The following is a 54,464-nucleotide window of genomic DNA, read 5'->3' as shown; positions in this document are numbered from 1 at the left end:
GCCGGGGTTGGCTTCGAGCGTGATCTCGCACTCGGGGGTCAGCTTGAGGCGGGCGCGCACGTCGCCGAGCAGGCGATCGATGGCCTGGGGCGAAAAAAGGCTTGGCGTTCCGCCGCCGATGAAGATGGTGTGGACGGTGCGGCCCCAGATGAGCGGCAGCGCGGCGTCCAGGTCGGCAATGAGCGCGTCGAGATACGCTGACTCGGGAATTCCATCAGCCTCGGCCTCGCTGGTGGCGCGCCACTCGTGCGAGTTGAAGTCGCAGTAGGGGCACTTGCGCAGGCACCAGGGCAGATGGATGTAGAGCGAGAGCGGCGGCAGCGCCGCCAGCTGCAGCGGGCCGGGCCGCATCCAGTGCAGCACGTCGTTGGCCTGTGGCGCGCCGGTGGGCTGCGCGGGCTGGATGGGAACGACAGAGGCCATCGCTCAGAACCAGCGTTCGCGCATCAGGGCCAGCATGGCCTTGGCCGCCTGGCCCCTGTGGCTGTTGGCGTTCTTCACCTCGGGCGGCAGCTGGGCAAAGGTCTTGCCGAAGCCGGGCAGGTACATGACGGGATCGAAGCCGAAGCCGTTGTCGCCTATGGGCGCCCGCGTGATTTCTCCCACCACGCGGCCCACCGCGATGAGCGGCTCCGGGTCGTCGTGCCCGCGCAACGCGACCAGCGTGCTGACGAGCGCGGCGCGCCGGTTGGCGACACCGTCGAGCTGCTCGAGCAGCGCCTTGACGTTGTTGGCGTCGCCCTTGGCATAGCCGAACTGCGTGGCATAGAACGCGGTGTCCACGCCCGGCAGGCCGCCGAAGGCATCGACGCAAAGGCCTGCGTCATCGGCGATCGCCGGCAGGCCGGTTGCGGCGCTGGCATGGCGCGCCTTGGCCAGCGCGTTTTCGACGAAAGTGCGAAACGGCTCCTCGGCCTCGCCCACGCCCAATGCCGACTGCGGCACGAGCGTCACGGCCAGCTCCGCAAACAGCTGTTGGAGCTCGGCAAGCTTGCCGGCGTTGTTGGAGGCCAGGACCAGTTTCATCGCCATCCGACCGATCACTTCGAAACGAGGGACTGCTGCTGCAGCACGATCAGCTCGCCAATGCCCTTTTCGGCCAGGCCGAGCAGGAGGTTCATCTCTTCACGCGAGAAGGCCGCGCCCTCGGCGGTGCCCTGCACCTCGACGAAGTGGCCGGCGCCGGTCATCACGACGTTCATGTCGGTATCGCAGGCGGAGTCTTCGGTGTATTCGAGGTCGAGCAGCGGCGTGCCGGCGACGATGCCGACGGAAATGGCGGCCACGTGGCCCCTGATGGGCGACGCGGGAATCGTGCCGGCGGCCAGCAGCTTGTTGACGGCGTCCTGCGCGGCAACAAATGCGCCGGTGATGGCGGCGGTGCGGGTGCCGCCATCGGCCTGCAGCACGTCGCAGTCGAGGTGGATGGTGCGCTCGCCCAGCGCGGCCAGGTCGAACACGGCGCGCATCGAGCGGCCGATGAGGCGCTGGATCTCCTGCGTGCGGCCGCTTTGCTTGCCGCGGGCGGCCTCGCGGTCGCTGCGCGTGTGGGTGGCGCGCGGCAGCATGCCGTATTCGGCCGTGACCCAGCCTTCACCGCTGCCGCGCTTGTGCGGCGGCACGCGCTCTTCGACCGAGGCAGTGCACAGTACGCGGGTCTGGCCGAATTCGATGAGCACCGAGCCCTCGGCGTGGATGGTGAAACCGCGGGTGATGCGCACCGGGCGCAGCTGGTCGGCGGCACGGCCGCCGCTTCGTGTGAAAGCAGTCATTTTTTGTGAGAGGTAGGTGGAACAAAAAGCGCAGACGGCCCCGCAAGCCGAAGCAGCCAGGCGTCAGGTTTTCTTGGCGGCAGAGCGGCGAATGGCTTCGTTGATTTCGGCAATCGAGCGCTCGATGGCGTCTTCGTCGAGATCGTCGAGGGCATCGAGCTCGCCGTCCGCCGGCATGCCGGCCTGGATGGTGGAGGCAAAGACGCCGTCGTCGATGGTCTCGGTAGAAACGCCGCGGTCTTCGCCCGCCGCGTCGGGCATTTCCCATTCGAGGGCGATGAGCGTGACGTTGTCGCTGTGCGCGCCGCCCTTGCGCAGTGCCATTTCGGCCAGGTCGGGCGCGGCGTCGGACACCGGCTTGTCGGAGGACAGCGTGTGCACGATGACGGCGTCGTCGAGCACGCCCCAGACGCCGTCGGAGCACAGCATGATGCGGTCGCCGCGCTGCAGCTGCAGCGGGGCCGAAATATCGAACAGCGGCGTGGTCGGCGAGCCCAGGCAGGTGAGCAGCAGGTTGCGGTTGACCGGCGTGTCCGCGCCCTGCGGACGCGGGCGCTCGGCATGCGAATGGTCGCGCGTGCGGGTCAGCAGGCGGCCGTCGCGCACCACGTAGAGGCGCGAGTCGCCGCAGTGCATCCAGGTGGCCGTGGTGCCCTGGAGCAGCGCCGCGACGACGGTGGTGCGCGGCGTATCGAGCATGGCCTTGTGGCTCGCGTAGCGCATGATCTGCTGGTGCGCCGCCATGGCCGATTCGGCCAGGAAGGCCTTGACGTCCTTGACGGTGGGGCGCGCTTCGCGCTGGTAGAGGGCCGCGATGGTCTGCAATGCCAGCTGGGCCGCAACCTCGCCCTCGGGGTGGCCGCCCATGCCGTCGGCCAGCACAAAAAGGCCCGACTCCCGCGTATAGCAGTAGCCCATGCGGTCTTCGTTCTTGAGACGGCCGCCCTTGCGGCTGACCTGGAATACCGAGAATTTCATGCCGGGCGCGTGGTAGGTGCCGCCGCCCTGGGCAGGGCCTTCTTGTCGAAGGAGCGGATGTTGTCGAATGAAAGCCGCACCTTTTCGCCGACGGTGAGCTTGGTGTAGCGGCGCTCGCCTTCGCGGCTGAGTTCCTTTTGCAGCGCAAAGACCGATTGCGGGCGCGAGAGCGGATCGAGCGACATGCACCATTCGACCACCTCGATGAGGTTGTCGGAGTACACGCCGCGCAGGCGCGACAGCGACAGGCTGAGCCGGTCCTTCTCGATGCGGCGCGGGGCGTCGTTGGGCGGATAGCCCTGCATGCAGGCGTAGATGCAGGCGCCGATGGCGTAGATGTCGGTCCAGGGCCCCATCGACGAGTCGCGCCGGTACATCTCGGGCGCGGCAAAGCCGGGCGTGTACATCGGGCGGATGAAGATGCCCTCCTTGCTGAGCACCTCGCGCGCGGCGCCGAAGTCGATCAGCACCGCGCGGTCGTCGTCGGTGACGAAGATGTTGGCGGGCTTGATGTCCAGGTGCAGCATCTTGTACTGGTGCACGATGCGAAGGCCGCGCAGGATCTCGTCGAACAGCGACCGGATGGTCGATTCGCGGAAGACCTTCGGCCTTTTCAGGTCGCGCGCGGTCACCACGAAGTCCTGCAGGGTGGCGCCCTCCAGGTAGTTCATGACCATGTAGACGGTTTCGTTCTCGCGAAAGAAATTGAGAACGCTGACCACCGAGGCATGCGAAATCTGCGCGAGCGAGCGCCCTTCCTCGAAAAAGCTCTTGAGGCCGAGCCGGTAGAGTGAGAGCTTTTCGGGCGCCACCTCGGGCGTCAGCTCGCCCGGCCCGCGCGTTGCCAGCGAAGATGGCAGGTATTCCTTGATGGCAACCTGCTGCCCGCTGGGGTCTATGGCGAGGTAGACAACGCCAAAACCGCCTGCGGAAAGCCGGCGAACGATGCGGTAACCGCCAATGACCGTATCGGGCAGCAGGGGCGAAGGCTTGACCTTTGACATAATCCGGGAGTTTCGCCCGAAGGCGATGGTGCGGCAAGCGAACGCCATGCCGACGCCTCGGTGCTTGCAAGCAAAACCATAGTGAGGCGCAATGCCAGTTTACAGCATGACCGGCTATGCCAGTGGCCAGAACGGCCCCGCCGGCAGCCACTCCGAAGCCGAAGCACGGCCTGCCGCCGCGGGCCGGCTCGGGGTCGAAATCCGCTCGGTCAACAGCCGCTTCCTCGACCTCACCTTCAAGCTGCCGGAGGAACTGCGCCAGCATGAAACCGCGCTGCGCGAGCTGCTCACGGGCAAGCTCAAGCGCGGCAAGGTGGAGGTGCGCGCCGCCATCGAGAACACCGCCCAGGCGGGCGTCGTCGAGCCCTCCGCCAAGCTGCTGCAGCGGCTCAACGGCGTGCAGGACGGCATCAAGGCCTGGCTGCCGGCCGCCCGCGAACTGAGCGTGGCCGACGTGCTGCGCCTGGCCGGCGGCGACAGCGCTGCCCGCGGCGACTGGGGCGGCGACCTGCTCGAGGTGGCCGGCAAGGCGCTGGATGCGCTGATGTCGGCCCGCCAGCGCGAAGGCGCGCGGCTCGCCAAGATGCTGGAGGCCCACCTGGCCCAGCTGCGCGCCCTGGTCGAACAGGCCGGACCGCTGATTCCGCAGCTGGTCGAGCAGCAGCGCGCTCGTTTCCTGGAGCGCTGGCAGGAGGCCATGGGCCTGACCGGCGGCACCCTGCCCGAGGCGGCCCAGGACCGGGCGCTGACCGAGGCAACCGCCTTCGCCATCCGCATCGACGTGGCGGAAGAACTCACTCGGCTGAATTCGCACCTCGACGAGATCGAGCGGCTGCTCAGGAAGGGCGGCGAAATCGGCAAGCGGCTGGACTTCCTGATCCAGGAGCTGCATCGCGAGGCCAATACACTGGGCTCCAAGTCGGCGGCACTGGAACTCACACGCATCGGCGTGGACATGAAGGTGCTGATCGAGCAGATGCGCGAACAGGTACAGAACATCGAATGAGCGAGCGAATGGACTATCCAGGCAACATCTTTGTCGTGGCGGCACCCAGCGGTGCCGGCAAATCGAGCCTGGTCAAGGCGCTCATGGAGCTGGACACGGCCGTCCAGCCCTCGGTTTCCCACACCACCCGGCCACCCCGCGGGCAGGAAAAGCACGGCCGGGAGTATTTCTTTACCTCGCCCTCCGAATTCGACGCCATGATCGCGGCGGACGGCTTCGTGGAGTGGGCCCACGTGCACGGGCACCGCTACGGCACCTCCAAGAAAGCCATCGAGGAGCGCATCGCCCAGGGGGCCGACGTCATCCTGGAAATCGACTTCCAGGGCGCCATCCAGATCCGCAAGACCTTCGCCAACGCCGTGATGATCTTCATCCTGCCGCCCAGCTGGGAAGAGCTGCGCTCCCGGCTGGAGCGTCGCGGCGAAGACAGCGCGGCCGTCATCGAGCTGCGCCTCAAGAATGCCGCCGAAGAAATGGCCCGGGCAGGGGAATTCGACTTCGTTATAATCAACGAGTTATTTGAGCGCGCGCTTTTCGATCTCAAGGCGATCGTCCACGCTCAGCGGCTTCGGTATTCTGCACAGCGCCGCGCACGTGCCGACACATTCGCCGCCCTGAACATCCCCTGATTTCCTGCTCACTGACCGAAAGATTCCATCATGGCCCGCATCACCGTCGAAGATTGCCTGCTTCAGATCCCCAACCGCTTCCAGCTGGTTCTGGCCGCCACCTACCGTGCGCGCATGCTGAGCCAGGGCCACGCGCCCAAGATCGAAAGCAAGAACAAGCCCGCCGTCACCGCCCTGCGCGAAATCGCCGAAGGCAAGATCGGCCTGGAAATGCTCAAGAAGGTGCCGGGCTGATCTTTGCTCTGACGCAGCCCTGCAACGAAAAGGCACCGCGAAGCGGTGCTTTTTTTACGTCTGGACGCGTCCATAGAGCGGTCACGCTAAAGTGGTAGCCATGAGCGCGGTTGCCAAACATCAGTCCCATGCCCCTACGGGGGGCACGCACAAGCCGAGTCCGGCGGCGTTGAATGCGGCTGCCGCGAGCTTTGCCGCGCTGACCGCCAGGCTCGACTACCTGAGCCCCGAAGACACCGAGCTGGTCCGCCGCGCCTACCGCTTCGCCGACGAAGCCCACCTGGGCCAGCTGCGCAACAGCGGCGAGCCCTACATCACCCACCCCATCGCCGTGGCGGCGCAATGCGCCGAATGGAAGCTCGACGCCCAGGCGCTGATGGCCGCCCTGCTGCACGATGCCATCGAGGACTGCGGGGTCACCAAGCCCGAACTGATCGAGCGCTTCGGCGCGCCGGTGGCCGAACTGGTCGACGGGCTCACCAAGCTGGACAAGCTGCAGTTCAATACGCGCGAGGAAAACCAGGCCGAGTCGTTCCGCAAGATGCTGCTGGCCATGGCGCGCGACGTGCGCGTCATTCTGGTCAAGCTGGCAGACCGCACGCACAACATGCGCACGCTCGACGATGCGCCGCGCGAGAAATGGGCCCGGATCTCGCGCGAAACGCTCGAGATCTACGCGCCCATCGCGCACCGGCTGGGCCTGAACCAAACGTACCGCGAACTGCAGGAACTGTCGTTCCGCCATCTGAAACCGTGGCGCTACGCCACCCTGTCCAAGGCCGTGGCCAAGGCGCGCGGTCGCCGCCGCGACCTGATCCAGAAGGTGCAGCGCGAGGTCGAGACCGCCTTTGCCAACGCCAACATGACGCTGCGCATCGCGGGACGCGAGAAAACGCTCTATTCGATCTACCGCAAGATGGAGGAAAAGCATCTGAGCTTCGCCCAGGTGACCGACATCTACGGCTTTCGCCTGATCGTGCCGAACGTGATCGCCTGCTACACGGGCCTGGGCATCCTGCACCAGATGTACAAGCCGCTGCCGGGCAAGTTCAAGGACCACATCGCGATCGCCAAGCTCAACGGCTACCAGTCGCTGCACACCACGCTGGTGGGCCCGGCCGGCGTGAACGTGGAGTTCCAGCTGCGCACCGAGGCCATGCACGTGGTGGCCGAATCGGGCGTGGCGGCGCACTGGCTCTACAAGGCGGCCGAGCCGAACGCGGCCAGCAACGACCGGCTCGGCACCAAATGGCTGCAGTCGCTGCTCGACATCCAGGACGAAACGCGCGACGCCGCCGAGTTCTGGGACCACGTCAAGGTCGACCTGTTTCCGGATGCGGTCTACGTCTTCACGCCGAAGAGCCAGATCCTCGCGCTGCCGCGCGGCGCCACGGTGGTCGACTTCGCCTACGCCATCCACAGCAACATCGGCGACCACACCTCCGCGGCACGCATCAACGGCGACCAGGTGCCGCTGCGCACCGAGCTCAAGAACGGGGACGTGGTCGAGGTCATCACCGCGCCCGTGTCCACGCCCAATCCCGCATGGCTCGGCTTCGTGCGAACCGGCCGGGCGCGCTCCAAGATCCGCCACTACCTGAAGACCCTGGCCCATGCCGAATCCGAGGGCCTGGGCGAGAAGCTGCTGGCCCAGGCACTGCGCGCCGAAGGCCTCAGCAAACTGCCGGCCGAGGACGCCGAGCACCAGGCGCTGTGGGAAAAGCTGCTGCGCTTCACGGGCAACCGCACGCGTGCCGAGCTGCTGACCGACATCGGCCTGGGCAAGCGGATTGCCAGCATCGTGGCAAAGCGGCTGGTGGCCATGCTGTCCGAACTCGGCGAGCGGCCCGATGCGCTGCTGCTGAGCCGCGAGCGCTTCATCTCGCACGAAACCATTTCCCAGGGCGCCGTCACGCTGGACGGCAGCGAGAACTCGTCGGTGCGCTTTGCGCTGTGCTGCCGGCCGATTCCGGGCGACGAGATCGTCGGCTACCTCGGCCATGGCGAAGGCCTGGTCGTGCACACCGAGTCCTGCGGCGTGGGCCAGCGCCTGCGCCACAAGGACAGCGAACGCTTTTTCGCGGTCGAGTGGGCGGACGAGCCGACCCGCACCTTCGAAACCGGCGTGGTCATCACGGTGCGCAACGACAAGGGCGTGCTCGCGCGCGTGGCCGCGACCCTGGCAGACGCCGAAGCCGACATCACGCACGTCGAAATGGCCGACGAGACGCCGCAGGATTCGACCGACCTGCGCTTCGTGATTGCGGTGCGCGACCGCACCCACCTGGACAGCGTGCTGCGCGCCGCGCGGCGCACGGCCTCGGTGCTGACCGCCGCAAGAACGGTTCCCGCGCCCTGACCGGCGGGCAGGAAAGCTAGCGCGTCGTGCCCGGCGCCGGATAGCTGACCGACAGCAGCTCGACCTCATGGGCGCCGCCCGGCGTCACCAGCTTCACCACGTCGCCTTCGCGTGACTTGAGCAGCGCGCGGGCGATCGGGGAGATCCAGCTGACCTGCGACTGGGCGCTGTCGGCCTCGTCGATGCCCAGAATCGTCACGCTGCGCTCGTCGCCCGTTTCGTCCACGTAGCGCACCGTTGCGCCAAAGAAGACCTGGTCGCTGCCGTGATGCACCGAGGGATCGGTCACTTCGGCAATTTCGAGCCGCTTGGTGAGAAAGCGGATGCGCCGGTCGATTTCCCGCAGCCGCTTCTTGCCGTAGAGATAGTCGCCATTCTCGGAGCGGTCGCCGTTCTTGGCGGCCCAATGCACCGCCTCGACGACCTTCGGGCGCTCTTCGTCCATCAGCTGAAGCAATTCGTCGCGCAGCCGGGCATAGCCGGCCGGCGTCATGTAGTTCTTGCTGCCGCTCGGCAGTGCGGGGACGGTGCTTTCGCCGCCGTCGTTGTCGTCAGCGTCGCTCTCGGTTTCCTTGGTGAATGCTTTGCTCAACTTGGTAGAACCTCTGGTCTCAAGGAAGGGATGGCCTCTTCATCGTATTTTCAACATTCGCGACAGGGTGCGCAGCGGCGCCGTCGCGCGCCACGAATTTGAGGCCCGCAGTGCCGTGCATCGCGCTTCCAGGTGCGAGGCGCGCAATCTTGCGCGCTCCAGGTCCTGCGCGAGAACAGCCTGGCTGCGCCGGGATTCAGCCAGTTCATGTTGGCGTGCATCGCGATCGGCGATCGCCTCGCCCAATTGATGCTGGCAGTCCGCACGGCCGGCAATGGCCTCGTCCAGTTCGCGCTGGCGCTCGGCGCGGCCCGTTTTCTTCCGGCTCCTCCGGTGAACATCAAGAATGCCTCAACACCACCCGAAGGTCGAGAGCCTCCGGCGCAGGACGGACCGATCGCATCGCACGGAGCCCCGGAACGGGAACATTGCCCGTGATCTCGTTGAACGGAAGATTCCGCAGAGCGCCGCGCCAAAAGAAAAAGGGTTAGGACACGTAATGTCCTAACCCTTCAAAGAGTGGTGCGGCTGGCAGGAATTGAACCCACGACCCCTTGGTTCGTAGCCAAGTACTCTATCCAACTGAGCTACAGCCGCACAGCTATCGATTATAGCATCCATTTTTGGCCCCTGGCGAACCAAGCTCAGAAATGAATGCAGGTGGTAGGCCGTGATGGGCTTGAACCATCGACCAACGGATTATGAGTCCGCTGCTCTAACCAACTGAGCTAACGGCCCACGAGAGGCCACGATTCTATTCGCGGCGTCGCTTACTTGCGGTGGCTCAGCGCATTGCTGACCAGCCGCGAGGTGATGTCGACGATCTGGATCATGCGCTCATAAGGCATGCGGGTCGGGCCGATCACGCCCAGCGTACCCACCACCTGCCCGTCGACTTCATAGTTGGCGCTGACGATGGAAAGCTCCTCGATCGGCACCACCTGGCTCTCGCCGCCGATGAAGATGCGCACGCCCTCGGCCTTGCTCGACACGTCGAGCAGCCGCATCAACTGCGCCTTCTGCTCGAACAGCTCGAAGGCACGGCGCAGCTGCCCCATGTCGCTCGAAAAATCGGTGACGGAAAGCAGGTTGCGCTCGCCGGAAATCACGACATCGTCTTCCTGTGCCTCGGTGAGCACCTCGGAACTGACCTTGACCGCCGCCTGCATCAGCGCGGCAATCTCGCCGCGCAGTTTTTCGACTTCGGACTGCAGGCGGTCGCGCACCTGCTCGATGGTCAGGCCGGCATAGTGGGCATTGATGTAGTTCGATGCTTCCACCAGCTGGGACTGCGTGTAGTCGGCCTCCGGAAAGATCACGCGGTTCTGCACGTCGCCGTCGGGCGAGACGATGATCACCAGCAGCCGCCGGTCCGAAAGCCGCAGGAACTCGATCTGCTTGAAGACCGAGGCGCGCCGCGGCGCCATGACCACGCCGACGAACTGCGAAAGGTTGGACAGCAGGTTGGCCGCGTTGGCAATCACCTTCTGCGGCTGGTCGGGAGGCAGGTGGCTCGGCGCGTTCATGTGCTCGCGCTGGGCGGTGAGCATGGTGTCGACGAACAGCCGGTAGCCGCGCGCGGTGGGAATGCGTCCGGCCGAGGTGTGCGGGCTGGTGATCAGCCCCAATCCCTCGAGGTCGGACATGACGTTGCGGATGGTCGCGGGAGACAGGTCCAGGCCCGGGGCGCGCGACAAAGTCCGCGACCCGACCGGCTGGCCTTCGGCGATATAACGCTCGACCAGCGTCTTGAGGAGCAACTTGGCACGGTCGTCCAGCATTGCAAGATTTTAGTGTTGTAATTTGTAGATGACTTCCCGCTTTCGTCACGTCGCGCTGATCGGCAAATACCAGGCTTCAGGCGCCAGGGCGCAGGCCGATGCCCGCGACGGCGTGATGGAAGATATCGGCGCCTTCCTGGAATCGCAAGGCTGCGAGGTGTTCGTCGAAAGATCGGCGGCCGAGGAGGCCGATACGGACGCCAGCGTCGGCGGTCGCTACCAGCCGCTGAGCGTCGAGGAAATCGGCCAGCGCTGCGATCTGGGCCTGGTGGTGGGAGGCGACGGAACCATGCTGGGCATCGGCCGGCAGCTTGCCTGCTACGGGATTCCGCTGATCGGCATCAACCGCGGCCGGCTCGGATTCATCACCGACATCCCTCTCGACAACTACCAGGCCACGCTGATTCCCATGCTGGCCGGCGAATACGAGGAAGACCACCGCAGCCTCATGCATGCGCAGGTCATGCGCGACGGCGCCTCGGTCTTCGATGCGCTGGCAATGAACGACGTGGTGGTCAACCGCGGCGCCACCTCGGGCATGGTCGAGCTGCGCGTTTCGGTGGGCCGTCATTTCGTGGCCAACCAGCGCGCCGACGGCCTGATCATCGCTTCGCCCACGGGTTCGACGGCCTATGCGCTCTCGGCCGGCGGCCCGCTGCTGCATCCGGCGGTGCCGGGCTGGGTGCTGGTGCCCATTGCACCGCACACGCTGTCGAACCGCCCCGTGCTGCTGCCCGATGCCGACGAGATCGTGATCGAACTGGTGGCGGGGCGCGACGCCAGCGCCAATTTCGACATGCAGTCGCTGGCATCGCTCGCGATCGGCGATCGCGTGGTGGTGCGCCGCTCCGACTTCCGCGTGCGCTTCCTGCACCCGCGCGGCTGGAGCTATTTCGACACGCTGCGCAAGAAACTTCACTGGAACGAAGGGGGCTCCTGAAATGGCGCTGCGACGCATCGCATTGCGCGACTTCGTGATCGTGCGATCACTCGAACTCGACCTGTCGGCAGGCTTCACGGTATTGACCGGCGAGACCGGCGCGGGCAAGTCGATACTGATCGATGCGCTCCAGCTGGCGCTCGGCAACCGGGCCGACGCGGGCGCGGTGCGCGAAGGCGCCGAACGGCTCGACGTCAGCGCCGAATTCGACGCCGATCCGGCACTCGCGGCCTGGCTCGACGAGGGCGGGTTCGAAAACGGCGACGCCCTGCTGCTGCGCCGCACCGTCGACCTGCAGGGCCGCAGCCGCGGCTGGATCAACGGCAGCCCGGCCACCGCCACCCAGCTGCGCGAACTCGGCGACCGCCTGCTCGACATCCATGGCCAGCATGCATGGCAAAGCCTGACGCGGCCCGAGGCCGTGCGCGGCCTGCTCGACGCCTATGCCGGCGTGCGCACCGATGTGCTGGACGCAGCCTGGCAGAACTGGCGCCAGGCGCTTTCCGCGCTCGACCACGCGCGCTCGGCGCAAGACTCGCTGCTGCGCGAACGCGAGCGGCTGCAATGGCAGATCGCCGAAGTCATGAAGCTGGCGCCGGCCGAAGGCGAATGGGAAGAGCTTTCGACACAGCACGCGCGCGTCTCCAATGCGCAGGCGCTGATCGACGCGGCGCAGGGCGCGAGCCAGGCGCTGGAGGACGACGATAGCGGCGCGCTCGCCGCGCTGTCGCGCGCCGTCACCCTGCTGCAGAACTGCGAGCACATCGAGCCCGAATTCCGCGCCCTCGGCGAAGTGCTGGCCTCCAGCGTCGCCCAGGCTTCCGATGCCGCCCACACGCTGCACAGCTATCTGCGCGACGCCGAGGCCGATCCGCAGCGGCTGGCCGAACTCGACGAGCGCATGGGCCTGTGGATGTCGCTCGCGCGCCGCTACAAGCGCACGCCGGACGACCTGCCAGCGCTGCTGGCCGGCTGGCAGGCCGAGCTGCAGGCGCTCGATGCGCAGAGCGATCTCGCAGGCCTGGAGCGCGCCGAGCAGGGCGCGCAGCAGGCCTACATGAAGGAAGCCAAGGCGCTCGCCAAGGGGCGCAAGCTGGCCGCCCCGCGGCTGGCCGAGGCGGTCACGCAGGCGATGCAGGGGCTTGGCATGCAGGGCGGGCGCTTCGAGGTCGAGCTGCTGCCGCTGGCGCAACCGGGCCGCGCGGGTCTCGAAGACGTCGCCTTTCTCGTGAGCGGCCATCCCGGAAGCACGCCGCGCCCCATCGGCAAGGTGGCTTCGGGCGGCGAACTCTCGCGCATCGCGCTGGCCATTGCAGTCACCACCAGCCAGCTCGGGGCCGCGCAGACGCTGATCTTCGACGAGGTCGATGCCGGTGTCGGCGGAGCCGTTGCCGAGACCGTGGGACGCCTCATGAAGCAGCTCGGGCGCGATCGCCAGGTGCTGGCGGTCACCCATCTGCCGCAGGTCGCCGCCTGCGCCGACCACCACCTGGTGGTGGCCAAGCGCCAGACGACGGCGGCCGGCCAGGACGGCCCGCGCACCGAAAGCGGCGTCTCGCGGCTCGACGACGACACCCGCGCCCGCGAAATCGCCCGCATGCTCGGCGGCGAGAAGCTCTCGCAGACCTCGCTGGCGCATGCCCGCGAAATGCTGGGCCACAAGACTTCGGCGGCGCTGTGATGGACCTCGACCTGGTGCTCATCACCGGCATGTCGGGCTCGGGCAAGTCGGTGGCGCTGCATGCGCTGGAAGACGCCGGCTACTACTGCGTCGACAACCTGCCGCCCGAACTGCTGACGGCCTTCATCGCGCTGCAGCACGAGCAGCAGGCCACGCGCGTGGCCATTGCCATGGACGTGCGCAGCGGCGTGTCGCTGCCGATCGTTCCGCAGCAGCTCGAAGCCTTGCGGCAGGACGGCGTTTCGCTGCGCTCGCTTTTCCTCGACGCGACCACCGACGCGTTGCTGCGGCGCTATTCGGAAACCCGCCGGCGCCATCCGCTGTCGCGCCAGGAGGGCCGCAACGATGTGCCCGAACAGGAGCGCGTGCTGGTGCAGGCCATCGAGCTCGAGCGCGAGCTGCTGGCCGATCTGCGCGACGGCGCCGACGTGATCGACACCAGCCTCATCCGGCCGGCCCAGCTGCAGAGCTACATCAAGGCGCTGATCTCGGCGCCGCAGAGCCGCGCATTGACGCTGGTGTTCGAATCCTTCGCCTTCAAGCGCGGCGTGCCGCTGGATGCCGACTACGTGTTCGACGTGCGCATGCTGCCCAATCCGCACTACGTGCCCGCGCTGCGGCCGCTCACCGGGCGTGATGCGCCAGTGGTCGAATGGCTGCGCGAGCACGACGACGTCGCGCGCATGTACGACGACATCGAGCAGTTCCTCTCGCGCTGGCTCGATGCGCTGGCGCGGGACCACCGCAGCTACGTGACCGTGGCCATCGGCTGCACCGGCGGCCAGCACCGCTCGGTGTTCCTGGTCGAGCAGCTCGCGCGCGCATTCGGAACCCGCTGGGTCGCCCTCAAGCGGCACCGCGAACTCGACGCGGGCTGAGTCCGTGTCCGCCGGCTAATCCGCGCTGCCCTCGAGCAGCTTGCGCATCGGCGCCGGCAATCCAAGGCGGTCCCACTCCTTCGCATCCACCCAGCGCGCGGCATCGCCCTGCGGCTGGCTGCCCTGGAGCATCACCGGGTGCAGGTGCAGGTCCTTGTGGGTCAACACATGCACGAAGGGCGGCAGGTCCTGTGCGCCCGCCAGCGCCGCCGGAGGCAGCGCGGCCAGCAGCTCTTCGCGGCTCTCGAACACAGGCGGGCAGTAGAGCCCGGCCCAGATGCCCTTGGCCGGCCGCTTCTCGAGCCAGACGCGGCCTTGCGCATCGCGCGCGAGCAGCGCCCAGAGCGACTGGGCGCTGCGCTTGAGCTTGCGCGTCTTGACTGGATAGCGCTCCGGCTGGCCCTCGCGCAGCCCGACGCATGTCTTGTCGAGCGGACAGATCATGCAGCTCGGCTTGCGCGGCAGGCAGACCGTGGCGCCCAGGTCCATCACGCCTTGCGTGTAGCTCGCGATGGCTTCTTTCTGCTCGGCCGGCGGCAGCAGCTGCGTGGCTTGGTCCCACAGTGCGCGTTCCTGCGCCGACGAAGACATGTCGCCGCCAAAGCCGAGCACGCGCGTCAGCACGCGCTTGACGTTGCCGTCGAGAATCGCGACCCGCTCTCCGAAGCAGAAAGCCGCGATCGCCGCGGAGGTGGAACGGCCGATGCCGGGCAGGGTCTCGAGCTCGGCGGCCGTGCGCGGAAACTCGCCGCCGAAGCGCGCCACCACCTCCTGCGCGCAGCGGTGCATGTTGCGGGCGCGGCTGTAGTAGCCCAGGCCGCTCCAGAGCCCGAAGACCTCGTCCTCGGTGCCGCCGGCCAGCGCCCGCACGGTCGGAAAGCGTTCGAGAAAGCGCGCGAAGTACCCGAGCACGGTCGAGACCTGCGTCTGCTGGAGCATGACCTCCGACAGCCACACGCGGTACGGATCCCGCGTGTTTTGCCACGGCAGCGCGCTGCGCCCGTGGCTGCGCTGCCAGGCCACGACGCGCTCGGCAAAATCGGCCGGCGCCTGCGGCTGCACGGCCGCAGCCGGCACTGAACGGTCAGGCCGCCGCACGCAGCTCGCCGACGGCGGCGGTTGCCGGCCTTCCCTGTTGCGCGATGGCCGAGGTGAATTCATGGAGCCGAAGGTGCAGCTCGGCCAGGCTGCTTTCTTGCTGAGCCAGTTCGAGCAGGCGTTCGTCGAGGTTGCCTGCCGCATTCTGGATGCGCTCGATCGCCTCGATGCGTTTGCTGAAATTGCGGCGGCGCTCCTTCAGCTGCGCATCGATCTGGGCGCTGGCGCCCTTGCTCCAGCGTTCGACCTCGGTCATGGCCGCTTCATTGACCAGCCGCAGGCGGCTTGCGAGCGCGCGCACCAGCTTGTCGCAGAAGTCCGCCTGCGCCAGCTTCAGCAGGTTGCCCACGCCCAGGTAATGGATGTGGCTGCGCTCGATCTGGCTGAGCTCCTGCTCGAAGCTCGTCAGGTCGGGCTCGGCGGGCGCCTGCAGGGTAAAGCCCTGCTCCGCGTTGAGCTGGCGGAAGGTGGCGTGCAGCATCGACTGGATCTCGGCCGTCGTGGCCTGCACTTCGCGCAGGTTGTTGCGCAGCGAGTCGAAGGTCTCGCCGTACACCTTGCGCACGTTGAACTTGACGCCCGGGCGCTTGAGCGCGGCCGAAAGCCGCACCATGTCTTCCTTGAGCGCGGTGCGGCCGAGCACGGCATACACCTCGCGCAGCAGCTTGCCCTGCACCGAACGCAGCGCGAGGATGCGCGTGTTGCTGCCCTCGAACTCGGTCTGCTCCTGGTCGATGCGCGCACGCATGTGCCGAATGACCGACACGTTCTTGCCGCGCAATCCCTGCAGCTCGAGCGCCTGCTCCGACAGGTCGCGCTGGCGCACCTTCAGGATGCGCTCGGCCTCGGTCCGCAATGCCACCATGCCGGCATCCACCGCGAGCCGCAGCATGGTTTCGCGCTTGCCGAGCACGCCTTCCGCGAGCAGCGTCTCGAAAGCCGGCAGCCGGCTGGCGTCGAGCAGCCGCGCATCGCGCTGGATCTTTGCCTGCAGGCCCTTCTGCGCCGACACCGGCAGCACCTGCACCAGCGGCACCTCGAGGAACTTGGCCGCGACCTCGCGCTGGCGTTCGATCTGCAGCTCGATCTGCGCGGGCGTGCTCAGCGAGTCCCACATGGTGTCGATCTTGTTGAGCACCACGAAGCGCGTGTCGCTGCCTTCGGTTTCAGTGACCAGATGCTCGCGCCAGATCGACAGGTCGGAGCGCGTCACGCCGGTTTCGGCGCCCAGGATGAAGACCACGGCATGCGCCTGCGGGATCAGGCTCACCGTGAGCTCGGGCTCGGCGCCGATGGCGTTCAGGCCCGGGGTGTCGAGGATCACCAGCCCCTGCTCCAGCAGCGGATGCGGCATGTTCAGGATGGCATGGCGCCAGCGCGGAATCTCGACGCGCCCTTCGGCGTCCTGCACGGGGTTGTCGTCGGGCGTCTCCTCGTTCCAGAAGCCCAGCGCGTGTGCCTCGTCCTTGCTGACCCAGCGCACTTCGGCCACCTTGCTCATGGCCTGGGCCAGCTGGTCGGCATTGCCCACGTCGATCGCGATTTCGGTCCAGCGCCCGGCCTTTTCGCGCCAGTGCGTGAGCGAATGGGGTTCCAGGCGGGTCTCGATCGGCAGCAGCCGCAGCTTGGGCGACAGCGCGGCGTCGTAGCCCAGCTCGGTCGGGCACATCGTGGTGCGCCCGGCGCTGGCCGGCATGATGCGGCGACCGTAGGCGGCGAAGAAGATCGCGTTGATGAGCTCCGACTTGCCGCGCGAGAACTCCGCCACGAAGGCCACCATGACCTTGCTGGTGCGGATCTGCAGTTCGAGGCCGCGCAGGCGCTCGGCCACCGCCTGGTCGAGCAGCTCGTTCTCGGTCAGCCAGCGGGACAGCCACTGCAGGCGGTGCGCGAAATTGCTTCGCCAGGCACCGTGCTGATCGAGTTGTTGATTGAAAGAGCGGCTCAAGGGGAATATGTAAGAAAGAACTTACAAATATAGCATTGCAAACTGGGAAGCAGGCGATTGCAGGATATGCCAACGGGTCGGCTAAGCCACTATTTTTGACAATTGGGGCAATAGTAAGTGGAACGCTGCCCTTGGCGCAGCAGCCGGATGGGCGTTGCGCAGACCCGACAGGGCTCGCCAGCGCGGCCGTAGACCGTGGCTTCGAGCTGGAAATAGCCGTTCTGCCCGTCCACGTTGGAAAAATCGCGCAGCGTGCTGCCGCCCTTCTCGACCGCCCTGGCCAGGATTTCGCGCACGGCCGCATGGAGCCGGGCCGCCCTCGGCCGGCTGATGCGCGCGGCCGAGAGCGTGGGCCGTATGCCCGCCTGGAACAGGGCCTCCGACGCATAGATGTTTCCAACGCCGACCACCACGTCGCCCGCGAGCAGCACCTGCTTCACCGCCGCCTTGCGCTTGCGAAGGCCGGCGTGGAACGCGTCCAGGTCGAAGCCGTCGCCCAGCGGCTCCATGCCGAGGCCGCCGAGCAGCTTGATGGCCCAGGGCGCCGCCTCGTCCTCCACATAGACCACGGCGCCGAAGCGGCGCGGATCGTTCAGCCGCAGCGTGCCGAGTTCGGTCACCAGATCGAAGTGATCGTGAACGCCCGGCGGCGGAAGCGCGGCATCGAAGCGCAGGCTGCCCGACATGCCCAGGTGCAGCAGCAGGAGGCCGCGGTCCAGGTCGATCAGCAGGTACTTTCCGCGCCGGCGCACCTGCAGCACACGGCGCCCGACCAGCGCCTCGGGCACGACCATCAATGCCCAGCGCAAGGGTTTGCCGATGCGAACCGCACCGATGCGTGCACCGGCAATGCGTTCGGCAAAACCGCGCCGCGTCACTTCGACTTCAGGAAGCTCAGGCATGAAATAAAAACTCCGGGCTGCGACGAAGCCCCACGCGGTGCTCGCTCAAAAGCTTGGATTATTATGGTTCGATGATTCCATCGCTCCGCCGACACCGCCTTGCGGCGGCCGCGTCTTTCGTCGTGTTGCTGGCTTGTGCCGCCCAGGCGCAAACCTCCGATCCCGCCGCGCCCAAGAGCCCGGCCCCCATCATCGAACGGCCGGCACCATCCCGCCCAGGCACGAAGCCGGCGGCTGTCGCCGCAAAGCCGGCCAGCGAACCGAATGCGCAGCCCTCGGCGCTGACCGCCGAGCTGTTCTACGAAATCCTGATGGGCGAGATGACCGCACGCTCCGGCGACCCCGGATCGGGCTATGCGCTGGTGCTCGACGCGGCCCGCCGCCTGCGCGACGGCAAGCTGTTCCAGCGCGCGGTCGAGATCGCACTGCAGTCGCGCTCCGGCGACGCGGCGCTCGCGGCCTCGCGCGCGTGGCAGGAAACGCTGCCCAACTCGCGTGATGCACGGCGCATCGAACTGCAGATATTGATTGCACTCAACCGCATCGGCGAAACGGTGGAGCCGCTGCGGGCCGAAATCGCGGCCACGCCGCAGATCGAAAAGCCGATGCTGATGGCGGTGATCACGCGCAACTACTCGCGCGCCTCCGACAAGAAGCAGGCCGCCTCGGTGGTCGAGCAGGCGCTGGTCGACGAGCTCAAGAGCCCGGCCACCGGCGCGCTGGCCTGGGCCACCATCGGCCGCATGCGCCTGAACGCCGGCGACACCTCCGGCGCCCTGGACGCCGCGTTCAAGGGCCAGCAGATGGATCCCGCCTCCGACGCCCCGCCCGCCCTCGCGCTCGAGATGATCGACCCCGGCCAGCCGCTCGCGGAGCCGATCGTCACGCGCTACCTGGCCAGCAACCCCAAGGCGCCGCCCGACCTGCGCATCGCCTACGCGCGCGTGCTGGTCGAGAACCGCCGCTATGCGGATTCCACCGCGCAACTGCAGGCGCTCACCGCGGCGCGGCCCGAACTGGCCGAGCCCTGGCTGCTGCTCGGCAGCCTGCAGGCGCAGGCCCGGCAGGACGCAGCGGCCGAAACCTCGCTCAAGCGCTACATCGAACTGGCGGCCAACCAGAAAGACCCGGACGACCGCCAGCGCGGTACCACCCAGGCGTACCTCCTTCTCTCGCAGCTGGCGGAACGCCGCAAGGACTTCACGGCCGCGGAACGCTGGCTCGCACGCGTCGACAGCGCCGACGAGTTCGTGGTTGCGCAGACGCGCCGCGCGGGCCTGCTGGCGCGCCAGGGCAAGCTGCCGCAGGCGCGCGAACTCGTGCGCGGCCTGCCCGAGCGCACGCCCGAGGACAAGAAGCAGAAATTCCTCGCCGAAGTGCAGCTGCTGCGCGATGCCAAGCAGTACCAGGCAGCCTACGACATGCTGGCGCAGGCTTCCGCTGCCGCTCCGAACGACAGCGACCTGGTCTACGACCAGGCCATGGTGGCCGAGAAGCTCAACCGCCTCGACGAGATGGAGCGGCTGCTGCGCAGGCTGATCGAGCTCAAGCCCGAGAACCAGAACGCCTACAACGCGCTCGGCTACTCCTTTGCCGATCGCAAGATTCGCCTCGACGAGGCTCGCACGCTGATCCAGAAGGCCGTGCAGCTGGCGCCGGAAGACCCCTTCATCGCGGACAGCCTGGGCTGGGTGGAATTCCGGCTGGGCAACACGAGCGAAGCCATCCGCATCCTCGAAGCGGCCTACAAGACCCGGCCCGATCCGGAAATCGGCGCGCATTTCGGCGAAGTGCTCTGGTCGGCAGGCCAGAAGGACCGTGCCGTCACGATCTGGAAGGAAGCCCTGCTGAGCGACGCCGAGAACGAGACCCTGCAGGAAACGCTCAAGCGCCTGCGGGTCAAGCCGTGAGCGTGCCCGCCCCCCGGCTGGCCGACAGCGGCCGCCGCGCCCTCCTGCTTGCGGGCGGGGCCGCGCTGCTCTCGATCGCCGGCTGCGCCCAGCTGGCGGGCCGCTCCTCCGTGCCCAGGAGCACGGACAGCTGGAGCGGCCGCATGTCGCTGCGCATCGACAGCCAGCCGGTGCAGACCTTTTCCGCATTGTTCGAATTGCGCGGCTCTCCCGAAGCGGGCGAACTCTCGCTCACCAGTCCGATCGGCAGCACCCTGGCCCAGCTGCACTGGTCGCCCGGCGAGGCCCTGCTCAAGAACGGCAGCGAGGTCCGGCGCTTCGACTCGGTCGATGCATTGATCGAGGCCGCCACGGGCGCGGCCATACCGGTCGGCGCGCTGTTCGGCTGGCTCGCGGGCCGCGACGAGCGCGTGCCGGGCTGGCGCCCCGATCTCGCGCAGGTCGCGAACGGCCGCCTGCAGGCCACCCGCGAGTCTCCCGGCCCCACGGCGGACCTGCGCATCGTCTTCGAGCGGTCATGAAGGCGATCTACGACCTTCCCGCACCGGCCAAGCTCAATCTCTTCCTGCACATCACCGGCCGGCGCGAAGACGGCTACCACCTGCTGCAGTCGGTCTTCATGCTGATCGACTGGTGCGACACGCTCCACGTCGAACTGCGCAGCGACGGCCAGCTCAGCCGCGAAGACCTCACGACCGAGCTGCCGCCCGACGATCTCGTGCTGCGCGCGGCGCGGGCGCTGCAGGCGCATGCGGCGCCCGGCCAGGGCGCCCACATCGGCATCGCCAAGCAGGTGCCGGCGCAGGCCGGCATGGGCGGAGGCTCCTCGGACGCCGCCACCTGCCTCCTGGCGCTGAACCGCCTGTGGGGGCTGAACCTGCCGCTCTCTCGCCTGGCCGAGATCGGCGTGAAACTCGGCGCCGACGTGCCGTTCTTCCTGGGCGGGCGCAATGCCTGGGTCGAGGGAATCGGCGAGAAAATCAGGCCTGTGGACATCCCTTCCGCACGGTTCGTGGTGGCCAAGCCACCCCAGGGACTCGATACCCGCTTAATTTTTTCTGCGCCCGACCTTCAACGCGCCACTCCTGTTGCTATAATCTCGGGCTTTGCTGCAGATAGCGAACAGCTTGAAGCCCCAAACCCCGAAAGCAGCGCTTTCAAGGTTTTCGACTTCGGCCACAACGACCTGCAGCCGGTTGCCCAGCGGCTTTGCCCCGCGGTCACCGACGCCATCGAATGGCTCGGCGCCCAAGGATTCAAAGCCCGGATGACCGGCTCCGGGAGTTCGGTTTTCGCGAAAATGCCGCAAGGGCCGCAGGAAGCGGAACTGGCAAAGGCCCCCACGGGCTGGCAGGTTCGCCAATGCAGCAACCTGGCCGTTCATCCACTTTGGGGATGGGCGACCTGAAGATAATCGGATCGTTATGGGTCCGATGCGACATATCGGTTTGTGGCGAAAGCCATCGACCCGTGTAGGGGAGTCGCCAAGCTGGTTAAGGCACTGGATTTTGATTCCAGCATGCAAAGGTTCGAATCCTTTCTCCCCTGCCAAATTCTTCAAACTGCGGCCCACCGGCCGCAGTGCTTCTTTTGCAGCATGCCCGCTGCAATAATCGGTGGCCCACGGGCTGCCACGACTCAAACTCTTTGGCGGCTTCCTAAAAGCCAATTTGCACTGCCGGGACGCGCTCATGCAGGCTAATCACCCTGATTTCATGGTTTTCACCGGCAACGCCAATCCTGGCCTCGCCGCAGAAATCGCGCAGAACCTCGGTACCTCGCTGGGTGCCGCGCGCGTTGGCCGCTTCTCCGACGGCGAAGTCACCGTCGAGATCAACCAGAACGTCCGGGCGCGCGATGTGTTCGTGGTGCAGTCGACCTGCGCACCGACCAACGAAAACCTGATGGAACTGCTGATCATGGTCGACGCGCTCAAGCGCGCCTCGGCCGAGCGGATCAGCGCGGTGATTCCCTACTACGGCTATGCCCGCCAGGACCGCCGCCCGCGTTCGAGCCGCGTGCCGATCTCGGCCAAGGTGGTGGCCAACCTGCTGGAAACGGTCGGCGTCGAGCGCGTGCTCACGATGGACCTGCACGCCGACCAGATCCAGGGCTTCTTCGACATTCCGGTCGACAACATCTATGCGTCGCCGGTGCTGCTGGGCGACCTGCGCCAGAAGAACTACGAAGACCTGATCGTGGTCTCGCCCGACGTCGGCGGCGTGGTGCGCGCCCGCGCGCTGGCCAAGCAGCTGAACTGCGACCTCGCCATCATCGACAAGCGCCGCCCCAAGGCCAACGTGAGCGAGGTCATGAACGTGATCGGCGAAATCGACGGCCGCAACTGCGTGATCATGGACGACATGATCGACACCGCCGGCACGCTGGTGAAGGCGGCCGAAGTGCTCAAGGAGCGCGGTGCGAAAAGCGTCTACGCCTATTGCACGCACCCGATCTTCTCGGGCCCGGCCATCGAGCGCATCACCCACTCCGCGCTCGACGAAGTGGTCGTGACCAACACCATTCCCCTTTCCGACGGCGCCCTGGCGTGCGGAAAGGTTCGCCAGCTCTCCGTGGCACCGCTGATCGCCGAGACGATCCAGCGCATTGCCAAGGGCGAGTCGGTGATGAGTTTGTTCTCGGACCAGGACAACCTGTTCTGATCTGGGCAAAAAGCGGGCGCCACTTCCCTTTTTCGGATTGGCGCCCTTGTTGAACCGGAGTCGCACTGGTCGCGGTGGACTCTCACAGGAGTTGTTATGAAATTCGTCGCTTTTGAGCGCGCCAAGCAGGGCACGGGTGCGAGCCGCCGTCTCCGCATCTCGGGCAAGACGCCCGGTATCGTCTACGGTGGTGAAGGCCAGCCCCAGCTGATCGAACTCGATCACAACGCGCTGTGGCACGCCCTCAAGAAGGAAGCCTTCCACTCGTCGATCCTCGAAATGGAACTCGGCGGCGCCACCAGCAAGGTGCTGCTGCGCGACGTGCAGTACCACCCGTTCCGCCAGCTGGTGCAGCACATCGACTTCCAGCGCGTCGACGCCAAGACCCGCATGCACATGAAGGTGCCGCTTCACTACAAGGGTGAAGAAGAGTCCGACGCCGTCAAGCTCGACCACAACCTCGTGACCCACGTCATGACCGAACTCGAAGTCAGCTGCCTGCCGGCCGACCTCCCCGAGTTCATCGAAGTGGACCTCTCGAGCCTCAAGAAGAACGCCACGCTGCACGTGAGCGACATCAAGCTGCCCAAGGGCGTGAAGTTCGTGAGCCACGGCAAGCTGAACCCGGTCATCGTGTCGGCCGTGCCGCCGCTGGTCTCCGAAGAGCCGGCACCCGCCGCCGAAGGCGCAGCACCTGCCGAAGGCGCTGCTGCAGCCGGTGGCAAGCCTGCCGCCAAGACGGCAAAGCCCGCCGCGAAGAAGTAATTTCTCTCGCGTTCCTGCAGAAGGCCCGCCTCGTGCGGGCCTTCTGCTTTTTGGGCGGCGAGATAATTCCCCTCATGATCAAGCTGTTTGTCGGCCTCGGGAATCCGGGGCCTGAATACGAAGCCACCCGGCACAACGCGGGCTTCTGGTGGATCGACGCCCTGGCGCGCGACTGGAAGCTCAACCTCGTGCCCGAGCGCAGCTACCACGGCCTTGCGGCGCGCACGAACATCGCCGGGCAAAGCGTCTGGCTGCTGGAGCCGCAGACCTTCATGAACCTGTCGGGCAAGTCGGTGGGCGCATTGGCCCGCTTCTTCAAGATCGCGCCCGAGGAAATCCTCGTGGTGCACGACGAACTCGACGTGGTGCCCGGCCAGGCCAAGCTCAAGTTCGGCGGCAGCCACGCGGGCCACAACGGCTTGCGCGACATCCATGCGCAGCTGGGCACCGGCGACTACTGGCGCCTGCGCCTGGGCATCGGGCATCCCGGCGTGAAGTCGGAGGTCATCAACTGGGTGCTCAAGAAGCCGCTCAAGGAGCAGCGCGAAGCCATCGAGGACGCCATCGTGCGCACGCTGCACGCGGCGCCCGCGCTGGTGGCGGGCGAAATGGAAAAAGCCACCTTGATCATTCACACGAGCAAACCGCCCCGGCCCAAACCGCCGCGGCGGGAGCCCGGCGACGGAGGCACGCCCGCCACCGCCTAGTCAGCCGGCCAAGAGAGCGCGGGAGAGAAAAGAAAAGGGAGAGAAAAAGAAATGAAGAATAGAACCAGGGCCAGGAACGCGGGTGCCGCCTTGTTTTTGGTGGCCTGCGGCACTTTCTGGATGCCCGCCGCGGCGCAGGGAAGGTCCGAGACCTATCGCTGCGGCAACACCTACACCGACCGCCCCTGCGAAGGCGGAAAACAGCTGGCGGTGGACGATGCGCGCACCGAGGCGGACCGCCGCGCGGCGGACGCCGCCACGCGCAGGGCCGAGCAACGCGCCGACCAGCTCGAGCGCATCCGCCTGTCGCAGGAAAAGGAAGCCTACGAGCGCAGCCGCCGCACGGCGCACGACGCCCGGCAGGCCGCCATGGCCGAACGCCGGCTCGCGTCTTCCGAACAGCTGGCGCGGGCACGGGCCCAGAAACTCGGCGCGGAACCCCGCAAATCGAGCCCTCGCTTCAGCGGCACAGCCATTGACAAACCCGACTCTGCGCGAGGAAGCAGCAGCAGAAAGAAAAAGCGAAACGATTCAAGCGCCGGCTGAGGGCGCCGGCGGCTCGGCGGCCGCGGCCTTTGCCTTGGCCGCGGCGAGCCGCTCGAACTTCTGCCAGAGCGTCTCGCGGCTTTCCACGTGCTCCGGGTTGATCGGGATGCACGCCACCGGGCACACCTGCACGCACTGCGGCTCATCGAAGTGGCCGACGCATTCGGTGCACTTGTGCGGGTCGATCTCGTAGAACTCCGCGCCCATGTAGATCGCATCGTTCGGGCACTCGGGCTCGCAGACATCGCAGTTGATGCATTCGTCGGTGATCATGAGGGCCATGCCCCGATTATCGCGAACAAGGCACGGTTGTTGCACGAGTCGGGTTATGCTGCGCCCCGCCCCATGAGCCTGTTCATTTTCAAGCGCCTCGCCACGCTGATCGCCACGTTGATCGGCGCCTCGGTCATCGTCTTCCTCGTCCTCGAGATCCTGCCAGGCAATGCCGCGCAGATGCTCATGGGCCCCGATGCCGCGCCCGAGGCGGTGGCCGCCCTGGCCACCAAGCTCGGCCTCGACCAGCCGGCCTGGACGCGCTACTGGCACTGGATCGCGGGCCTCTTGACCGGCAACCTGGGCGACAGCTACGCCTACAGCTCGCCGGTGCTCGACCTCATCCTGGAACGGCTCGCGCTGACCGTGCCGCTGGCGCTGCTCGCCATGGCCTTCACCACGGTGCTCGCGCTGCTGGTGGGCGTGACCGCCGCCGCGCGCCACAACAAGCTCGGCGACGTCGGCCTGATGGGCCTCACGCAGGTGGGCATCGCCATTCCCAATTTCTGGTTCGCGATCCTGCTGATCCTGGTGTTCTCGGTGCAGCTGCAGTGGTTCTCGGCCGGCGGCTTCGAGGGCTGGGGCGAAGGCATCTTCGCGGGCCTCAAGTCGCTGCTGCTGCCGGCCCTGTCGCTGGCGGTGGTGCAGGCCGCGATCCTCGCGCGCATCACGCGCTCGGCGGTGCTCGAGGTGATGCGCGAAGATTTCGTGCGCACCGCGCGCGCCAAGGGCGTCTCGCAGCGCGCGGTGCTCTGGACCCATGTGCTGCGCAACGCGATGATCCCGGTGGTCACCGTCATGGGCATGCAGTTTTCCGAGCTGCTGGCCGGCACCATCGTGGTGGAGAACGTGTTCTACCTGCCGGGCCTGGGCCGGCTGATCTTCCAGGCCATCAGCAACCGCGACCTGATCGTGGTGCGCAACTGCGTGATGCTGCTCGCGGCCCTGGTGGTCATCGTGAACTTCGTGGTCGACGTGCTCTATGCCGTGATCGATCCGCGCATCAAGGCGAGCGACATATGAGCGCCGTGCCCATTCCGAGCGCAGCCGCGCTCAAGGTGCCTGGGTTCTGGCGCCGCGCGCTCCGGCACCGCAGCTTCGTGCTCGGCGGCATGCTGACGCTGCTCCTGCTGCTGGCCGCCGCCCTCTCGCTGGTGTGGACGCCCTGGTCGCCCTACGAGATGGACATGGCCAGCAAGCTCAAGCCGCCCTCGGGCGCGCACTGGCTGGGCACCGACACCTTCGGACGCGACGTGGCCTCGCTGCTGCTGGTGGGGGCGCGTGCGTCCATCCTGGTGGGCGTGATCGCGGTGGGCATCGGGCTTGTCGTGGGCACCGCGCTGGGACTGCTCGCCGCGGCGCGGCGCGGCTGGGTCGAGGAAGCGATCATGCGGCTCACCGATTTCTCGCTCGCGTTTCCGGCCATCCTGTCGGCCATCATGATGACGGCGGTGTTCGGCGCCGGCATCGTCAACGCGATCATCGCGATCGGCATCTACAACATCCCGACCTTCGCCCGCATCACGCGCGCCTCGGCCAATGCCATCTGGTCGCGCGAATACGTGGCCGCCGCGCGCGCCTGCGGCAAGGGTTCGTTCGCCATCACGATGCAGCACGTGCTGCCCAACATCTCGGCCGTGCTGATCGTGCAGATCACGATCCGCTTCGCGATTGCCATCCTGGCCGAGGCCGCCCTTTCCTACCTTGGCCTGGGCACGCAGCCGCCGCAGCCCTCGTGGGGCCGCATGCTGAGCGAGGCGCAGACCATGATGTTCCAGTCGCCGCTGCTCGCGGTGTTCCCCGGCATGGCCATTGCCATGGCAGTGCTCGGCCTGAACCTGCTCGGCGACGGGCTGCGCGACCTGCTCGACCCGCGCCTTGCGCGCGCCCGCTAAGCGATATGCCCCTGCTCGAAGTCAAAGACCTGCACGTCGAACTGCAAACGCAGCGCGGCCCCGCCGAGGCCGTGCGCGGCATCGGCTTCACGCTGGAGCGCGGCGAAACGCTGGGCATCGTGGGCGAATCGGGCTGCGGCAAGTCGATCACGGTGATGTCGCTGATGGGCCTGTTGCCTTCCACCGCCAAGGTCACGGGCAGCATCCGCTTCGACGGCACCGAGCTCGTCGGCCGCGATGAAAAAGCCATGTGCCAGATCCGCGGCAACCGCATCGGCATGATCTTCCAGGAGCCGATGACGGCGCTGAACCCGGTGCACACCATTGCGCGCCAGGTCGGCGAGCCGCTGCGGCTGCACCGCGGACTCACAGGCGCCGAAGCGCGCAAGGAAGTGCTGGCGCTGCTCGATCGCGTGGGCATTCCCGATGCGGCTTCGCGGCTCGATGCCTATCCGCACCAGTTCTCGGGCGGCCAGCGCCAGCGCATCGGCATCGCGATGGCGCTGGCCTGCGGCCCCGACCTGCTGATTGCCGACGAGCCCACCACCGCGCTCGACGTCACCATCCAGAAGCAGATCCTCGAACTGATCCAGGGCCTGGTCGCCGAGCGCGGCATGGCGCTGATCCTGATCTCGCACGACCTTGGCGTGATCGCGCAGAGCGTCTCGAAGATGCTGGTGATGTACGGCGGCAGCGTGGTCGAGAGCGGCCCGACCGAAACCGTGTTCGCCGAGCGCGCGCATCCCTACACGCAGGGCCTGTTCGCGGCGCGGCCGGCGCTCGGCGCGCCGCGCGGCATTCGCCTGGCCACCATCCGGGGCAGCGTGCCCGAGCTGGTCGACCTGCCGCCGGGCTGCCCCTTTGCAGGCCGCTGCAAGTACACGGTCGATGCCTGCCACACGACCCGGCCGCCGCCCACCGTGCTGCGGCACGAGCATGCGGTGCGCTGCATCCGGCTCGAGGAAATTGCGGCGGAAGGCGCGCTCGAATCATGAACCAACCGGCCAGCACGCAGCCCCTGCTCGAGGTGACGGACCTTGTGCGCCACTATGCGCTGCCGCGCGAAAAGCTCTTCGGGCCGCCGCCGCTCGTGAAGGCGCTCAACGGCGTGAGCTTCAGCGTCGCGGCGGGCCGCAGCCTGGGCATCGTCGGTGAATCGGGCTCGGGCAAGTCGACCATCGCGCGCCTGGTGATGGCGCTCGACACGCCCACTTCGGGCAGCGTGCGCATGCTGGGCCGCGACCTGCACCGGCTGCCCCGGCCCGAGCTGCGCGCGGCGCGACGCGATTTCCAGATGGTGTTCCAGGACCCTTACGGCTCGCTCGATCCGCGCCAGACCGTGGCACGCATCGTGGCCGAGCCGCTCGAAGCGCTGGCCGAAACCAGCCGCGCCGAACAGCGCGAGCGCGCCTCCGAGGCGCTGGCCGCCGTAGGCCTGCGCACCACCGACATGGACAAGTACCCGCACGAATTCTCGGGCGGGCAGCGCCAGCGCATCGCAATCGCGCGCGCGCTCATCACGCGGCCCAAGCTCATCGTGGCCGACGAGCCCGTGAGCGCGCTCGACGTGTCGGTGCAGGCACAGGTGCTCAACCTCATGCAGGACCTGCAGCAGCAGTTCGGCGTGAGCTACCTGCTCATCAGCCACGACCTCGCGGTGGTGAACCATCTGTGCGACGAGGTCTGCGTGGTGTGGCAGGGCAAGATCGTCGAGCAGGGCCCGCCCGGCGAACTCTTTCGCAATGCGCAGCATCCCTACACGCGCACGCTGCTCGAGGCGGTGCCGCGCACGCCCACCGGCGGCACGCTGCTGGCGGCCTGAACATTCCGCAAGGCGGCAGCCTGACATCGAAGCTTCGCGTGCGCAGCGCCTGCTGGCCGAGGACGCGGCCAATGTCTTCCTGTACCAGCCGCAGTTCATCACGGTGGCGGCGCGCGGCCTGCGCGGGCTCTGGAAGGACACGCCGATCTTCGTCAACGACATCGCCGCCCTCTCCTGGAGCTGAGCCCGGCATCCGGGAACGTCCCGAGGAAAAAGCGCCTCCGCAGCCGGGCGCCAATGCCTGCGCTGCGAGAGAATGGCTCGCTGCCGCGCATGGCACCTTTCGTGCTGCGTGTACTTCCTTCGTGCCGCCGCGCCTCCATTCGGGGCGCGCCGCGCATGGGAAGCAGCCATCCGCATCCATCGTTTTTCCGGAGATCACAACGTATGTTGAACCGTCGCACCCTCCTTGCCACCGCCGGCGCCACCGTGGCGCTGGCCTCTCCCATCGCCGGCATGGCGCAGGGGCGGAAGGACGCCATCGTGATCGGCATGGCGCTCGAGCCGCCGGGCCTCGATCCGACCGCCGGCGCCGCGGCCGCCATCGCCGAGGTGGTGCAGTACAACATCCTGGAGACGCTCACCAAGATCAACGCCGACGGCAGCGTCACGCCGCTGCTGGCCGAGAGCTGGGAAGTCTCGCCCGACCTGAAGACCTACACCTTCAAGCTGCGGCGCGGCGTCAAGTACCAGAACGGCGAGCCCTTCAATGCCGCCGCCGTGAAGTTCGCCTTCGACCGCGCCGGCAGCGAGAAGAGCACCAACAAGGACAAGCGCACCTTCGCGAACCTGGCCACCCAGGTGGTCGACGACTACACCGTGGTGGTCATCAACAAGGAAATCGACCCCGACCTGCCCTTCGTGCTGGGCCAGGCCACGGCCGTGATCGTCGAGCCCAAGAGCGCCGACGGCAACGCCACCAAGCCGGTCGGCACCGGCCCCTACAAGCTCGACAGCTGGGCCAAGGGCTCGTCGATCACGCTGAGCAAGTGGGAGGGCTTCCGCAGCCCGGCCACGGCCAAAATCAACAAGGTTACCTTCCGCTTCATTTCCGACACGGCCGCGCAGGCCGCCGCGCTGATGGCCGGCGACGTCGACGTGTTCACGCGCATCGGTACGCGCGCGGTGCCGCAGTTCAAGATGAACTCGCAGTTCCAGGTGATCCTGGCCGGCTCGCGCGCCAAGACCATCCTGTCGATCAACAACAGGAAGAAGCCGCTGGACGACGTGCGCGTGCGCCGCGCCATCCTCGCGGCCATCGACCGCAAGGCCGTGATCGAAGGCGCGGCCGACGGCTTCGGCGTGCCGATCGGCAGCCACTACGTGCCGGGCGCCGCGGGCTATGTCGACACCACGGGCCTCAACCCCTTCGACATCGAGAAGGCCAAGAAGCTGATGGCCGAGGCCGGCGTGAAGACGCCGCTCGAACTCACCATGACGCTGCCGCCGCCGCCCTACGCGCGCCAGGGCGGCGAGGTGATCGTGGCGCAGCTCGCCAAGATCGGCATCACGGTCAAGGTGCAGAACGTCGAGTGGGCGCAGTGGCTCAGCGGCACCTACGGCAACAAGGACTACGACCTGTCGATCGTCTCGCACGTCGAGCCTTTCGACCTCGGCAACTACGCCAAGCCCGACTACTACTGGGGCTACCAGTCGAAGGCCTTCAACGCGCTGTTCGACAAGATCAAGGCCACGGCCAATGCCGCCGAGCGCAACAAGCTGCTCGGCGAAGCGCAGAAGATGCTGGCCGCCGACGCGGCCAACGGCTTCCTCTACCAGCCGCAGTTCCCCACCATCGCGAAGAAGAACGTGAAGGGTCTCTGGAAGGAGAACCCGATCTTCGTGAACGACCTCTCGGCGCTGTCGTGGGGATGAGTGCCGACGTGCCATCCTCACTGAACGAGCTTTCCGCCCAGGAACTCTCCGCCGCCTACCGCGACCGGCGCCTGTCCCCTGTCGAAGTCACGCAGGCCGTCATCGCGCAGATCGAGCGCTGCGAGCCCAAGCTGCAGGCCACCTGGCTCTTCAGGCCCGAAGCCGCGCTCGAGCAGGCGCGCGCTTCGGAAGCACGCTGGCAGCGCGGCGACGCGCTCGGCCCGCTCGATGGCGTGCCGGCCACCATCAAGGAGAACATCGCGACCCGCGGCGATCCGATGCCCGCCGGCACGGCCGCCGTCGACCTGAAGCCCGCGGCCGCCGATGCACCGCCCGCCGCGCGCCTGAAGGAAGCCGGCGCGGTGATCGTGAGCAAGACCACCATGCCGGACTACGGCATGCTGTCTTCGGGGCTCTCGAGCTTCCACACGCTCGCGCGCAACCCCTGGGACCTGAGCCGGACCCCCGGCGGCTCGAGCGCCGGCGCGGGTGCGGCGGCCGCCGCGGGCTATGGCCCGCTGCACATCGGCACCGACATCGGCGGGTCGCTGCGGCTGCCCGCGAGCTGGTGCGGCATCTTCACGCTCAAACCGAGCCTGGGCCGCATTCCGATCGACCCGCCCTACATGGGCCGCGCGGCCGGCCCCATGACACGCAGCGTTGGCGATGCCGCGCTGATGATGCAGTTGCTTTCGAAGCCCGATGCGCGCGACAGCATGAGCCTGCCTCCGCAGGACATCGCGTGGGAAAGCTTCGACGTATCGCCCGACCACCTGCGCGGGCTGCGCATCGGCCTGCTGCTGGACGCGGGCTGCGGCCTGGCCGTCGAGCCCGAGATCCAGGCAGCGGTCGAGCATGCGGCGCGCCTGTTCGAAAAAGCCGGCGCCATCGTCGAGCCCATGCAGCCGTTCATGTCGCAAGCCATGCTCGACGGCATGGACCACCTGTGGCGCATGCGCTCGCTGGTCGACATGAAGGCGCTGCGCCCCGACCAGCGCGCCAAGGTCCTGCCCTACATCCGCGAATGGGCCGAGAGCGCGGCCGAGTTCAGCGGCGAGCACGTGTTCCGCAGCTTCAGCCAGTTCCATGCGACGCGCGTGGCCACGGTGCAGGCGTGCGCGCGCTTCGACTACGTGATCTCGCCGGTGTCGCCGAACATGCCTGCGGCCGCGGAGGCGCCGTCGCCCACCAACGATCCGCTGCGGCCGCTGGAGCACATCGGGTTCACGGTGCCGTTCAACATGTCGGAGCAGCCGGCGTCGTCGGTGAACTGCGGGTACTCGGCGAGCGGGCTGCCGATCGGGCTGCAGATTGCCGGGCAGCGCTTCGACGACCTTGGCGTGCTGCGCGTGTCGCGTGCGTTCGAGCAGATCAGGGAGCCGCAGCGGCCCTGGCCTGTGGCGCATTGAACGGTGGGACGGCCGCTGTTCAGGGCGCGCTCCCGCCGACGGGGTACCTTGCTCCGCGAATGTCCTCCGGCCTGCGGCCTCCCCCTTGATTTCGCTGCGCAAGGCACCCCATCAGCGGGAGCGTTATGCGCAGCGGTCGTTGATCGGCGATACACCACGAACGTGCCCAGTGCACAGGGCATCGGGTGCTCCCCGCAGCGAAATAAAGGAGGAGCCGAAGGCGGGGGACATTCGCGGAGGGGAGTACCCGGTGGCCTGTGCACGAGCCCTGAAAAACAGCAGCGCCCGAACAAAACAGCAGCAACAAGAAATCAAGTAGCAGCGTAGCGCCCCGGCTTGTGGTTGATCCACAGAAAAAGCCCCATCACCACCGCAGCCAGCACCGACCACCCCACGCGCTGCGGCGGAATCACGAACAGCGCAAGCAGCACCACCGTGCAGTCAATGCCGATCTGCACCTTGCCGGCCGGCCAGCCACGCTTTTCCTGCAGGTACAGCGTCAACACGGTCGCGCCACCCAGGCTCGCGCGATGGCGCGCGAGGAACAGGCAACCGGTGCCCAGCAACAGCCCGCCGAGCACCGCTGCGAAGGCCGGGTGCAGCGAATCGATCGAGATGTAGCGCGGCGCCCAGTCGGTCATCACCGACAGCAGCGCGATCGCCGAGAAAGTCTTGACCGTGAAGGCCCGCCCCATGTGGCGCCAGGCGAACCAGTAGAACGGCAGGTTCACCAGGAAGAACACCTTGCCGAAGCTCACGCCGGTGGCGTAGTGCAGGAGAAACGCGACGCCGGCCGTGCCGCCCGTGAGCAGCCCCGCCTGGCCGAACAGCATCATGGCAATGGCAACGAACAGGGTGCCCGAAAAGATGGCCTGCGCGTCGTCGAAACGCGAGTGGCGCAGCAGTTCAGGCCGCGTGGCGGGTTGTTGTGGCGCATCCATGGCAGGCCTGACGCAAATCCCGCGCCACCTGGCGGCCTCAGACCAGGTGGGTTGCCAGCATCTCCCGCGCCCGCGTCACGAATTCGGTCTCTCCGCGGCGCGCGGGCAGGAACTGGAATGCGACCCGAGGCAGGGCCGGCAGACCGTGCGGCGGTGCGAGCCGGGCGACCCCTTCGCATACCGCGGACTCGTTCAGGCAGGCCACCCCCAGCCCCGCAGCCAGCGCCGACTGCAATCCCGCCACGCCCGACGCCACGTGCGCCAGCACATACGGCACGCGCCGCCGCCGCAACAGCGCCACCGTGTACTGATGCAACGAGCAGGTGTCCGGCAAGGCCAGCAGCCGCACCGGCTCGCCGCGCGCGAGCCGCATGCCGGCCGCGCCGAGCCACACGAGCGATTCGCGCCGGATCACTGGAGCCTTCGCACCCTGCTCGGGCGATGGCGATGTCCCAGCGACGTTCATCGCGAGCCCCACGTCGAAATCGCCGTGCGCATAGGCGGCCCGCAACGCGTCGCTCTTCATGATGCTCACGTGCAGCCGCACCTGCGGATAGCTCTCGCCAAGGCGCCCCAGCAGCCGCGTGAGATCGCCGGGGCGAAAGTAGTCGGTCACGGCCAGCCGCAATTCGCCCTGCAGCGTCTCGCCGTGCAGATCGCGGAACGCCTCGTCGCTGAGCGCGAGGATGCGGCGTGCATAGGCCAGCAACCGCGTGCCTGCCTCGGTCGGCGCCACGCCGGCCTTGCTGCGCGTGAGCAGCGACTGCCCGGCCCGCTCCTCGAGCTTGCGGATCTGCTCGCTGACCGACGACTGCGACAGGAACACGCGCGGCGCAGCGGCGGTGAGGCTGCCGGCATCGATCACCGCGGCCAGGGTGCGAAGCTGTTCCAGGTCGAAGGTCTGCATGGTTAATCCATCAGTTTTTCCGATGGCTTCCATCATATCTTCCCGCTTTTCCGATGCCTGAGGAATTTCCACAATAGCCCCATCGTCCACTCATTCCTTCATGGAGTTCTTTATGCCGCACATCGTTGTCCACCTCTCGGGCGAGCCCGACGCCCAGCTCACGCGCAAGACGGTCGACGTGGTCGCCGAACTGACCCAGAGCGTGCTCGGCAAGCAGTTGCCGGTGATCGCCATCACGGTGCAGTACATCGCCGCCGACACATGGTTCATCGGCGGGCAGTCGCTGGCCTCGCTGGGCAAGTCGGCCTTCCACCTCGACATCAGCATCACGGACGAAACCAACACCAAGGCGGAAAAGGCGCGCTACCTGCGCGAGGTGCATGCAGCCATGGCGCGGCTGCGGCCCGACCTGCACGAGGTTTCGTACATCCACGTGATCGACGCCCGCGGCGCGGCCTACGGCTACGGCGGAAAGACGCAGGAGTACCGCCACCAGCAAGCGGGCGTTTGAAGCCTGAGGCGGGGCATGGCACCATCCGGCCATGCCCCCCGCCACCCTGCACGCCGACAGCTTCGGCAACCCGCTCACGCTCGACGATGCCGCCAGCCTGCCGCTGATCGAAGACTTCGTGATGGGCTTCGTGTCGACCGAGGCGCGTGCGGTCAACCTGCTCGCCCTGGCGGGCAGCGACGCGAGCCCGATGGTGCAGGCCTACTGCGCAACGCTGCACCTGTTTGCCGAATCGCGCGATGCCGCGGCCAATGCACGGCCTTTTCTTGCCAAGGCCCGCGCCGCCTCCGAACGCGCCACGCTGCGCGAACGGCGCTACATCGCCGCCATCGAGGCCTGGGCCGAGGGCGACATCGCCCGGGCCATCGCCCTGCACGCCGAGCAGGCGCGGGAGCATCCGCGCGACCTCGTGTCGGTGAAGCTCGGGCAGTACCACTGCTTCAACACCGGCGACTGCCCAGGCATGCTCCGGCTCGCGCTCGCGGCGCTGCCGGCCGCGTCCGACGTGCCCTATGTGCATGGCATGGCAGCCTTCGGCTACGAGCAGTGCCACCTGATGCGCGAAGCCGAGGCCAGTGCGCGGCGCGCCATCGGCATGTGCCGCAAGGAACCGTGGGCGCACCATGCGCTGGCGCACGTCATGCTCACCGAAGGCCGGCTCTGCGAGGGGCTGGCCTTCATGCAGGGCGTGAGCGACACCTGGAGCGGGCTCAATTCGTTCATGGTCACGCACAACTGGTGGCACGTGGCGCTGTTCCTGATCGAGCTCGGCCGCGACGACGAAGCGCTCGCGCTCTACGACCGCGAGGTGTGGGGCGTGGTGAAGGACTACTCGCAGGACCAGATCGGCGCCGTCTCGCTGCTGGCGCGCTTCGAGCTCGCAGGCATCGAGGTGGGTGCGCGTTGGGACGACGTGGCGAGCCACCTGCTGCTGCGCACGGCCGACCATGTGCTGCCCTTCCTCGACCTGCAGTACCTGTATGGCCTGGCGCGCGCCGGACGGCCCGAAGCCGATGCGTTGCTGCACAACATCGAAGCCCATGCGCCGCGCGCGCCGCTCTCCACGCGCGCCGCCTGGCAGAGCGTGTGCGTGCCGGCCGCGCGCGGGCTCGTTGCCCATGCGCGCGGCGATTTCGCTTCCGCCATCGAAGGACTCGGCAGCGCCCTGCCGCGCCTGGTCGAGATCGGCGGCAGCCATGCGCAGCGTGACCTGTTCGAGCAGGTGTACCTCGACGCGCTCGTGCGAACCGGCAGCCAGGCCGCGCTCGCGGGCGCCCAGGGCATCCTGCAGCAACAGCTCAACGGCCAGCCCGAATCGCTGCGCCTGCGGCGCCAGGCCGGCGAGGTCTATGTACGGCTCGGCCTCGGGCAACTCGCTTCCCTTCCTTGAGGAAAGGCCATGCCTTCCGGTCATGGGAGGTGGCGCAAAAGGAATTAACGGACAAGCTGGGGCGACTTCTAAACTGCCCGCTCCACATCGCTCCGGTTCCTTCCCATGCAGAAATCAGTTGTCGTGCTCGCCGTGCTCGCCGCCTTGGCAGGTCTCTCATCCGCAGCCCATGCCGCAACCGATGCCCCCGTCGAGCTCGACCTGCTGCTGCGCGGCGGCACCGTCTACACGGGCGATTCGGACGAGCCCGTGGTGGGCGATGTCGGCATCGCGGGCGACCGCATCGTCTTCGCGGGCCGGAAGGCGCCGCCGCAGTTCAGCGCGCGGCGAACCATCGACGCGGCCGGCCTCATCGTGGCACCGGGCTTCATCGATGCGCACACCCACGCCGATGCCGACCTGCATTCCACCGATCCGCGCAAGCGCCTGAACATTCCCTTTCTCACCCAGGGCGTGACCACCGCGGTCATCGGCAACGACGGCTTCGGCGGCTTCGACATCGCCACGCAGACGCAGCGCCTGCGATCGGCGCCCGTTGGAACCAACGTCGCCATGTACGTGGGCTTCGGCCCCGTGCGCATCGACCAGCTCGGCGAAGCCAATCGCGCGCCGACGCCCGAGCAGCTCGACGCCATGCGTCGGCACGTGAGCCGGGCCATGTGCGACGGCGCACTGGGGCTTTCGACCGGCCTTTTCTATCCGCCGCAGAATTTCTCGAAGACCGAGGAAGTGATCGAGCTCGCGAAGGTCGCGGCCCACCACGGCGGCCTCTACGACAGCCACATCCGTGACGAGTCGATGTACAACATCGGGCTCAAGGGCGCCATCGAGGAAGTGATCCGCATCGGCCGCGAAGCCCGCATGCCGGTGCATGTGGCGCACATCAAGGCACTGGGCGTGGACGTGCAGGGCCAGAGCGGCGACATCATCCGCCGCATCGAGAAGGAGCGTGCCGCCGGCCTCGATATCACGGCCGACCACTATCCGTGGACAGCATCGAGCACGCGTTTCTCGGCTGCGCTCGTGCCGCCCTGGGCGGTCGACGGCGGGCGCGAGGCAATGCTCAAGCGCTTCGACGACGCGGCCGTCCAGGAGCGCCTGCGCACCGGCATGCGCGAGAACCTGCGCCTGCGCGGCGGTCCGGAGACCATCCTGTTCTCGGCCGGCAGCACCAAGTACGTGGGCAAGACGCTGGCCGACGTGGCCAAGGCCTCGGGTGCCGACCCGGTGGATGCCGCCATCGCCGTGCTGCGGGACGGCGACCTGATGATCGCCTCGTTCAACCAGAGCGACGACGACGTGCGCGCGTTCATGAAGCGGCCATGGGTCATGACCTCGTCCGACTCTTCGCTGGGCCATCCCCGCGCCTACGGCACCTTCGCGCGCAAGTACGACCAGTACGTGGTGAAGGAACACACGATCTCGATGGGCCAGTTCATCCGCAGCAGCTCGTCGCTGACCGCGGACACGCTGGGACTGAAACAGCGCGGGCACCTGCGGCCGGGCTACTACGCCGACGTGGTCGTGTTCGACCCCGCACGCTATGCCGCCAGGGCCACCTACACGCAGCCGGCGCTGCTCTCGGAAGGCGTGGTCACCGTGCTGGTGAACGGCCGCCTGGCGGTGGATGCCGGCAAGCCCACGGGCGTGGGCGCGGGCCAGCCGTTGCTGCGCACGCCGAAGGCCGGCAGCTGCACCTGAGGCGGCTCAGCTCCTCTTCAGATGGCGCCGCTGGTCGTAGGTCGGCTGCGGCGGCAGGTCGGCCAGATGGCGCGTGTCGGCCCAGTCGAGAATTTCGATGGCATCGGGCATGGCCGGGTCGGCAATGCGGATGCGGTTGAAGCCCGCGTTGGGAATATCGCTCTGGCGCGGCCCGCTGAGGCTGAGCCCGCGCGCGGTGCGCCACACCATGTCGAGCACGCCGCCGTGCGTCACGACCACCAGCCGCTGCCCCCGGTGCGCAGCAGCCAGCGCGCCGATGGCCGCGACGATGCGCGTGTGGAATTCGCGCGCCGTCTCGCCTTCGGGCATGGCGTGGTCCTCGCGGAACTCCAGCCATTGCTCCCAGGCGCGCGGATGCAGCGCCTGGATCTCGTCGGCCCGCATGCCTTCGACAATGCCGAAATACTGCTCGCGCAAGCCCGCCGACGTGACCACCGGCAGCGACAGCTGCTGCGCGGCCGGCGCGGCGGTCTGCTGCGCGCGCATGAGGTCGCTGCTGATGATGTGCTGCGCGGTTTCGCCCGCCAGGCGCAGCCCGAGCCGGCGCGCCTGCTCGTGGCCGATGTCGTTGAGCGGCACGTCGGCATGCCCCTGGAAGCGCAGTTCGCGGTTCCAGGCGGTTTCGCCGTGGCGGATCAGGATGAGTTCGGTCGCGGGGTCGGGTGAAGGCGTGGGCATGGAACGCCCATTCTCCACTGCGTGCGTGACGCTCGGGACCTGGGCGGCATCATCTGTTGCAGGGCCGCCACCTGCAGCTCGAACGGCGCCGCGCGCCCGCGCCGGTGATGGCGCAAAATCCGGCCATGCCCCACCTTGTCCTGCTGCCCGGCCTTGCCTGCGACGAGCGCATCTGGGAGGCCCAGCTTCCCGCGCTTGCGCCCCTGTTCGAAACGCGCGTGACCGATGCCCACATGCGGCACGACACCATCGAAGCCATGGCCGCGGCCGTGCTGCGCGAGAACCCCGGCCCGCTCCTGCTGTGCGGCGCGTCGATGGGCGGCATGGTCGCGATGGAAGCCGCGCGGCAGGCGCCCGAACGCATCGCGGGGCTCGCGCTGCTGGGCACCAACGCCCGGCCCGAGGCGCCCGAGATGTACGAACTGCGCGAAAGCGCGATCGAACTGTTCGAGCGCGGCGAACTGCGCGACGTGATCGAGCCGAACGTGGTGTTCGCCTTCCATCCGGTGCAGGCCGCCGACGAGACGCTGGTGCAGCGCTACGTCGACATCGTGCTGGACGCCGGCACGCAGCAGCTCATCACCCAGAACCGCGCGGTGATGCGGCGCCCCGACGCGCGCACCCACCTGCCTTCGCTGCGTGCGCCGGTGCTGCTGGTGTGCGGCGATACGGACCGGCTGACCCCGCCCGACTGCACGCGCGAGATCGCGGCGCTGGTGCCGCATGCCGAGGTGGTATGGGTGCCGCAATGCGGCCACATGCTGACGATGGAGAAGCCCGCTTCCGTGAATGCGGCGCTGCTCGGCTGGCTCGCTCAGTGGAGCTGACCGCCGGTTTCGGCCACGTCTTTTGCAACGGCCAGCGCGGTCGCCACCGAGATGCGCAGCGCCTCGACCATGGTGGCCAGCGACATGCTCGGCGCACCGGGAAAACGCGCCGCCTGCTCGGGCAGGTAGGGAATGTGGATGAAGCCGCCGCGCAGCCCGGCCGCCGGGTGCGTGGCGATGCGGTGCATCAGGCCGTAGAAGATGTGGTTGCAGACGAAGGTGCCTGCCGTGTTCGATACCGACGCCGGAATGCCGGCCGCACGCAGGTCGCGCACCATCGCCTTGATCGGCAGCGTCGAGAAATACGCGGCGGGCGCGCCGGACACCACGGGCAGGTCGATCGGCTGCCGGCCCGCGTTGTCGGCAATGCGGCCGTCGTCGATGTTGATGGCCACGCGCTCGGGCGTGATCTCGGCGCGGCCGCCGGCCTGGCCGATGCACAGCACCAGCCGGGGCTGCAGTTCGTCCATCGCACTTGCAAGCGCCTCGATGGCCTGGCCGAAGACGCAGGGCATCTGGCGCGCATGCACGGTGGCTCGGCCGCAGGTCCAGCCGTCGAGTGCGCGCACGGCCTCCCATGAGGGGTTGAGGGCTTCGCGGTCGAACGGATCGAACCCGGTCAGCAGGACATTGGTTCGCTGGGCCACGGCTTGAACCGGGCGCTCAGGCCGTCGCGCGAACCGCGATGCCCTCTTGCTGCAGGCGCTCGCGAATGCGGCGCGCAAAGGCCAGCGCGTGGGCGCCATCGCCGTGCAGGCACACGGTCTGGGCATTGACCGGCACGATGCTGCCGTCGATGGCCTTGACCTTGCGGTCGCGCACCAGCGAGAGCGTCTGGGCGAGGGACTGTTCTTCGTCCTCGATCAGCGCGCCGGGCTGGCTGCGCGGCACCAGGCTGCCGTCGGGCATGTAGCCGCGGTCGGCAAAAACTTCTTCGACCGGCGTGAGGCCGGCGCGGCGCGCGGCGTCGATCATGCCGCTGCCCGCAAGGCCGAAGAACCGGAGCGAGGGATCGAAGCGCCGCACCGCCTCGCAGAGCGCGTCGGCGAGTTCGGGCTCCTTCACCGCCTGGTTGTAGAGCTGGCCGTGCGCCTTCACGTGCGAGAGCTGGCCGCCCTCGGCCTTGGCGATCGCGGCCAGCGCACCCACCTGGTAGAGCACATTGGCCACGATCTCGTCGGGCGGCAGGTGCATGGTGCTGCGGCCGAAGTTCTCGCGGTCCGGGAAGCTCGGATGGGCGCCGATGGCCACGCCGTGCTCGATGGCCCAGCGCACGCATTGCCGCATGGTCTTGGCGTCGCCCGCATGCCAGCCGCATGCGATGTTGGCCGAGCTCACGAGGCCGAGCAGCGCTTCGTCGCTGCCGGCGCCTTCGCCGAGATCGGCATTCAGGTCGATTTGCATGGGGTCGGTTCCTTCTTCAAGACGGGCCGGCACGCCGGGCCAGCCGGTGCGCCTGCACTGCTCGCACAGTCTATGCCGGTCTGGTCCAGCCCGCTGCCGCCAGCCCTTGCGCCACCTGCGCAAGATAGCGCTGCTGCTCGGCCCAGGCCTCGAGCGCCGCGGCCATGTCGACCTGCACCAGCCGCAGCCGGCCGTCCAGCGGTGCCTGCGCGAGCTTCCACAGGTCGGCGCGGATCACCACGCCGATGCGCGGATAGCCGCCGGTGGTCTGCGCGTCGCCCATCAGGATGATCGGCTGGCCCGAGGGCGGCACCTGGATCGTGCCGGGAATGACGCCCGACGAGAGCATGTCGGCGCTGCGCCGGCGCTTGAGCTCGGCGCCCGCGAGCCGGCTTCCCATGCGGTTGCTCTGCGCGGTGATGCGCCAGCGCTCGCTCCAGAGCAGCGCGTGCGAGGCGGCGGTGAACTGGTCGAACTCGGGGCCGGGCAAGACGCGCAGCGCGATGGCGGAATCGCTTTCCTCGGGGCCCCAATCCGGACCGCGCAGGCCGAACGGGCGCCGGGCGAGCTGGACGCCATCGAGCGCCGTGGCGCCCAGCGGGAGCCGGTCGCCCTTGCGCAATGCGCGCCCCTGGTAGCCGCCGAAGCCGGCCTTCAGGTCGGTGCTGCGCGAGCCGAGCACCGGCGGCACGTCGACGCCGCCCGCCACCGCGAGCCAGCTGCGCAAGCCGGCTTTCTTGATGCCGGCCACGTTGGCGCCCGCGAGCTTGAGCGTCTGGCCCGCAGCGACAGGCATGCTCCAGCAGGGCCAGAGCGGCGCGCCGTCGAGCCGGGCGCCGAAGCCGTCGCCCACCAGCGCGATGCGCGTGGCGGTCTCGAAGCGGATCTCGCAGCCGCCCATGGTGAGTTCGAGGCCCGCCGCGCCGTCGGCATTGCCGACCAGCCGGTTCGCCAGCGTGAGCGCCAACACGTCGAGCGCACCGCCGGGGCAGATGCCGAGCTGGCGGTGCCCATGCCGCCCCAGGTCCTGCACCGAGGCCAGCATGCCGGGCTTCTGCACCAGCATCATGTCTGCACGCTTTCGACGACGAAGCGCACGTGGTCGCCCGGACGCAGCAGGGTGGGCGGCTCGGCCAACGGATCGAAGAGTTCGAGCGAGGTGCGGCCGATCAGCTGCCAGCCGCCCGGCGACACCAGCGGATAGATGCCGGTCTGCTCGCCGCCGATGCCGACCGAGCGCGCGGGCACCGCCGTGCGCGGCTCGGCGCGGCGCGGCGTGGCGAGTTCGGGCGGCAACCCACCCATGAAGGCGAAGCCGGGCAGGAAGCCCAGCAGGTAGACCACGTAGTCGGCCGCGCTGTGGCGCCGCACCACTTCGGCCGGCGTGAGCCCGGTGTGCGCCGCGACGTCGGCCAGGTCAGGGCCGTGCTCGCCGCCATAGGCCACCGGAATCTCCACCCTCCGTCCCTCGATGGCGGTGGCCGACAGCCGCGGCCAGGCTTCGTTCACGCGCGCCGTCAGCGCCTCGATATCGATCGCGGTCGGATCGAAGGTCAGCGTGAGGTTGTTCATGCCCGGCAGCACCTCGCCCACGCCGGCCCATTGCTGCACCTCGGCGCCCAGCGCCCAGATCTGCTGCTGCTGCGCCAGCGTGGCGGGCGGCGGCAGCTCGCAAAGCAGCGCCGCATCGCCCAGCGGATGCAGGCGAGGGAAAGGGAATCGGCCACTCATCTCAAAACCCCATGCCGACTATGCGCACGACGGCCTTGCATCTTCGTGGAACACCGCGGAACCGGCTTTGACGGGCCGCTGGTGTTGCCCCCGGCGAGGGGGTTGGCGAAGCGACACGAAGTGCGCGAAGACTGGGGGAGTACCTATTCACGGCCGAGGCTGCGCACCTTGGCTGCGAGCTGCTTCTCCACATCGGGAGAGACGAACTTGTGGACCTCGCCGCCGAGCATGGCGATCTCGCGCACGAAGGTGCTCGAGATGAACTGGTACTTGTCGCTGGGGGTCAGGAACACGGTTTCGACGTCGGGCATCAGCGAGCGGTTCATGCCCGCGAGCTGGAATTCGTAGTCGAAGTCGGTCACGGCACGCAGGCCGCGCACCATCGCCTTGCCGCCGCGCGCCACCACGAAGTCGCGCAGCAGGCCCGAGAAGCTCTCGACCGTGACCTGGTCGCTGTAGGGCTTCACGGCCTCGCGCGCCATCTCGATGCGCTCCTGCAGGCTGAACAGCGCCTTCTTGTGATGGCCGGCCGCCACCGCGACGATGACCTTGGAGAAAAGCTGGGTTGCACGCCGCACCACGTCCTCGTGGCCGAGGGTGATGGGATCGAAAGTGCCGGGATAAACCGCGATCACGTTGCTGGCCATGGTTGCTTCTTCCTCATGCAGCCGGTGCGGCTTGTTCGGCGGATTATGCAGTCCCGTTTGCGGCCTGCCGCAGCAAGTGGGCGTGCACCGCCCCTGCCTTGAGGTAACGAAAACCAACAAGGCCGAGCGCGGCCAGCTCCTCGTCGCTCCAGCGGCGCGGTGCTTCCAGGTAGACGGCGCCGCCGGTTTTCATGGCGCGCGCGGCGGCCCGCAGCGCGGGTTCGTAGAGGGCGATGCTCTCGAAAGGCGGATCGAGAAAGACCGCATCCAGGCTGCCTGCGGGCGCACGCTCGAGCGCGGCGAGCCCGCTGCCGCGCTCGATGCGCACGGCCTCGGCCGAAAGCTTCGCCTTGGCGGCCTGCAGCTGGGCCACGAGCGCGGCGTCCTGTTCGCAGAGCAGCACGCTCGCGGCACCGCGCGACGCGGCCTCCAGGCCGAGCGCCCCGGTGCCTGCGAAGGCATCGACGCAATGCCAGCCCGGCAGCTCGCCGCCGCCGGCGCCCGCGATGCTCGCGAGCCAGTTGAACAGCGTCTCGCGCACGCGGTCGGGCGTGGGGCGAAGGCCCGGCTTGTCGGCCACCGGAAGGCGGCTGCGCTTCCATTGGCCACCGATGATGCGCACCTCGTGCGGCAGTGATTTCGATCGCGGCGACGGTGACGAGGGCGGCGTCGAGGGGGAGCGCCTGGCGGCTGCGGCTTTCTTCTGGGGCATGCGGCAAGCTTAACGCCGCTGCATGCGAGCTCAGGTGCCCAGAAGCGCCCGCCGTGCCAGCAGCGCTGCAAGCAGCAGCATCGTGCCGCCGATCAGCGCGTCGAGCATCTGCCAGGCGCGCGGCCGCGCAAACACCGGTGCCAGCCAGCGCGCACCGAAGCCCAGCGCCGAGAACCACAGTGCGCTCGCAAGCGCCGACCCGGCGACGAACCAGGCCTTGAGCGCGCCGCCGTACTGGGCGCCGGTGCTGCCCACGAGCAGCACGGTGTCGAGATAGACGTGCGGATTCAGCAAGGTGAAGCCCGCCGCCTGCGCCAGCACGGCGGTGCGCGAGAGCGGCACGCCCTGGGCCTTCGCCTGCAGTGCGCCGGGCTGCCGGGCACGCCACAGCGCGCGCAGCCCGTAGCCCCCCAGGAACAGCGCACCGAGGCCGGCGAGGGCGGTGGCGAATGCGGGCCGCCCTTTCAGTGCCTGCGCCATGCCGGCCACGCCGGCCGTGATCAGGATGGCATCGCTCGCCGCACAGAACAGCACCACGGCGCTCACATGCTCGCGCCGCAGCCCCTGGCGCAGCACATAGGCGTTCTGCGCGCCGATGGCGACGATGAGCACCAGGCTCATGAGAAACCCGTTGACGAATGCGGCAGAGATTTGTTCGATGACCATGGCGTCAGCTTGCCGCTTCGGCTTCATTAATTCAAACTAAACTTCCTAAGCCTTATTCATTTTTTCTAATTCACGCGAAGCATGCTCGACTACGCCGCCCTGAATGCATTGGCCGCGGTGGTGCGCGAAGGCAGCTTCGAGCGCGCGGCCCGCGCACTGAACGTCACGCCTTCGGCTGTCTCGCAGCGCGTGAAGCTGCTCGAGGAGCGCACAGGCGGCGCGCTGCTGGTGCGCGGCCAGCCCTGCATCGCGACGGAAGCCGGGCAGCAGCTGTGCCGGCACATCGAACGCGTAGGCATGCTGGAGCACGAGTTGCGCGAGGCGCTGCCCGCGCTCGGCATGGGTGGCCGAAGCGGCGAGGGGGCCGAGCGGGTCACGGTGCGGGTGGCAGTGAACGCCGACAGCCTGGCCAGCTGGTTCATGGCCGCTGCCGCGGCCTTTGCAAGGCGGGAAGAATCCGCCCTGCTCGACCTGACCGTGGACGACCAGGACCACACCGCCGAGCGCCTGCGAAGCGGCGCGGTGCTGGCGGCCGTCACCGCCCTGGCGCAACCGGTGGCCGGCTGCAACAGCGAGGCGCTGGGCGCCATGCACTACGTGGCCGCCGCGAGCCCGGAGTTCGTCGAGCGGTACTTCGCCAAGGGCGTGGGTGCGCGCACCCTGGCCCATGCGCCGAGCCTGGTGTTCGACCGCAAGGACCGGCTGCAGGCGCGCTGGGTGCGGCGCATCTGCCACCGCAGCATCGAGACGCCGCGGCACTGGCTGCCCTCGGCCCAGGGTTTCGTCGAAGCGGCGCGCGCCGGCATGGGCTGGGGGATGCTGCCGGCCAGCATGGCAGCCGATGCGATGCGCACGGGCGCGCTGATGGAGCTGGTACCCGGCTCGACGCTGCAGGTGCCGCTCTACTGGCAGCAGGCGCGCGCCGCGCCGCAGCTGCTCGAACGCCTCAAGGCCGCGGTGCGCGCAGCCGCCGCAAGCGGCGCGCACGCCCTGCGCTGAAAGACGCGGCCCTATTTGCCGCCCACCACCACCGTCACCATGCGTTCGGGCTGCAGCTTGCGCGCGAAGGCGGCCCGGACCTCGGCCGCCGTGACCGCGTTCATGCGCGCGGTCCAGGTGTCGAGATAGTCGAGCGGCAGGTCGTGCCAGGCGATGTTGGCCACGTTGCCGATGAGCTTGCGGTTGCTGTCCAGCAGCAGCGGGAAGCCGCCGATCAGGTTGTCCTTGGCGGCCTTGAGCTCGGCGGCGGTCGGGCCTTCGGCCACGAACCTGGCGAGCACTTCGCGCGAGACCTTCACGGCTTCTTCGGCCTGGTCGGGACGCGTCTGGAAGCCGACGCGGAAGGCACCGGCGTCCAGCCCCGGCGCAAAGCCGCTGTAGACGCTGTAGGCCAGGCCGCGCTTCTCGCGCACTTCGTTGGTCAGCCGCGAGACGAAGCCGCCGCCGCCCAGCACGTAGTTGCCGAGCGTGAGCGCGAAATGGTCGGGGTCCTTGCGCGGATAGCCGGGCTGGCCGATCAGCACGTGGGCCTGGGCCGAAGCGAACGGAATGCGCTCGTCCCTGGGCGCGCCGAGCGCGGCCACCGGTGCGATCGCGGGGAGCGGCGTGCACGCCTCGGGCCCGGGCAGCCGGGAGAGCAGCGCAGTGGCCATGGCTTCCGCCTCGGCGCGGGTCACTGCACCCACGATGCTGAGCTTGGCCCGGCATGGCACGATCAGCTGCTGGTAGCGCTGCCGCATGGCGGCGGTGTCGATGCGCGCGAGCGTGGCTTCGGTGACTTCCTGGCCGTAGGGATGGCTACCGTAGACGGCCTTCGCGAAGGCACGGCCCGCGATGGTCGCCGGCTTGGTGTTGGCTTCCTTCAGCGAGGCATTGATGCGCTCTCGCTCGCGCTGCCAGACGTCGTCGGGAAAGGCCGGCTCGCCGATCTCGCGCGAGGCCAGCGCCACCACCTTGGCGAGGAGGGCCGGGTCGGACAGCGTGCGCAGCGAGTAGCTGGCGCGGTCGGTGCCGGCGCTGGTGTCGAACTCGGCGCCCAGGTCGGCCCAGGCTTCGCCGAGCGCGTTCTCGTCGAGCGCCGGCTCGCCGTTCTTTCCAGCGCGAACGCCCTTCTCGACCATGGTCGCGGTCGCGCTGGCCAGCCCGGCCTGGCCCGCCGGATCGCGCCGGCTGCCGGCGTCGAAATCGATCTGCACGTCGACGATGGGCAGCGCCTGGGTCGACACCAGGTAGATCCTGGCGCCGCTCGCGAGCGTCCAGTGCTCGATCGGCAGCGCGGCCTGTGCGGCGTTCAGGCCCGCGAAGACAGTGGCAGCCGCGAACAGCGCGGAGCGCAGGGTTTTTGTCATGGGGGTCATTGAAGAATCCGGGCCTTTCAGCGCAGTTCGCCCTGCGGGGCGGCAAAACCGCGGCCGCGCGGCCTGGCTTCGAGCGGCAACGGGCGCAGCGTGGCCACGGTGAGCTGGTCGTCGCCGAAGTATTTGGCGGCCACGGCCTGCACCTGGGCCGGGGTCACGGTCTGCAGCTTCGCGACGATGCGCGCGCTGGTGTCCAGCGGCAGCCCCTGCACCCAGTTGCTGCCGAGCTCGCGGGCCTGCGCCATCACGGAGTCGCGCTTGTAGGTCTGGCTGGCCACCCACTGCGTCTTGACGCGCGCGAGCTCGGCTTCGCTCACGCCTTCCTTCGCGACACGCGCCACCTGGGCGCGCAACGCCGCCTCCACCGCTTCGGCGCTCTTGCCGTGGGCCGGCACGCCCACCAGCATGAACAGCTGCGGCCCGCGGCCGGCCAGGCCCGAATAGGCACCGGCCGAATCGGCCACGCGGTCGGGGCCCTGGGTCAGGGCGCGGTCGAGCCGTGCGCCCGTATAGCCGTCGAGCACGGCCGACAGCACTTCGAGCGCCCACACGTCGCTGTCCGCGGCATCGATGCTCTCCAGCTGCGGAATGCGGAACGCGAGCGACACGTAGGCCTGCTCGGCCGGCGCCTTGAACTCGATGCGGCGGATGCCGCGCTGCGCGGGCTCGGTGCGCGGCTTGCGCGCGGGCACGGCACGCGCAGGAATGCTGCCGTAGTACTTCTCGGCCAGCGCACGCACCTGGGCCACGTCGACGTCGCCCACCACCACCACGGCGGCATTGGCGGGCACGTACCAGTGGCGGAAGAAGGCGCGGGCGTCGTCGGGCGTCATGGCGTCGAGGTCGCTCATCCAGCCGACGACGGGGCGGTGGTAGGGCGAGGCCGTGAACACGGCCGCGTTCTGCTGCTCGCCGAGCAGCGCGCGCGGCTGGTCTTCGGTGCGCAGGCGCCGTTCTTCCTTGACCACCTCGATCTCGCGCTTGAACTCGTCGTCGGACCACTGGTTGTTGGCGAAGCGGTCCGATTCGAGCTTCATGACCTGCTCCAGGCTGGCCACGGGAATCTGCTGGTAATAGCCTGTGTAGTCGCGCGTGGTGAAGGCGTTCTCCTGGCCGCCCAGCGCCGCCACGCGTCGCGAGAACTCGCCGGGCTTGATGTCCTTGGTGCCCTTGAACATCATGTGCTCGAGCACGTGGGCCACGCCCGAAGTGCCGTCGACCTCGTCGACCGAGCCCACGCGCACCCAGAGCATCTGCACCGCGGTGGGCGCGCGCCTGTCGGGCTGCACCAGCAGCGTCATGCCGTTGGCCAGGGTGAATTGCCGGGGTGCGGAGGCCGCCGCGGCAGCGTCGGAGGGAGCGGCAGTGGATGGAGCGGCGGAAACCGGTGTGGGCTGGGCCTGCGCAGGCATGGCCCACAGCGCGCAAAGCGCCATTGCCAGCACCGCACCGGACGCAGCACGGCGTGGCGAGGGGTGTTTCATAGAATGGGTCGGATTGTAAAAAGCTCCCGATGTTCAGTTTCTTCAAGAAAAAACCGCCTGCCGAATCCCCGGCCGCGCCGGCGCCCTCGCCGGCCGCCGAGCCGGCACCTGCGCCTGCGCCCGCTGCCGCGCCCGCACGCTCGGTGTTCTCTCCGTCGAGCTGGTTCGGCTCGAAGCCGGCCGCGGAGGAAGCGGCGCCGCCGCCTGCAGCACCAGACGAAGCGCCCTCGGTCGCGCCCCCTCCGCCGCCACCCGCGGCCACGCCACCAGCCGCCCCCGCGGCGCCGGACCTCGCGCCCGTGCCTGCTGCATCGGCGCCCGCGCCTGCCGTTCCGACCGTGCCGCCGCCCACGCCCGCCCTCGTCACCGAGGCCGCCATGCCGGCCGAGCGCAAGGGCTGGTTCGACAAGCTCAAGACCGGCCTGCGCAAGACCGGCACAGGCATCCAGGCGGTGTTCGTCAACGCGCAGATCGACGAAGCGCTGTACGAGGAACTCGAATCGGCCCTGCTGATGGCCGACGCCGGCGTCAAGGCCACCGAATACCTGCTCGACGACCTGCGCGGCCGCGTCAAGCGCCAGATGGCGACCGATGCGTCGCAAGTGAAGCGGCTGCTGGCCGATGCGATCACCGACCTGCTCCAGCCGCTCGAAAAGCCGCTGGTGATCGGCCAGTTCACGCCGACGGTGATCATGGTGGCGGGCGTCAACGGCGCCGGCAAGACCACCTCGATCGGCAAGCTCACCAAGCACCTGGCCAGCGAAGGCGCCTCGGTGCTGCTGGCCGCGGCCGACACCTTCCGTGCGGCGGCGCGCGAGCAGCTGCTGGTCTGGGCCGACCGCAACACGGTCGAGATCGTGAGCCAGGAGGGCGGCGATCCGTCGGCCGTGAGCTTCGACGCAGTCACGGCCGGCAAGGCGCGCGGCAAGGACGTGGTGCTGGTCGACACCGCAGGCCGGCTGCCGACGCAGCTGCACCTGATGGACGAGCTCAAGAAGATCAAGCGCGTCGTCACCAAGGCCGACGCTACCGCGCCGCACGAGGTGCTGCTGGTAATCGACGGCAACACCGGGCAGAACGCCCTGGCGCAGGTCAGGGCCTTCGACGAGACGCTGGGCCTCACCGGCCTGGTGGTGACCAAGCTCGACGGCACGGCCAAGGGCGGCGTGCTCTGCGCCATTGCGCGCGAGCGGCCGGTTCCGGTCTACTTCATCGGCGTGGGCGAGAAGCTGGAAGACCTCGAGACCTTCAACGCACGCGAGTTCGCCCTGGCGCTGCTGGGCTGACGCGCCAGCAGCGGCCGCCTGGCCTCAAAAGCCGAAGAGGGAGCGGGTGTCGCAGAGAAAGCCGCTGCAGTTGGTCGGCTTGACGTAGAGTGTCCTGATCTGTCCGCTCGGCAGCCCGTATTCGCCCACCAGTGCGTTGCCCTTGGCACCTTCGGCGTTCGCCTGCACGATGTAGTCCGCGCTGTTGGCCGCGGGCTGCAGGTTCTGGTAGCTGAACGTGGCCGATTGCGACAGGTCTTTCTCGTAGAGCAGTTTCAAGCCGTCCGAGAAGACGTAGCCGGTCTTGAACCGGAAGCCCTGGGCGCCCTTCGCCTCGAACTGGGCCAGGAAGTCGGCGTCGCTGCCGGGCTGGTCCAGCGCTTCATAGCCGTAGGTGGCATTGCCTTGCGCGTCCTTTTGGAAGACCAGCACCGTGGCGCCGCCGACCATGTAGGCGCCGCCGACGCTGTAGTAGCCGTTGCCGCCCTGCGCATTGATCAGCGACAGATAGGCGGCGCTGTCGGTGGGTGCCGCCAGCACGGCATAGGTGTAGGTCGATGCCGAGCCATTGTCCTTGCGGTAGAGCGTGCGGATCTGGCCGCCGACCACGTAGGGCCCACCCCACTTGAAACCCCGAGCGCCCTGGGCGTTGAGCTGGGCCTGCAGGTCCGCCGTGGAGCCGGTGTCCGGCAGCAGCTCGAAGGCGTAGGTGGTACCGGCATCCTTCACGTAGGCCTCCACGACCTCCGAGCTGGTCGGGCTGGTGGGGAAGGCCAGTCCGCTGAAGAAGCGGAAGGCCCTGGCGCCCTGGGCATTGAGCTGGTCGAGAAACGCCGAGGCGTCGGCGGCGGGCGGCAGGGCCTCGTACATGAAGGTGCGGGTGGCCGGGGCGGGCGCTGGGGCCGGTGCCGGGGCGGGCGCTGGCGCCGGGGCGGGCGCTGGCGCCGGCGCGGGTGCAGGAGGCGGCGAGCCCCAGCCGATCGGCAATGCGCCACCCCCTCCGCCTCCCCCGCCGCCGCAGGCCGCCAGAGCCAGTGTGGCGGCCACTGCGGCTGCTACCGCTGCAAGCTTGAAACTCATTTGGAAATCCTCCCTGATCGATGTGTGTTGCGACCCAGGGAAGGTACGTCCGGGGGGCTGACGGCCACCAGTGCCGAAAGTCATGACATCGCCGGCAAACGCACCGGCAACTAACGACAGCAGATTCGAAAGTATTAGATTCTGGGTCGCTCCGAGCTTGCCGCTCGGGCCATCATCCGGAACAGCGAATCGGTAGCCACCGGCTTGAACAGCACGGGAACCCCGGATTCCCGCACGCGCTGCAGCCTGTCGGGCGAGGTCTCGCCGGTGATCAGCAGCAAGGGGATCGTGGGCCCGCCCTGCCGCCGGCCGCTCAGGCGCAGGCCCACATCCAGCCCATCGACGCCATCGGCCAGCCGGTAGTCGCACATCAGCAGCTCGAAAGGCCGCCTCTCGCGGCTCGCCTGCCGCAAGGCGGCGGCGGCAGCTGCTTCATCCGCGACGGCGAGCGCGTCGATCGAATGCGAGCGCAGCAGGCCCGTCATGGCTTCCCGGATTTCCGATTCGTCGTCCAGCAGCAGCACCCGCGCAGGCAGTGCCGGCGCCGCTCGCCCGGGCCGTTTTTCCTGCCGCGGCGCCGCAGCGTCGGCCGGGAAAGGTCCGGCCAGCACCCCGGCCAGCGGCGCGACGGCCGGCAGCACCACCCGGAAATGGGTGCCGCGCCCCAGCCGCGAATGCATTTGCACCGGGTGCCCCAGCAGGTGCGAGAGCCGCTGCACGATCGACAGGCCGATGCCCAGCCCCCGCGAGCGGTCGCGCCCCGGATTGTCGATCTGATAGAACTCCTCGAAGATCCGGTTCGACTGCTCGGGCGCAATGCCGATGCCGGTGTCCCGCACCTCGATCCACACGGACTCCCCGCGCTCGCGGGCCGTCACGGTCACTCCGCCGCGCGCGGTGTACTTGAGGGCGTTGTCCAGCAGGTTGGACAGCATCCGATGCAGCAGCTGTGGATCGCTGCGCACCCACAACCCGCTGGCGCGCACGCGCAACTGCAACTGCTTTTGCTCGGCCTGGGCCGAGAAGGTGTGGTTGAGCGGCAGGAACAGGGCATCGAGCTGGACGGCCTGGAGCACGGGCGTGACCACGCCGGCATCCAGCCGGGAGATGTCCAGCATGATGTCGAGCGAGGCGCCCAGGGCATTGACGGCGCGCATCAGGCGCTGCGCGTTCACTTCCTCCGGACGCCCGCGCAGCTCGTTCTCGAGCGCAGCGCCGAACAGCGCGATGGCGTGCAGCGGCTGGCGCAGGTCATGGCTGGCGCTGGCCAGGAAGCGGGTCTTTTCCTGGCTGGCGCGCTCGGTGGCAGCAATCTGCTCTTCCAGCCGCACGGCCAGGGCTTCCTTCTCGAAGCGCAGGATCAGCGAATCCGCCAGCAGCCTGTGCTCCTGCACGCCGACGCGCAGCATGAGAAACAGGTAGATCGAGGCAAAGGCCGCGAGAAAAAGATGGATGGAGTCGCGCTGCCACGCCAGCGCAATGATCAGCCCGCCCATCATGGGCAGCGTGTGGCCGAACAGCGCCGCTTTCAGCGGCCGCAGGGACTGCACGGCCCGGGCGCAGTTGCCCATCATCACCACCATCAGCGCGGCGGTGACCGGCAGGTTGCCCGCGGGCACGAAGATCCAGGGCGCCAGCGCATCGGCAAACCCCAGCAGGGTCACGATGCGGGTGATCCTGCGCGCCCACCAGGCACTGTCCGCCGCCGGAACCGACGGATTCCAGCGCGGCGTGAAGTACATGCACAGATACAGCGTCAGATGCAGCACGACGAACGGCAGCACCATCGGGTCGCCCAGCTGCAGGTACATGAACGTGCCGAGCACCAGCACGAAGACGACGCGGGCCAGGAAGGTGGCGTTGTAGTTGAAATAGACCGAGGCCACGTGCTCGCGCAGCACGCGCTGGTTCAGCGGCGTGTCGGCCATGCGCGGCGGCTCAACGCAGGCTGCTGATCAGCTGCGCACGCGAACGCACGCCGAACAGCAGCAGGATGGTCGATACATGGTTCTTCACCGTGCCTTCGCTCAGGTTCGCGAGTTGCGCGATTTCCTTGTTCGCCTTGCCTTCGAGCACCCATTGCAGCACCTGCATCTGGCGCGGCGTGAGTTCCTGCCAGGCGCTGGCCTGCGCTGATTCGGCGTAGCCGCCGAGCACCTTGGGCATCGTGGCGGGAGGGGGAACCTCGGACGCGTCAGGCTCGAGCAGGCCGCAGGCGCGGATGAATCCCACCACCTCCTTCAGGTCCGCCGACTTGGGAAGAAAGGCGCTCGCGCCCAACGCGACCGCCCCCTGTGCCAGCGACGTATTGCCGGTGCCCGACAGCACCACGATGCGGGCGGACGGGTGGCGCAGGCGAAATTCCGCGAGGCCGCTCAAGCCATGGGTATCGGGCAGCGCCAGATCCAGCAGCACCAGGCGGATCGACTCGCGGTGCTTCTCATAGAGCGCCAGCGCCTCGGCCGCGCTGGCGGCCTCGAAGACCTCGATGCTCGCCCCCGAAGAAGCGGTCTGCGCCTGGATCAGCGCGCGCACACCGAGCCGCAGCAAGTCGTGGTCGTCCACCACCAGGATGGCACCCGGCGCCTGCGCGGGGATGCCGCTCGCAAAAAGAGACGGCGGCGGGTTGGAGGAAGATTCGAGCGAAGCCACGCGGTCGATCTTAGCGAGGCCCCATCCGCGCAACAGTGCACTAAGTCATGGCGCGGCCGCCACCTTCAGGTGGTGTTCGCTACTATTTTCATAGCACTTGCCATCCACCGTGGGCGGGAGCACCATGCGCTACCCGCCGCATCGAGCGGCGTTTTGGAGACAACCATGATGCACACCGCCGACGCCCCGCTGGCAGCGGGCGAGCGCAAGGTCGACCGGCTGCTGGCCCACTATGGCGAAAGCCACCGCCATCCGACCAACGAGCTGATTCACTTCGCCGCGATCCCGGCCATCATGCTGAGCCTCGTCGGCCTGCTGTTTGCGCTGCACCCCTGGGCCGCCTACCTCTTCGTGGCGGCCAGCCTGGTCTACTACGCCCTGCTCCGCTCCCCTGCGTTTCTGCTCGCCATGCTGGCCGGCACGGCCCTGGTGCTGGCGCTGGTCCATGCGATGGGAAGCCTTGTACTGCCGGTTTCCGCCGCCATCTTCGTGGTGGCCTGGATCTTCCAGTTCATCGGCCACAAGATCGAAGGCAGGAAACCTTCTTTCTTCGAAGACATCCAATATCTTTGGGTGGGGCCGCTGTTCGTACTCTCCAAGCTGTTTCTGCGCCTCGGTATCCGCTGGTAATCCCCAGGTCGGACGCCGCCGCAGGCCGGATCTGTCGGTTTTCATTCAATAGGGAACCGCTCTCCTTTTGAAATCAAAGACATAGGCCGCAACCGATCATTCGGAGTGGAACTCGTGTTTCACTCAAGATGGAATTCCTTGCGGTTTGCACCATTAAATTTGGAATTTTCGGTCAGCGCATCAATTCTGCTTTGCCCCTGTTGACCAACCGCAGTCCCTGTGCACCATACTAAGGTCTTCAGGAGATTCATCTTCACAGTCGACAAACCTCTCTCAAGTCCTCGCCGGCCGCCAGCCGATCACGTCGACGACCTCAATAGTTCTTCTTCTGGGCAAGCCACAACCCAGCATCTGCAGAATGAGCCATCTCTACTGGACCTTCTGCGCGGGCTTCCCGACTCGGAGGACATTGAATTCGACCCGTCGCCCATACAGATCCAGCTTCGGCCATTCAATCTGGACTAGGTTGCCAAGACCGAGCGAAGACGTAGTGCGTGGCCAGTTCGGCAAAAGAATGCCGTTTGCACCAAGTGACTATGTGCCAATCGGCAGACGACTGACATCGGCCAACGGACGTGAGCCGGACGCCTAACTGAAGGAATGCCCTGCAGCGGCTCCCGTCTTGGTGCACGCTTTTCTCGAAGCCTTACTGCGCCAGGGCGGCGCACTGCAGCTTCTGTCGACCACATCCTGGCGATGTCTTTTCAACTTACGGAGATGTCGCTACCCAATCGTCTATGCTCAACGAAAAGGGCGATGAGGGGGATCTGTGATTGAAGAACGTGATCTGAGTGCGGGCCGCACAGGTGCGACGCTATCGATAAGCGTCGCACCGCGTGTCTCAGTGCCAGTTGGCAGCTATCACGGCATTCAAGGTGCTCTGATAGGTGCTTGGCAAGGTAGTCTGCCCTGACGCCGGAGGCGAAAACGCCGCCATTGCCTCGACAAGACCTTGCACTTGGCTGTCTAGCAAGACTTTTCCGTCGCTCGTTTTGAATTGTTCGACGTGATAGCTACTGCTCGCGTACCAGTTGCTGATAGTGAATTGATCAGAAGTCCCGATGATGCTTACCGATAGATCACTTCCACTCTTGGTAAACCAAAGTTGGTCAGCAGAAACACCGGCTCCGATCTGCGCGCTGTCCACGTTGCCCGCGGTGGTGTCGTAGTCGTAGACCGTGTCGCGCCCCGAG

Annotated in this window: 56 protein-coding genes and 3 tRNA genes (1 of these 59 running past the window's edge); 30 read left to right on the top strand and 29 right to left on the bottom strand. The window is 67.8% G+C overall.

Going from position 1 to position 54,464, the window contains the following annotated elements:
* The 5 genes from hemW to EJO66_RS24655 all read right to left on the bottom strand — a co-directional run.
* On the bottom strand, positions 1–423 hold the start of the coding sequence (hemW, locus tag EJO66_RS24675) for a radical SAM family heme chaperone HemW (protein ID WP_125966384.1). The gene continues 837 nt to the left of window position 1, outside the view; the window shows 423 of its 1,260 coding nt (coding positions 1–423); the start codon lies at positions 421–423; its stop codon lies off the left edge, out of view.
* A gap of 3 nt (positions 424–426) precedes the next feature.
* Complete coding sequence (locus EJO66_RS24670) at positions 427–1,026, bottom strand: non-canonical purine NTP pyrophosphatase (protein ID WP_124960088.1); 600 nt, start codon at positions 1,024–1,026, stop codon at positions 427–429.
* A gap of 14 nt (positions 1,027–1,040) precedes the next feature.
* Positions 1,041–1,772, bottom strand: coding sequence for a ribonuclease PH (rph, locus tag EJO66_RS24665; RefSeq protein ID WP_015867095.1), 732 nt, complete (start codon positions 1,770–1,772; stop codon positions 1,041–1,043).
* 63 nt (positions 1,773–1,835) lie between these two features.
* Entirely contained in the window at positions 1,836–2,750 is a 915-nt protein-coding gene (locus EJO66_RS24660; protein WP_124960089.1) for a PP2C family protein-serine/threonine phosphatase, read from the bottom strand.
* Positions 2,747–3,754, bottom strand: a complete 1,008-nt coding sequence (locus EJO66_RS24655; RefSeq protein WP_015867097.1) for a serine/threonine protein kinase — start codon at positions 3,752–3,754, stop codon at positions 2,747–2,749. Before EJO66_RS24655 ends, EJO66_RS24660 begins: the two co-directional genes overlap by 4 nt.
* Before the next feature lie 91 nt (positions 3,755–3,845).
* Here EJO66_RS24655 and EJO66_RS24650 point away from each other — a divergent pair, with 91 nt between their 5' ends.
* The 4 genes from EJO66_RS24650 (at position 3,846) to EJO66_RS24635 (ending at position 7,982) form a co-directional block, all read left to right on the top strand.
* Positions 3,846–4,760, top strand: a complete 915-nt coding sequence (locus EJO66_RS24650) for a YicC/YloC family endoribonuclease (protein ID WP_124960090.1) — start codon at positions 3,846–3,848, stop codon at positions 4,758–4,760.
* An 8-nt stretch (positions 4,761–4,768) separates the two neighbouring features.
* Entirely contained in the window at positions 4,769–5,389 is a 621-nt protein-coding gene (gmk, locus tag EJO66_RS24645; RefSeq protein ID WP_015867099.1) for a guanylate kinase, read from the top strand.
* Between the two features lie 30 nt (positions 5,390–5,419).
* A complete protein-coding gene (gene rpoZ / locus EJO66_RS24640; protein ID WP_015867100.1) occupies positions 5,420–5,623 on the top strand; it encodes a DNA-directed RNA polymerase subunit omega in 204 nt (67 codons plus the stop codon).
* A gap of 100 nt (positions 5,624–5,723) precedes the next feature.
* Positions 5,724–7,982 carry a RelA/SpoT family protein gene (locus EJO66_RS24635; protein ID WP_125966383.1) on the top strand — a complete coding sequence of 753 codons (2,259 nt, stop codon included), beginning with the start codon at positions 5,724–5,726 and terminating at the stop codon, positions 7,980–7,982.
* A gap of 16 nt (positions 7,983–7,998) precedes the next feature.
* Here the strand turns inward: EJO66_RS24635 and greB are convergent, their stop codons facing one another.
* A complete protein-coding gene (gene greB, locus EJO66_RS24630) occupies positions 7,999–8,574 on the bottom strand; it encodes a transcription elongation factor GreB (RefSeq protein WP_124960092.1) in 576 nt (191 codons plus the stop codon).
* 132 nt (positions 8,575–8,706) lie between these two features.
* On the opposite strand from greB, the gene EJO66_RS32835 reads away from it, so the two are divergent.
* Entirely contained in the window at positions 8,707–9,012 is a 306-nt protein-coding gene (locus EJO66_RS32835) for a hypothetical protein (protein ID WP_185738361.1), read from the top strand.
* Positions 9,013–9,094: 82 nt separating this feature from the next.
* Here EJO66_RS32835 and EJO66_RS24620 read toward each other — a convergent pair.
* From EJO66_RS24620 to hrcA, 3 genes are all read right to left on the bottom strand, one after another.
* Positions 9,095–9,171 (bottom strand) — tRNA-Arg (locus EJO66_RS24620).
* A gap of 64 nt (positions 9,172–9,235) precedes the next feature.
* Positions 9,236–9,312: transfer RNA gene (locus tag EJO66_RS24615), tRNA-Ile, on the bottom strand.
* Between the two features lie 32 nt (positions 9,313–9,344).
* On the bottom strand, positions 9,345–10,355 hold the full coding sequence (hrcA, locus tag EJO66_RS24610; RefSeq protein ID WP_124960093.1) for a heat-inducible transcriptional repressor HrcA: 1,011 nt from the start codon (positions 10,353–10,355) through the stop codon (positions 9,345–9,347).
* 28 nt (positions 10,356–10,383) lie between these two features.
* Here hrcA and EJO66_RS24605 point away from each other — a divergent pair, with 28 nt between their 5' ends.
* From EJO66_RS24605 to rapZ, 3 genes are read left to right on the top strand one after another with little or no spacing between them, the layout of a single operon-like run.
* Positions 10,384–11,295, top strand: a complete 912-nt coding sequence (locus EJO66_RS24605; RefSeq protein ID WP_124960094.1) for an NAD kinase — start codon at positions 10,384–10,386, stop codon at positions 11,293–11,295.
* Position 11,296: 1 nt separating this feature from the next.
* Positions 11,297–12,976 carry a DNA repair protein RecN gene (gene recN / locus EJO66_RS24600; protein ID WP_124960095.1) on the top strand — a complete coding sequence of 560 codons (1,680 nt, stop codon included), beginning with the start codon at positions 11,297–11,299 and terminating at the stop codon, positions 12,974–12,976.
* Positions 12,976–13,854 (top strand): RNase adapter RapZ, encoded by an 879-nt coding sequence (rapZ, locus tag EJO66_RS24595; RefSeq protein ID WP_124960096.1) that lies wholly within the window; start codon positions 12,976–12,978, stop codon positions 13,852–13,854. The genes recN and rapZ overlap by 1 nt, the downstream gene beginning before the upstream one ends.
* Before the next feature lie 15 nt (positions 13,855–13,869).
* Here the strand turns inward: rapZ and mutY are convergent, their stop codons facing one another.
* The 3 genes from mutY to mutM form a co-directional block, all read right to left on the bottom strand.
* A complete protein-coding gene (mutY, locus tag EJO66_RS24590; RefSeq protein WP_125966382.1) occupies positions 13,870–14,931 on the bottom strand; it encodes an A/G-specific adenine glycosylase in 1,062 nt (353 codons plus the stop codon).
* A 7-nt stretch (positions 14,932–14,938) separates the two neighbouring features.
* Positions 14,939–16,900, bottom strand: a complete 1,962-nt coding sequence (locus tag EJO66_RS24585) for a dynamin family protein (RefSeq protein WP_125966381.1) — start codon at positions 16,898–16,900, stop codon at positions 14,939–14,941.
* An 89-nt stretch (positions 16,901–16,989) separates the two neighbouring features.
* Positions 16,990–17,802, bottom strand: a complete 813-nt coding sequence (gene mutM, locus EJO66_RS24580) for a bifunctional DNA-formamidopyrimidine glycosylase/DNA-(apurinic or apyrimidinic site) lyase (protein ID WP_124960099.1) — start codon at positions 17,800–17,802, stop codon at positions 16,990–16,992.
* Between the two features lie 71 nt (positions 17,803–17,873).
* Here mutM and EJO66_RS24575 point away from each other — a divergent pair, with 71 nt between their 5' ends.
* From EJO66_RS24575 to EJO66_RS24540, 8 genes are all read left to right on the top strand, one after another.
* Positions 17,874–19,712, top strand: a complete 1,839-nt coding sequence (locus EJO66_RS24575) for a tetratricopeptide repeat protein (protein WP_125966380.1) — start codon at positions 17,874–17,876, stop codon at positions 19,710–19,712.
* Complete coding sequence (locus EJO66_RS24570; protein WP_124960101.1) at positions 19,709–20,233, top strand: lipoprotein insertase outer membrane protein LolB; 525 nt, start codon at positions 19,709–19,711, stop codon at positions 20,231–20,233. The genes EJO66_RS24575 and EJO66_RS24570 overlap by 4 nt, the downstream gene beginning before the upstream one ends.
* A complete protein-coding gene (gene ispE, locus EJO66_RS24565) occupies positions 20,230–21,120 on the top strand; it encodes a 4-(cytidine 5'-diphospho)-2-C-methyl-D-erythritol kinase (protein ID WP_125966379.1) in 891 nt (296 codons plus the stop codon). The genes EJO66_RS24570 and ispE overlap by 4 nt, the downstream gene beginning before the upstream one ends.
* Before the next feature lie 66 nt (positions 21,121–21,186).
* A tRNA-Gln gene (locus EJO66_RS24560) sits at positions 21,187–21,263 on the top strand.
* A 140-nt stretch (positions 21,264–21,403) separates the two neighbouring features.
* Positions 21,404–22,375: a ribose-phosphate pyrophosphokinase gene (locus tag EJO66_RS24555; RefSeq protein ID WP_015867115.1), complete on the top strand. Its 972-nt coding sequence runs from the start codon at positions 21,404–21,406 to the stop codon at positions 22,373–22,375.
* Positions 22,376–22,471: 96 nt separating this feature from the next.
* Positions 22,472–23,140, top strand: coding sequence for a 50S ribosomal protein L25/general stress protein Ctc (locus tag EJO66_RS24550; RefSeq protein WP_124960103.1), 669 nt, complete (start codon positions 22,472–22,474; stop codon positions 23,138–23,140).
* 74 nt (positions 23,141–23,214) lie between these two features.
* The gene (gene pth, locus EJO66_RS24545; RefSeq protein ID WP_124960104.1) at positions 23,215–23,847 is read left to right on the top strand and encodes an aminoacyl-tRNA hydrolase; all 633 of its coding nucleotides are present in this window, start codon (positions 23,215–23,217) and stop codon (positions 23,845–23,847) included.
* Between the two features lie 120 nt (positions 23,848–23,967).
* Positions 23,968–24,393: a hypothetical protein gene (locus tag EJO66_RS24540; protein WP_240648725.1), complete on the top strand. Its 426-nt coding sequence runs from the start codon at positions 23,968–23,970 to the stop codon at positions 24,391–24,393.
* Here EJO66_RS24540 and EJO66_RS24535 read toward each other — a convergent pair.
* Positions 24,379–24,675 (bottom strand): YfhL family 4Fe-4S dicluster ferredoxin, encoded by a 297-nt coding sequence (locus EJO66_RS24535; RefSeq protein ID WP_124960106.1) that lies wholly within the window; start codon positions 24,673–24,675, stop codon positions 24,379–24,381. The two genes, EJO66_RS24540 and EJO66_RS24535, sit on opposite strands and share 15 nt — an antisense overlap.
* A 63-nt stretch (positions 24,676–24,738) precedes the next feature.
* Between EJO66_RS24535 and EJO66_RS24530 the strand changes: the two genes are divergently transcribed.
* The 7 genes from EJO66_RS24530 (at position 24,739) to EJO66_RS24500 (ending at position 31,667) form a co-directional block, all read left to right on the top strand.
* Positions 24,739–25,689 carry an ABC transporter permease gene (locus tag EJO66_RS24530; protein ID WP_015867120.1) on the top strand — a complete coding sequence of 317 codons (951 nt, stop codon included), beginning with the start codon at positions 24,739–24,741 and terminating at the stop codon, positions 25,687–25,689.
* Positions 25,686–26,561, top strand: coding sequence for an ABC transporter permease (locus tag EJO66_RS24525; RefSeq protein WP_124960107.1), 876 nt, complete (start codon positions 25,686–25,688; stop codon positions 26,559–26,561). Before EJO66_RS24530 ends, EJO66_RS24525 begins: the two co-directional genes overlap by 4 nt.
* A gap of 5 nt (positions 26,562–26,566) precedes the next feature.
* The gene (locus EJO66_RS24520; RefSeq protein WP_124960108.1) at positions 26,567–27,556 is read left to right on the top strand and encodes an ABC transporter ATP-binding protein; all 990 of its coding nucleotides are present in this window, start codon (positions 26,567–26,569) and stop codon (positions 27,554–27,556) included.
* The gene (locus EJO66_RS24515) at positions 27,553–28,383 is read left to right on the top strand and encodes an ATP-binding cassette domain-containing protein (RefSeq protein WP_124960109.1); all 831 of its coding nucleotides are present in this window, start codon (positions 27,553–27,555) and stop codon (positions 28,381–28,383) included. The genes EJO66_RS24520 and EJO66_RS24515 overlap by 4 nt, the downstream gene beginning before the upstream one ends.
* A complete protein-coding gene (locus tag EJO66_RS24510) occupies positions 28,304–28,567 on the top strand; it encodes a hypothetical protein (RefSeq protein WP_125966377.1) in 264 nt (87 codons plus the stop codon). Before EJO66_RS24515 ends, EJO66_RS24510 begins: the two co-directional genes overlap by 80 nt.
* A gap of 203 nt (positions 28,568–28,770) precedes the next feature.
* A complete protein-coding gene (locus tag EJO66_RS24505) occupies positions 28,771–30,258 on the top strand; it encodes an ABC transporter substrate-binding protein (protein WP_125966376.1) in 1,488 nt (495 codons plus the stop codon).
* Positions 30,255–31,667, top strand: a complete 1,413-nt coding sequence (locus EJO66_RS24500) for an amidase (RefSeq protein ID WP_125966375.1) — start codon at positions 30,255–30,257, stop codon at positions 31,665–31,667. Before EJO66_RS24505 ends, EJO66_RS24500 begins: the two co-directional genes overlap by 4 nt.
* 311 nt (positions 31,668–31,978) lie before the next feature.
* Here the strand turns inward: EJO66_RS24500 and EJO66_RS24495 are convergent, their stop codons facing one another.
* Entirely contained in the window at positions 31,979–32,608 is a 630-nt protein-coding gene (locus EJO66_RS24495) for a YitT family protein (protein ID WP_124960113.1), read from the bottom strand.
* Positions 32,609–32,645: 37 nt separating this feature from the next.
* Positions 32,646–33,515, bottom strand: coding sequence for a LysR family transcriptional regulator (locus tag EJO66_RS24490; protein WP_125966374.1), 870 nt, complete (start codon positions 33,513–33,515; stop codon positions 32,646–32,648).
* Positions 33,516–33,627: 112 nt separating this feature from the next.
* On the opposite strand from EJO66_RS24490, the gene EJO66_RS24485 reads away from it, so the two are divergent.
* The 3 genes from EJO66_RS24485 (at position 33,628) to EJO66_RS24475 (ending at position 37,117) form a co-directional block, all read left to right on the top strand.
* Positions 33,628–34,026 (top strand): tautomerase family protein, encoded by a 399-nt coding sequence (locus EJO66_RS24485; RefSeq protein ID WP_018906729.1) that lies wholly within the window; start codon positions 33,628–33,630, stop codon positions 34,024–34,026.
* A gap of 31 nt (positions 34,027–34,057) precedes the next feature.
* The gene (locus EJO66_RS24480; RefSeq protein ID WP_124960115.1) at positions 34,058–35,416 is read left to right on the top strand and encodes a tetratricopeptide repeat protein; all 1,359 of its coding nucleotides are present in this window, start codon (positions 34,058–34,060) and stop codon (positions 35,414–35,416) included.
* Positions 35,417–35,521: 105 nt separating this feature from the next.
* Positions 35,522–37,117: an N-acyl-D-amino-acid deacylase family protein gene (locus tag EJO66_RS24475; RefSeq protein ID WP_125966373.1), complete on the top strand. Its 1,596-nt coding sequence runs from the start codon at positions 35,522–35,524 to the stop codon at positions 37,115–37,117.
* A gap of 6 nt (positions 37,118–37,123) precedes the next feature.
* Here EJO66_RS24475 and EJO66_RS24470 read toward each other — a convergent pair whose 3' ends face one another.
* The gene (locus EJO66_RS24470; protein ID WP_124960117.1) at positions 37,124–37,816 is read right to left on the bottom strand and encodes a histidine phosphatase family protein; all 693 of its coding nucleotides are present in this window, start codon (positions 37,814–37,816) and stop codon (positions 37,124–37,126) included.
* A 125-nt stretch (positions 37,817–37,941) separates the two neighbouring features.
* On the opposite strand from EJO66_RS24470, the gene EJO66_RS24465 reads away from it, so the two are divergent.
* Positions 37,942–38,643 (top strand): alpha/beta fold hydrolase, encoded by a 702-nt coding sequence (locus tag EJO66_RS24465; protein WP_223262342.1) that lies wholly within the window; start codon positions 37,942–37,944, stop codon positions 38,641–38,643.
* Here EJO66_RS24465 and pcp read toward each other — a convergent pair.
* From pcp to EJO66_RS24430, 7 genes are all read right to left on the bottom strand, one after another.
* Positions 38,631–39,290 (bottom strand): pyroglutamyl-peptidase I, encoded by a 660-nt coding sequence (gene pcp / locus EJO66_RS24460; protein WP_125966372.1) that lies wholly within the window; start codon positions 39,288–39,290, stop codon positions 38,631–38,633. The genes EJO66_RS24465 and pcp overlap by 13 nt on opposite strands.
* Positions 39,291–39,306: 16 nt before the next feature.
* A complete protein-coding gene (pxpA, locus tag EJO66_RS24455; RefSeq protein WP_124960119.1) occupies positions 39,307–40,047 on the bottom strand; it encodes a 5-oxoprolinase subunit PxpA in 741 nt (246 codons plus the stop codon).
* Positions 40,048–40,117: 70 nt separating this feature from the next.
* Complete coding sequence (locus EJO66_RS24450; protein WP_125966371.1) at positions 40,118–41,116, bottom strand: 5-oxoprolinase subunit C family protein; 999 nt, start codon at positions 41,114–41,116, stop codon at positions 40,118–40,120.
* Positions 41,113–41,778 carry a 5-oxoprolinase subunit PxpB gene (pxpB, locus tag EJO66_RS24445; protein WP_124960121.1) on the bottom strand — a complete coding sequence of 222 codons (666 nt, stop codon included), beginning with the start codon at positions 41,776–41,778 and terminating at the stop codon, positions 41,113–41,115. Before pxpB ends, EJO66_RS24450 begins: the two co-directional genes overlap by 4 nt.
* Before the next feature lie 143 nt (positions 41,779–41,921).
* Positions 41,922–42,425 (bottom strand): pantetheine-phosphate adenylyltransferase, encoded by a 504-nt coding sequence (coaD, locus tag EJO66_RS24440; RefSeq protein ID WP_015867138.1) that lies wholly within the window; start codon positions 42,423–42,425, stop codon positions 41,922–41,924.
* Between the two features lie 43 nt (positions 42,426–42,468).
* On the bottom strand, positions 42,469–43,137 hold the full coding sequence (locus EJO66_RS24435; protein ID WP_125966370.1) for an RsmD family RNA methyltransferase: 669 nt from the start codon (positions 43,135–43,137) through the stop codon (positions 42,469–42,471).
* Between the two features lie 30 nt (positions 43,138–43,167).
* Positions 43,168–43,803: a LysE/ArgO family amino acid transporter gene (locus EJO66_RS24430; RefSeq protein ID WP_125966369.1), complete on the bottom strand. Its 636-nt coding sequence runs from the start codon at positions 43,801–43,803 to the stop codon at positions 43,168–43,170.
* An 81-nt stretch (positions 43,804–43,884) separates the two neighbouring features.
* Between EJO66_RS24430 and EJO66_RS24425 the strand changes: the two genes are divergently transcribed.
* Positions 43,885–44,802, top strand: coding sequence for a LysR family transcriptional regulator ArgP (locus tag EJO66_RS24425; protein ID WP_124960124.1), 918 nt, complete (start codon positions 43,885–43,887; stop codon positions 44,800–44,802).
* Positions 44,803–44,813: 11 nt separating this feature from the next.
* Here the strand turns inward: EJO66_RS24425 and EJO66_RS24420 are convergent, their stop codons facing one another.
* On the bottom strand, positions 44,814–46,160 hold the full coding sequence (locus tag EJO66_RS24420; protein ID WP_124960125.1) for a M16 family metallopeptidase: 1,347 nt from the start codon (positions 46,158–46,160) through the stop codon (positions 44,814–44,816).
* Positions 46,161–46,177: 17 nt separating this feature from the next.
* Positions 46,178–47,644: a M16 family metallopeptidase gene (locus EJO66_RS24415; protein ID WP_420856701.1), complete on the bottom strand. Its 1,467-nt coding sequence runs from the start codon at positions 47,642–47,644 to the stop codon at positions 46,178–46,180.
* Positions 47,645–47,673: 29 nt separating this feature from the next.
* Between EJO66_RS24415 and ftsY the strand changes: the two genes are divergently transcribed.
* A complete protein-coding gene (ftsY, locus tag EJO66_RS24410) occupies positions 47,674–48,930 on the top strand; it encodes a signal recognition particle-docking protein FtsY (protein ID WP_125966368.1) in 1,257 nt (418 codons plus the stop codon).
* Between the two features lie 24 nt (positions 48,931–48,954).
* On the opposite strand, the gene EJO66_RS32830 is transcribed toward ftsY, so the two are convergent.
* The 3 genes from EJO66_RS32830 to EJO66_RS24390 all read right to left on the bottom strand — a co-directional run bounded on the left by EJO66_RS32830 (position 48,955) and on the right by EJO66_RS24390 (position 52,641).
* Positions 48,955–49,989 (bottom strand): hypothetical protein, encoded by a 1,035-nt coding sequence (locus tag EJO66_RS32830; protein ID WP_185738362.1) that lies wholly within the window; start codon positions 49,987–49,989, stop codon positions 48,955–48,957.
* Between the two features lie 134 nt (positions 49,990–50,123).
* On the bottom strand, positions 50,124–51,917 hold the full coding sequence (locus tag EJO66_RS24395) for a hybrid sensor histidine kinase/response regulator (RefSeq protein WP_124960129.1): 1,794 nt from the start codon (positions 51,915–51,917) through the stop codon (positions 50,124–50,126).
* A gap of 10 nt (positions 51,918–51,927) precedes the next feature.
* On the bottom strand, positions 51,928–52,641 hold the full coding sequence (locus EJO66_RS24390) for a response regulator transcription factor (RefSeq protein ID WP_124960130.1): 714 nt from the start codon (positions 52,639–52,641) through the stop codon (positions 51,928–51,930).
* Positions 52,642–52,806: 165 nt separating this feature from the next.
* Between EJO66_RS24390 and EJO66_RS24385 the strand changes: the two genes are divergently transcribed.
* On the top strand, positions 52,807–53,271 hold the full coding sequence (locus EJO66_RS24385; RefSeq protein ID WP_124960131.1) for an Mpo1 family 2-hydroxy fatty acid dioxygenase: 465 nt from the start codon (positions 52,807–52,809) through the stop codon (positions 53,269–53,271).
* An 841-nt stretch (positions 53,272–54,112) separates the two neighbouring features.
* On the opposite strand, the gene EJO66_RS24380 is transcribed toward EJO66_RS24385, so the two are convergent.
* Positions 54,113–54,464 (bottom strand): calcium-binding protein (locus tag EJO66_RS24380; RefSeq protein WP_206168889.1); only part of this gene is annotated, 352 nt, incomplete at its 5' end.

Source organism: Variovorax beijingensis (assembly GCF_003951285.1).
Classification (GTDB): Bacteria; Pseudomonadota; Gammaproteobacteria; order Burkholderiales; family Burkholderiaceae_C; genus Variovorax; species Variovorax beijingensis.
This window is presented reverse-complemented; position numbering and strand designations above follow the sequence as displayed.

Excerpts from the sequence above, each read along its gene's own strand:
- EJO66_RS24670 (WP_124960088.1), bottom strand. The coding sequence starts at position 1,026 with ATGAAACTGGTCCTGGCCTCCAACAACGCCGGCAAGCTTGCCGAGCTC.
- rph (WP_015867095.1), bottom strand. The coding sequence starts at position 1,772 with ATGACTGCTTTCACACGAAGCGGCGGCCGTGCCGCCGACCAGCTGCGC.
- EJO66_RS24660 (WP_124960089.1), bottom strand. The coding sequence starts at position 2,750 with ATGAAATTCTCGGTATTCCAGGTCAGCCGCAAGGGCGGCCGTCTCAAG.
- EJO66_RS24655 (WP_015867097.1), bottom strand. The coding sequence starts at position 3,754 with ATGTCAAAGGTCAAGCCTTCGCCCCTGCTGCCCGATACGGTCATTGGC.
- EJO66_RS24650 (WP_124960090.1), top strand. The coding sequence starts at position 3,846 with ATGCCAGTTTACAGCATGACCGGCTATGCCAGTGGCCAGAACGGCCCC.
- gmk (WP_015867099.1), top strand. The coding sequence starts at position 4,769 with ATGGACTATCCAGGCAACATCTTTGTCGTGGCGGCACCCAGCGGTGCC.
- rpoZ (WP_015867100.1), top strand. The coding sequence starts at position 5,420 with ATGGCCCGCATCACCGTCGAAGATTGCCTGCTTCAGATCCCCAACCGC.
- EJO66_RS24635 (WP_125966383.1), top strand. The coding sequence starts at position 5,724 with ATGAGCGCGGTTGCCAAACATCAGTCCCATGCCCCTACGGGGGGCACG.
- hrcA (WP_124960093.1), bottom strand. The coding sequence starts at position 10,355 with ATGCTGGACGACCGTGCCAAGTTGCTCCTCAAGACGCTGGTCGAGCGT.
- EJO66_RS24605 (WP_124960094.1), top strand. The coding sequence starts at position 10,384 with ATGACTTCCCGCTTTCGTCACGTCGCGCTGATCGGCAAATACCAGGCT.
- recN (WP_124960095.1), top strand. The coding sequence starts at position 11,297 with ATGGCGCTGCGACGCATCGCATTGCGCGACTTCGTGATCGTGCGATCA.
- rapZ (WP_124960096.1), top strand. The coding sequence starts at position 12,976 with ATGGACCTCGACCTGGTGCTCATCACCGGCATGTCGGGCTCGGGCAAG.
- mutM (WP_124960099.1), bottom strand. The coding sequence starts at position 17,802 with ATGCCTGAGCTTCCTGAAGTCGAAGTGACGCGGCGCGGTTTTGCCGAA.
- EJO66_RS24575 (WP_125966380.1), top strand. The coding sequence starts at position 17,874 with ATGATTCCATCGCTCCGCCGACACCGCCTTGCGGCGGCCGCGTCTTTC.
- ispE (WP_125966379.1), top strand. The coding sequence starts at position 20,230 with ATGAAGGCGATCTACGACCTTCCCGCACCGGCCAAGCTCAATCTCTTC.
- EJO66_RS24555 (WP_015867115.1), top strand. The coding sequence starts at position 21,404 with ATGCAGGCTAATCACCCTGATTTCATGGTTTTCACCGGCAACGCCAAT.
- EJO66_RS24550 (WP_124960103.1), top strand. The coding sequence starts at position 22,472 with ATGAAATTCGTCGCTTTTGAGCGCGCCAAGCAGGGCACGGGTGCGAGC.
- pth (WP_124960104.1), top strand. The coding sequence starts at position 23,215 with ATGATCAAGCTGTTTGTCGGCCTCGGGAATCCGGGGCCTGAATACGAA.
- EJO66_RS24540 (WP_240648725.1), top strand. The coding sequence starts at position 23,968 with ATGCCCGCCGCGGCGCAGGGAAGGTCCGAGACCTATCGCTGCGGCAAC.
- EJO66_RS24535 (WP_124960106.1), bottom strand. The coding sequence starts at position 24,675 with ATGGCCCTCATGATCACCGACGAATGCATCAACTGCGATGTCTGCGAG.
- EJO66_RS24530 (WP_015867120.1), top strand. The coding sequence starts at position 24,739 with ATGAGCCTGTTCATTTTCAAGCGCCTCGCCACGCTGATCGCCACGTTG.
- EJO66_RS24525 (WP_124960107.1), top strand. The coding sequence starts at position 25,686 with ATGAGCGCCGTGCCCATTCCGAGCGCAGCCGCGCTCAAGGTGCCTGGG.
- EJO66_RS24520 (WP_124960108.1), top strand. The coding sequence starts at position 26,567 with ATGCCCCTGCTCGAAGTCAAAGACCTGCACGTCGAACTGCAAACGCAG.
- EJO66_RS24515 (WP_124960109.1), top strand. The coding sequence starts at position 27,553 with ATGAACCAACCGGCCAGCACGCAGCCCCTGCTCGAGGTGACGGACCTT.
- EJO66_RS24510 (WP_125966377.1), top strand. The coding sequence starts at position 28,304 with ATGCGCAGCATCCCTACACGCGCACGCTGCTCGAGGCGGTGCCGCGCA.
- EJO66_RS24505 (WP_125966376.1), top strand. The coding sequence starts at position 28,771 with ATGTTGAACCGTCGCACCCTCCTTGCCACCGCCGGCGCCACCGTGGCG.
- EJO66_RS24500 (WP_125966375.1), top strand. The coding sequence starts at position 30,255 with ATGAGTGCCGACGTGCCATCCTCACTGAACGAGCTTTCCGCCCAGGAA.
- EJO66_RS24495 (WP_124960113.1), bottom strand. The coding sequence starts at position 32,608 with ATGGATGCGCCACAACAACCCGCCACGCGGCCTGAACTGCTGCGCCAC.
- EJO66_RS24490 (WP_125966374.1), bottom strand. The coding sequence starts at position 33,515 with ATGCAGACCTTCGACCTGGAACAGCTTCGCACCCTGGCCGCGGTGATC.
- EJO66_RS24485 (WP_018906729.1), top strand. The coding sequence starts at position 33,628 with ATGCCGCACATCGTTGTCCACCTCTCGGGCGAGCCCGACGCCCAGCTC.
- EJO66_RS24480 (WP_124960115.1), top strand. The coding sequence starts at position 34,058 with ATGCCCCCCGCCACCCTGCACGCCGACAGCTTCGGCAACCCGCTCACG.
- EJO66_RS24475 (WP_125966373.1), top strand. The coding sequence starts at position 35,522 with ATGCAGAAATCAGTTGTCGTGCTCGCCGTGCTCGCCGCCTTGGCAGGT.
- EJO66_RS24470 (WP_124960117.1), bottom strand. The coding sequence starts at position 37,816 with ATGCCCACGCCTTCACCCGACCCCGCGACCGAACTCATCCTGATCCGC.
- EJO66_RS24465 (WP_223262342.1), top strand. The coding sequence starts at position 37,942 with ATGCCCCACCTTGTCCTGCTGCCCGGCCTTGCCTGCGACGAGCGCATC.
- pxpA (WP_124960119.1), bottom strand. The coding sequence starts at position 40,047 with ATGCAAATCGACCTGAATGCCGATCTCGGCGAAGGCGCCGGCAGCGAC.
- EJO66_RS24450 (WP_125966371.1), bottom strand. The coding sequence starts at position 41,116 with ATGATGCTGGTGCAGAAGCCCGGCATGCTGGCCTCGGTGCAGGACCTG.
- pxpB (WP_124960121.1), bottom strand. The coding sequence starts at position 41,778 with ATGAGTGGCCGATTCCCTTTCCCTCGCCTGCATCCGCTGGGCGATGCG.
- coaD (WP_015867138.1), bottom strand. The coding sequence starts at position 42,425 with ATGGCCAGCAACGTGATCGCGGTTTATCCCGGCACTTTCGATCCCATC.
- EJO66_RS24435 (WP_125966370.1), bottom strand. The coding sequence starts at position 43,137 with ATGCCCCAGAAGAAAGCCGCAGCCGCCAGGCGCTCCCCCTCGACGCCG.
- EJO66_RS24430 (WP_125966369.1), bottom strand. The coding sequence starts at position 43,803 with ATGGTCATCGAACAAATCTCTGCCGCATTCGTCAACGGGTTTCTCATG.
- EJO66_RS24425 (WP_124960124.1), top strand. The coding sequence starts at position 43,885 with ATGCTCGACTACGCCGCCCTGAATGCATTGGCCGCGGTGGTGCGCGAA.
- EJO66_RS24420 (WP_124960125.1), bottom strand. The coding sequence starts at position 46,160 with ATGACCCCCATGACAAAAACCCTGCGCTCCGCGCTGTTCGCGGCTGCC.
- EJO66_RS24415 (WP_420856701.1), bottom strand. The coding sequence starts at position 47,644 with ATGAAACACCCCTCGCCACGCCGTGCTGCGTCCGGTGCGGTGCTGGCA.
- ftsY (WP_125966368.1), top strand. The coding sequence starts at position 47,674 with ATGTTCAGTTTCTTCAAGAAAAAACCGCCTGCCGAATCCCCGGCCGCG.
- EJO66_RS32830 (WP_185738362.1), bottom strand. The coding sequence starts at position 49,989 with ATGAGTTTCAAGCTTGCAGCGGTAGCAGCCGCAGTGGCCGCCACACTG.
- EJO66_RS24395 (WP_124960129.1), bottom strand. The coding sequence starts at position 51,917 with ATGGCCGACACGCCGCTGAACCAGCGCGTGCTGCGCGAGCACGTGGCC.
- EJO66_RS24385 (WP_124960131.1), top strand. The coding sequence starts at position 52,807 with ATGATGCACACCGCCGACGCCCCGCTGGCAGCGGGCGAGCGCAAGGTC.